Raw genomic sequence first — 56,036 nt, forward strand, 5'->3', positions numbered from 1 at the left:
TCGTCGGTTCAAATCCGGCTCCCGCAACCAGATTCGAGAAAAGGCCACTGTTAACGCAGTGGCCTTTTTCTTTTGCCTAAAAAATAATCAGCGATTTAAAACTCAATAAAATCAATAAGTAACGCTTGACACTCCGCGCTTTCACTGTAGAATTCGTTTCCACAGGCGCGGGATGGAGCAGCCTGGTAGCTCGTCGGGCTCATAACCCGAAGGTCGTCGGTTCAAATCCGGCTCCCGCAACCAGATTCGAGAAAAGGCCACTGTTAACGCAGTGGCCTTTTTCTTTTGCCCTCGAAAAGCAGGCAACGCGTTAATTACTGGTCAATCAAAGAAATGCTTGACCACCCTCTTCAAAGCTGTAAAATGCGCACCTCTGACGCGGGATGGAGCAGTCTGGTAGCTCGTCGGGCTCATAACCCGAAGGTCGTCGGTTCAAATCCGGCTCCCGCAACCATATTCGTCAGAACAAACCCCGCCTGTGTAACAGCAGCGCGGGGTTTGTTGTTTTTCCCCGCCTGAAAATCTGGATTCATTCAGCCAAGCCCCGGCCTTGTGAGGCCGCATTCTGGATGAACTATCTTTAACCCTGCCAAAGGACTGAAAGTCACGTTGCCCGGAGTAATATCTGGATACGTTTCCATAGGGACTTTCACTTGGCCGCACCCTCCCCCTACCTCGCGCTGCTTGCCCGGGGTAACTCATGACCGACCGTAACCCAGTACACCAGGCACCCATAGCCTCAACCCTGCCCACGGCTGCCCAGCGCTTGCCGTGGCTGGAGCGGGTGAGCCGCTGTCGCCAGCCCATCACCCTGGCAGTTACCTTGGCGCTGTTCGCAATGGCACTGATAGCCTGCCGCCACTTGCTCAGTGAACTGGATATCCATGCTCTGCACGATGCGATGCTAAGCGTGCCCATCCACTCGCTGGCCGGCGCGCTACTCGCTGCGGTTATCGGGTTCGTGATCCTGCTTGGATATGAATGGTCTGCCTGCCGTTATGCCGCCGTGAAGTTGCCTAGGCGTACGCTTCTGTTAGGCGGTTTCAGCGCATTTGCCATTGGTAACGCTATTGGCTTGTCGATGCTCTCGGGCGGTTCGGTGCGCTATCGCCTGTATGCTCGAGAAGGCCTGGGCGCTGTCGAAGTCGCGCGCATGACAGTGTTCGCCAGCCTTTCTTTGGGCTGCGCCCTGCCCCCTCTGGCGGCACTGGCCACGTTGAGCAACTTGCCAGCTGCGGCTACCGCCCTGCACCTGCCCACCCCTGTACTGGCCACAGTCGCTATGGGCGTGCTTGCACTGACCGCCGTCCTGGTGACTGGCCTGTATCGCCGACGCCTGGCAGAGCAGCCGCTACCAGACAGCCTGCTGGTGCAACTGGGGCGCCGGACGCTGCGCCTGCCTGGCGCACGCCTGGCAGCACTGCAACTGGTAATCACCGCGCTGGATGTAGCCGCCGCCGCGACCGTCCTTTACCTGCTGCTCCCAGAAGCCCCTCCGTTCGGCGCGTTCGTCCTCGTCTATCTGCTGGCCCTGGCTGGCGGTGTACTTAGCCATGTGCCTGGCGGCATCGGGGTGTTCGAGGCAATTCTGCTCGCAGCCTTCGCCAATCAGCTCGGCGCCGCGCCACTGGCCGCCGCACTGCTGCTGTACCGCTTGATCTATGTAGTACTGCCTTTGCTGGTGGCCTGTGCGCTGCTGCTGGCCAACGAAGCCAGGCGCCTGCTGTTTGCGCAGCAGGCGCTCAAGGCCGCCTCCGGGCTGGCTGCACCGGTGCTGGCGATCCTCGTGTTTCTCTCCGGTGTGGTGCTGTTGTTCTCCGGCGCCACACCGGAAATCGACATCCGCCTGGAACACATGGGCTTTCTGGTGCCGCACCGCCTCATCGATGCCTCGCACTTCGGTGCCAGCCTGATTGGCGTGCTGTGCCTTTTGCTGGCCCAGGGCTTGCGCCGACGCCTGTCTGCCGCCTGGCTACTGACTACCGTACTGCTCCTGGTTGGCGCACTGCTGTCGCTGCTCAAGGGCTTCGACTGGGAAGAGGCCAGCCTGCTGACCTTCACCGCTGCCCTGCTCGCGTTGTTCCGCCGTTCGTTCTACCGCCCAAGCAGGCTGCTGGAACTGCCGTTTTCCCCGGTGTACCTGGCAGCGAGTGCTTGCGTGGTCGGTGCTTCGGTGTGGCTACTGCTGTTTGCCTACCAGGATGTGCCCTACAGCCATCAGCTGTGGTGGCAGTTCACGCTTGACGCCGATGCCCCACGCGGCCTGCGCGCCGCCATGGGCAGCGCGGTACTGTTGCTGGTCGTGGCCCTGACCTGGCTGCTGCGCACTGCCCGGCCAGTCATCCACCTGCCAGACGACGAGGAGATACAGCGCGCCAACCGCATCCTGCAGGCTGGCGACCAACCTGACGGCGGCCTGGCGCTGACCGGTGACAAGGCCCTGCTGTTTCACCCCAATGGCAACGCCTTTTTGATGTACGCGCGCCGGGGCCGCAGCCTGGTGGCCCTGTACGACCCGATCGGCCCGGCCCAGGAACGTGCCGAGATGATCTGGCAATTCCGCGATCTGTGCGACCTGCACCACGCCCGCCCGGTGTTCTACCAGGTGCGTGCGGAGAATCTGCCGTTCTACATGGACATCGGCCTGACCGCACTCAAGCTCGGCGAAGAAGCCCGAGTCGACTTGCGCCGCTTCGACATCGAAGCCAAAGGCAAGGAAATGAAAGACCTGCGCTACACCTGGAACCGCGGCGGCCGCGATGGCCTGAGCCTGGAGATACATGAACCCGGCCAGGCCCCCATGGTTGAGCTCAAGGAAATCTCGGATGCCTGGCTCGGCGGCAAGAACGTGCGCGAAAAAGGCTTCTCGCTGGGGCGCTTCAGCCCTGAGTACCTGCAGCATTTTCGCATCGCCCTGGTTCGCTACCAGGGCCGGCCGGTGGCGTTTGCCAACCTGCTTGAAACTCACAGCAACGAACTGGCCAGCCTCGATCTGATGCGTGCCCACCCCCAGGCGCCGAAGCTGACCATGGAATTCATGATGATCGGCCTGATCCTGCACTACAAAAGCCATGGGTACGGCCGTTTCAGCCTGGGCATGGTACCGCTTTCCGGCTTGCAGCCACGGCGCGGCGCCCCCTTGGCCCAGCGCCTGGGCTCGATGGTGTTCCGTCGCGGTGAACAGCTTTACAACTTCCAAGGGCTACGCCGCTTCAAGGACAAGTTCCAACCGGACTGGGAACCCCGCTACATGGCTGTGCCGGCCGGGCTCGACCCGCTGGTGGCACTGGCCGACACTGCCGCCCTGATTGCGGGCGGCCTGACTGGATTGGTGAAACGTTGATGATCCGACGCTACTGGCTGTCCCTACTGATACCCCTGCTCCTGGCCGCATTGGCTGGGGCCACTGCCTTCTGGTGGTGGACCCGACCGGCCCCAGAGGCGCGTCTTGAGCAACTGACCGTCAATGACACCCGCATCACCCGCGTCATCCCGGGCGTTCATGCCAAAGCCTGGGTGGCCATCGGCGTGCCCCAGAACCAGGCGCTGACCGACAAACAGTTGCTTGACTTGAGCCAGGCCGGTGAGGCCCAGCTGGTGCAAGTCATCCTGCCGCCGGGGGACTGCAGTAACCACCAGCAATCGATGGATAAGGCCATGACCCTGCTGGCCGAAAAACCGACCCTGGTGGCCGGTATCGGCCCTGGTGCAACCCAGGCCTGGCGTTGGCTGGCCACACAGAATGACGACAACGCCCGCGCCATCTCCGTCGATTTCAACATGGAGCAGCCCGGCTGCGCTGCAGCCTTGCCCAAGTCCGCCCCTCATGGTCACTGGAGCGTCGCCTGGAACGACAACCCGGATGACGCCAGCGCCGCTTTCGTGCGCGACCAGCGCAATGCCGACACCAGCATCAGCGACTACGACATCCACCTGCCACAAGTACTCAAGGCGCAGCTGACCCAGGCCCTGGTGGGCCGCGATGGCAACGCGCTGGCAATCCCGGTAGTGGAAGTGCCTGCCGGGCAAACCACCGACACCGTTACCCTGTTCCTCTCAGGCGATGGTGGCTGGCGCGACCTGGACCGCGATGTGGCCAGTGAAATGGCCAAGCTTGGTTACCCGGTGGTCGGCATAGACACCCTGCGTTACTACTGGCAGCACAAGACACCCGAGCAAAGCGCTACCGACCTGTCGGAACTGATGCAGCACTATCATCAGAAATGGGGTACCAAGCGCTTTGTGCTGACCGGCTATTCGTTCGGCGCCGACGTGCTGCCAGCGATCTACAACCGCCTGCCTGCCGAGGACCAGCAACGTATCGATGCGGTGATGCTGCTGGCCTTCGCCCGCAGTGGCAGCTTTGAGATCGAGGTCGAGGGCTGGTTGGGCAAGGAAGGTCAGGAGGCGCCTACCGGGCCGGAGATGGCCAAACTGCCGGCGCCCAAAGTGGTATGCATATATGGTGTGGAAGAGGCCGACGAAAGCGGTTGCACCGACAAGACTGCAGTGGGCGAGCGCATTAAGCTGCCCGGCGGGCATCACTTCGACGAGAACTATCCGGCGCTGGCCAAGCGCTTGATCGATGAAATTGAAATACGCCAGGGCAAGTCCAGCGTGGCAGAAGAGAACTGAGGCGTAGCGAGGGGCCGCATTGCGGCCCCTCGCCTCAATCAGATCTCGACCTGTGTACCCAGCTCGATCACCCGGTTGAGCGGCAGGTTGAAGAAACGCAGGTTACCGTTGGCATTCTTGAGCAGAAACGCAAACAGGTTGCCCCGCCAGCGCGACATCCCCTCAAGACGCGACGCGATCACCGTTTCGCGGCTTAGGAAATAAGTCGTACGCATCGGGCTGAAGTCCAGGCCGTCCAGATGGCATAGCTTCAGTGCCGCCGGCACATCCGGCTCATCCATGAAACCGAAGTGCAACAGCACCCGGAAGAAGCCATCACCATAGGCCTCCACCTCAAAGCGCTCCTGCTCGGGCACCCGTGGCCGGTCTTCACTCACAACCGTCAGCAGCACCACCTGGCTGTGCAGCACCTGGTTATGCAACATGTTGTGCAACAGCGCATGCGGCACCGCATCCGGCCGTGCAGTGAGGAACACGGCGGTCCCTTCGACGCGGTGCGGTGGCTGTATGCGAATGCTGCTGATGAAAACCGGCAGCGGCAGCCCGCCCTCATCAATTCGCTCGACCAGAATCTGCTTGCCGCGCTTCCAGGTGCTCATCAGCAGGAACAGCACACCCCCGGCCAGTACCGGAAAGGCGCCGCCCTGGACAATCTTCGGCACGTTGGCGGCGAAGAACAGACCGTCGACCAGCAGGAAACCAATCAGAATCGGTACCGCCAGCACCGGCGGCCACTTCCACAACAACAGCATCACCGCTGACACCAGGATGGTGGTCATCAGCATCGTGCCGGTCACCGCCACGCCGTAAGCGGCCGCCAGCGCACCGGATGATTCGAAACCGATCACCAGCAGCACCACGCCCACCATCAGCGTCCAGTTCACCGCTGCGATGTAGATCTGCCCCTGCTCGTCGCTGGAGGTGTGCTGGATATGCATACGCGGGATATAACCCAGCTGGATAGCCTGGCGGGTCAGGGAGAAAGCACCCGAGATCACCGCCTGCGAAGCAATTACCGTAGCCATGGTCGCCAGCCCCACCAGCGGCAGCAACGCCCAGCCTGGCGCCAGCAGGTAGAACGGGTTGCGCGCAGCGTCAGGGTTTTGCAGCAGTATCGCGCCCTGGCCGAAATAGTTGAGCACCAATGCCGGCAGCACCAGGGCGAACCAGGCACGGGCAATCGGCTTGCGACCGAAATGGCCCATGTCGGCGTACAGCGCCTCGGCACCGGTCAGGGCCAGCACCACAGCACCAAGAATGGCCACGCCCATACCCGGGTGCACGATGAAGAAGTTCACCGCCCAGCCCGGGTTGAACGCCTTGAGCACCTCTGGGCTCTGCGAGATACCATGCACCCCAAGCGCCGCCAGCACCACGAACCAGGTGACCATGATCGGGCCGAACAGCTTGCCGATTTTCTCGGTGCCATGTTTCTGCACCAGGAACAGCGCCACCAGCACCACCAGCGAAATCGGCACCACCCAATGGTCAATACCGTCGAATGCCAGGCCCATGCCCTCTACTGCCGACAGCACCGACACCGCCGGGGTGATCATGCTGTCGCCGTAGAACAGCGAGGCGCCGATCAGGCCACAGATGACCATCAGCGTGCGCAGGCGCGGGTAGGCCGCCGTGGCCCGCCGCGCCAGCGCGGTCAGGGCCATGGTACCGCCCTCACCCTGGTTGTCGGCGCGCAGGATGAACATCACGTACTTGAACGACACCACCCACAGCAGCGACCAGAGGATCAGCGACAGGATCCCCAGCACACCATCATGATTGACCGGCACCCCATAACCGCCGGTGAAGACTTCCTTGAGGGTATACAACGGGCTGGTACCGATATCGCCGTAGACAACCCCAACAGCTGCCACCAACAAGCTCAGCGACCGCGTCGCCCCCTGACCACCCTCGGCGTGACTGCTTGCCTGAACCATCGACCACTCCCGCAAACGGCCATCTAGACCGGTAGAATTCTGCCCCGCGCCAGGGGATCGCACATGCCCCGACGCAACGGCGCGAAGCATAGCGCAGCGTTCGTCGCATTTGTGCTGGTCAAGCGACCTTGCGCTCGCTAGAATTGCGCACTTTTTGATCAGAGGCGCCCAGAAGCGTCCGTCAGGATCGCCGCCGTTTCCGGCCGGGCGACCTGTATTCAATACCGAGGTTAGTCATGTCCACCACTCCCGCCACCCCCAAGGTAGGGTTCGTCAGCCTGGGTTGCCCAAAAGCCCTGGTAGATTCCGAGCGCATTCTGACCCAGTTGCGTATGGAAGGTTATGAAGTCGTGCCCACCTACGAGGATGCCGACGTGGTGGTGGTCAACACCTGCGGCTTCATCGACAGTGCCAAGGCCGAGTCGCTTGAAGTGATCGGCGAAGCGATCAAGGAAAATGGCAAGGTCATCGTCACCGGCTGCATGGGTGTCGAGGAAGGCAGCATCCGTGACGTGCACCCGAGCGTGCTGTCGGTCACTGGCCCGCAGCAGTACGAGCAGGTAGTCAACGCCGTGCACGAAGTGGTACCGCCACGCCAGGACCACAACCCGCTGATCGACCTGGTGCCACCGCAGGGCATCAAACTGACCCCGCGCCACTACGCCTACCTGAAGATCTCCGAAGGCTGCAACCATAGCTGCAGCTTCTGCATCATCCCGTCGATGCGCGGCAAGCTGGTCAGCCGCCCGGTCGGCGAAGTGCTGAGCGAAGCCGAACGCCTGGTCAAGGCCGGCGTCAAGGAAATCCTGGTGATCTCCCAGGACACCAGCGCCTACGGCGTCGACGTCAAGTACAAGACCGATTTCTGGAACGGCCGCCCGGTCAAGACCCGCATGCTCGAGCTGTGCGAAGCGCTGAGTAGCCTGGGCGCCTGGGTGCGGCTGCACTACGTCTATCCGTACCCGAACGTGGACGACGTGATCCCGCTGATGGCCGCCGGCAAGATCCTGCCGTACCTGGATATTCCATTCCAGCACGCCAGCCCGAAAGTGCTAAAGTCGATGAAGCGCCCTGCCTTCGAAGACCGCACCCTGGCGCGCATCAAGAACTGGCGCGAGCAGTGCCCGGAACTGGTGATCCGCTCGACCTTCATCGTCGGCTTCCCTGGCGAGACCGAAGAAGACTTCCAGTACCTGCTGGATTGGCTGACCGAAGCCCAGCTCGACCGCGTCGGCTGCTTCCAGTACTCGCCAGTCGAAGGCGCGCCTGCCAACGACCTGGGCCTGGAAGAAGTGCCTGATGACGTCAAGCAGGAGCGCTGGGACCGCTTCATGGCCCACCAGCAGGCCATCAGCAGCGCACGCCTGCAATTGCGTATTGGCAAGGAAATCGAAGTGCTGATCGACGAAGTCGAAGAGCAAGGCTCGGTTGGCCGCAGCTTCTTCGATGCACCTGAGATCGATGGCAGCGTGTTCATCGATGGCGACCATGGCTTCAAGCCGGGCGACAAGGTCCGTTGCCGGGTGGTCGATGCCGACGAGTATGACATGTGGGCCGAGCCTGTTTGAGGCTGCGCACTTAGAAGGAGCCCCGCCCCACTGGCGGGGCTTTTTGCATCTATGGTTTCCTCAATGACCACCGAGGAACACCGGCATGCATTCGGCATTGACGCTGCAAACACCCCACCTTTGTGATTACCCGGAACTGGTTCAGGTCTGGGAAGACTCGGTGCGCGCGACCCACGACTTTCTGCCAGACGCTTATATCCTGCTGCTGCGCGATCATGTGCTACGCAAGTACCTGGACGCCGTCATGCTGGTCTGCTGCAAGGACCGCCAGCGCATCTGCGGCTTTGCCGGTGTCGCCAATGGGCGTATGGACATGCTGTTCGTAGCACCCCAATACCGTGGCCGAGGCGTGGGCAAGCGCCTGCTACGCTATGCCATCAGCGAACTGAACGCCCAATGCCTGGACGTCAACGAACAGAACCCCCAAGCATTGGGCTTCTACCTGCACGAGGGCTTCGAAGTGACCGGTCGCTCGGAAACAGACGGCTTGGGACAGCCCTATCCATTGCTTCATATGAAGCTGATTCGTACAGCGTCCTAGGACTTTGTCGCAGGATGCCGTGCAATACTTCCGAAATGGCGGGTTTGGCACAGATTCCCGTCATCAACAGCGAATGGGCAGGTACAATGTAAGACTTTCCCTGCCTTGCGAATTGCCCGCCATGTCCGAACCCGTCCGCCTGTCCAAACGCCTAATCGAGCAGCTCGGCTGCTCACGCCGAGAGGCAGAGCTGTATATCGAAGGAGGCTGGGTCACGGTCGATGGCGTTGTAGTCGAGCAGCCTCAGTTCAAGGTCGAGCACCAGGCTGTCGAGCTGTTGCCGGGCGCCAATGCCGAGGCGCTTGACCCGGTTACCCTGCTGCTCAACCAGCCTGCGGGTGTCGATATCGATACGGCCCGAGCCAGCATGAACATGGCCAGCCTCAGCGAAGCACATCGCGAAGGCGTGCGGGCTTTGCACGGGCACTTCACCCGGCTGACCTGCTCGGCGCCCTTGGAGCGCGGTGCCAGTGGCCTGCAGGTGTTCACTCAGGATTGGCGTGTTACCCGCAAGATCGAGGCCGACCTGCGTCGCCTGGAACAAGAATACATCATTGAAGTGCGCGGCGAGACCACGCCACAGGCGCTGGAGCGCCTGGCGCGCGGTGCGACGCGCAATGATCGGGAACTACCCAAGGCCAAGGCCAGCTGGCAGAACGAGACCCATCTGCGCCTGGCCCTGAAGAACCCACAACCCGGTCAGATCTCCGAGATCTGCGCCTACCTGCGCCTGGAAATACTCAGCATGCGCCGTATTCGCCTGGGCGGTGTATCCATGGGCAAGCTGCCTGTGGGCAACTGGCGTTACCTGGCCGGCACTGAACGTTTCTAAGCGATGCGCCACGCCCAGGCGTGGCATCTGAACAGGATTTTGCAGCAATGAACCACAACGATGTACTGCGCAGCCTGCGCTACATGCTCAAGGTGAACGACGCCAAGATGGCCGAGATCATCGCGCTCTCGGGCCTGGAGGTTAATCCGGTGGTGCTCGCCACCTACCTGAAGAAAGAGGACGAGCCCGGTTTTGTGCGCTGCCCCGAACGGGTCATGGCGCACTTTCTCGACGGCCTGGTCTTCCATCGCCGCGGCAAGGACGATAGCCGTCCGCCACAGCCTGTAGAACTGCCGGTGACCAACAACACCATCCTCAAGAAGCTGCGCGTAGCCTTTGAGCTCAAGGAAGACGACCTGCATGTGATCCTCAAGTCGGTCGATTTCCCGGTTTCCAAGCCCGAACTCAGCGCGTTGTTCCGCAAAGTGGGCCATGACAACTATCGCCCTTGCGGCGACCAGTTGCTGCGCAACTTCCTCAAGGGCCTGGCCCTGCGCGAGCGCGGCTGACTCGCGATGCAACATACGGTTTCGCCTGTCGGCATCGTACGCTCCTGCTTCAAGGAGAAGTTCGCCATACCGCGGCAGCCACAGCTGGCGCCAGCTGCACGCGGGGTACTGGAGTTGCTGCCGCCGTTCGACCAGGGCGAGGCCGTGGCGGGCCTGGAGCAGGTCAGCCATGTATGGCTTTTGTTCCTGTTCCATCAGGCCCTGGAAGACAAGCCACGCCTTAAAGTGCGCCCACCACGCTTGGGCGGCAACAAAAGCATGGGCGTATTCGCCACGCGAGCAACCCATCGGCCCAATGGCATCGGCCAGTCAGTAGTACGCCTGGAGGGTGTGGAGCCGGGGCGGCTACTGCTGTCCGGCATCGATCTGCTCGATGGCACGCCGGTGCTGGATATCAAGCCGTATGTTCCCTATGCCGACAGCATCGCCAGGGCGAGCAACCTGATGGCCAGCGATGCGCCTGCCGCGATTGCCGTGCACTGGGGCGATAGCGCCCTGCCCCAGGCCCGCGAACATGCCCTGCGCCTGGGCGAACCACTGGTGGAGCTTATTGAGCAGTGCCTGGCACAGGACCCGCGACCGGCCTACCAGGTGCCGCCGCCGGAACGGGTGTATGGGGTGAAGTTCTGGGATGTGCAGGTCAGATGGCACTACCCACAGCCGGATGTAATTCGGGTGCTCGAGGTCGTGCCGGAAACCTGAAAGCACTGGCAACCTCAGTCGCACAGGCATGAAAAACGCAGGCCTTACCTTAATGCCAGTCAGTTAGCGTTATCAGGGCTGCTACGCAGCCCATCGCCGGCAAGCCGGCTCCCACAGGTACAGCAAAGGCATCAAGAACCGCGCGGTCCCGGTAGGAGCTGGCTTGCCGGCGATGGGCCGCAAAGCGGCCCCAAAATGCTTAACTGACTGGCATCAGGCCAAGCCTGCGCTTTCATTGCCCGGTCGATTACTTCTCGACGAAGGCACGCTCGATCAGGTAGTCACCCGGCTCACGCATGCGCGGGGAGATCTTCAGGCCGAAGCTGTCGAGGACTTCGCTGGTCTCGTCGAGCATGCTCGGGCTACCACAGATCATGGCGCGGTCGTCCTGCGGGTTGATCGGTGGCAGGCCGATGTCGCTGAACAGCTTGCCGCTGCGCATCAGGTCGGTCAGACGGCCCTGGTTCTCAAACGGCTCGCGAGTAACGGTCGGGTAGTAGATCAGCTTGTCACGCACCGCCTCACCGAAGAACTCGTTCTGTGGCAGGTGTTCGGTGATGAACTCGCGATACGCCACTTCGTTCACGTAGCGCACACCGTGCACCAGGATCACTTTCTCGAAGCGCTCGTAGGTTTCCGGGTCCTGAATGACGCTCATGAACGGCGCCAGGCCAGTGCCGGTGCTCAGCAGGTACAGGTGCTTACCCGGGTTCAGGTCGTCGAGGACCAGCGTACCGGTAGGCTTCTTGCTGATAATGATCTCGTCGCCTTCCTTCAGGTGCTGCAGCTGGGAGGTCAGCGGGCCGTCCGGCACCTTGATACTGAAGAATTCCAGATGCTCTTCCCAGTTGGGCGAAGCGATGGAGTAGGCGCGCATGAGCGGACGGCCGCTGTCCTGCTGCAGGCCGATCATCACGAACTGACCGTTCTCGAAGCGCAGGCCCGGGTCGCGGGTGCACTTGAAGCTGAACAGAGTGTCGTTCCAGTGATGCACACTGAGGACACGTTCGTGGTTCATGTTGCTCATCGATGGGGCTCCTGAAGAAAACGCAGCGCGCACAGCGCACAGTTGCGCGATAGTTTAGGGGCAGCGACAATATCTGTTAACTGAATTATCAAGATATGTGTTATCGGTTATATAGATATGCGATTCACACTTCGTCAGCTACAGGTATTCGTCGCCGTGGCCCAGCATCAAAGCGTCTCTCGAGCCGCCAGTGTGCTGGCCCTGTCGCAGTCGGCTGCCAGCACGTCCATCACTGAACTGGAGCGGCAATCGAGCTGCCAGTTGTTCGACCGCGCAGGTAAACGCCTGGCCCTCAACGCCTTGGGGCATCAGCTGCTGCCGCAAGCGGTTGCGCTGCTCGACCAGGCCAAGGAGATCGAAGACCTGCTCAACGGCAAGTCCGGTTTTGGCTCACTGGCAGTCGGCGCCACACTGACCATTGGCAACTACCTGGCTACCTTGCTGATCGGCAGCTTCATGCAGGTACACCCGGAAAGCCAAGTCAAGCTGCACGTGCAGAACACAGCCCATATCGTGCACCAGGTTGCACAATACGAAATTGATCTGGGTCTGATCGAAGGCGACTGCAACCATCCGGACCTGGAGGTACAGCCTTGGGTTGAGGATGAGCTGGTGGTGTTCTGCGCGCCGCAACACCCGCTGGCCAAGGTGGGCCGCGCAGATATCGAAAGCCTGTCCCAGGAAGCCTGGATTCTTCGCGAACAAGGCTCCGGCACCCGCCTGACATTCGATCAGGCCATGCGGCATCATCGCGCCAACCTGAACATTCGCCTGGAGCTGGAGCACACCGAGGCGATCAAGCGTGCCGTGGAATCGGGCCTGGGAATTGGCTGCATATCGCGCTTGGCCCTGCGCGATGCCTTCCGGCGTGGCAGCCTGGTGCCGGTCGAAACCCCGGAGCTGGACCTGATGCGCCAGTTTTACTTCATCTGGCACAAACAGAAATACCAGACCTCGGCCATGCGCGAGTTTCTCGAGTTGTGCCGCAACTTCACCGCAGGCTTTACCCGCAGTGACGAAATTGTTCTGCCGCCGATCGCTTAGAGCAGGATAACGCCCCAGACCAACGCCACCATAGTCATTGCCACCAGTTGCGCAGCGCTGCCCATGTCTTTGGCGTTTTTCGAAAGCGGATGGCGCTCCAGCGAGATGCGGTCAATGGCCGCCTCCACCGCCGAGTTGAACAGTTCGACGATCAGCCCGAGCAGGCACACAGCGATCATGATGGCCCGTTCTGCTCGGCTTACCGGCAGCCAGAAGGCAATCGGGATCAGCAGCACATTGAGCAGTACCAGTTGACGGAAAGCAGCCTCGCCCTTGAAGGCAGCGCGCAGGCCGTCCAGCGAATAGCCGGCGGCATTGAAGATACGTTTGAGGCCGGTCTGGCCTTTGAATGGCGACATGTGCGTCACTTCACCGATGAAAGGCCAGCAGACTAGGCCAAAGCGAGTCAAAAAAGCGTGAAGCTGCAAGCAGTTAGCTGCTCGCAACCGATTCAAGTTGTTGCAGCAGCAAGGCCGCCTGAGTTCGCGTGCGCACTCCCAGCTTTCGGAAGATCGCCGTCACATGGGCCTTGATGGTCGCTTCCGACACATTCAGCTCATAGGCGATCTGTTTGTTCAGCAGGCCTTCACAGACCATGGTCAGCACGCGAAATTGCTGCGGGGTGAGGCTGGCCAGGCCTTCGCTGGCGGCTTTGGCCTCGGCCGAGACATCGACCCTTTCAAATGCCTGAGGCGGCCACCAGACGTCGCCATCGAGCACCTTCCTCACTGCATCCTGAATCACTTCCAGCCCACTGGACTTCGGAATGAACCCACTGGCCCCGAACTCGCGGGACTTGACTACAACGGCAGCCTCTTCCTGGGCCGAGACCATTACCACCGGGATCTGAGGGTACTGGCCACGCAGCAGAACCAGCCCGGAGAAACCATAGGCGCCCGGCATGTTCAGGTCCAGCAGGACCAGGTCCCAGTCGGCTTTTTCGCTCAGTCGACTTTCCAGCTCGGCGATGCTCGCCACCTCGACCAGGCGCACATCCGCGCCCAGGCCGAGGGTGACGGCCTGGCGCAAAGCGCTACGAAACAGCGGGTGGTCATCGGCAATCAGGATTTCGTACATGGCCATCGATCTAAGGATCCTGTTCTGTGCCAGGCGCAGCGGCGGAGTAATAACGCCCGGCGGGGAATCGGCGCCAAGGTGCCGAGCACGGCAGGGCTGGTCAAACCACTCGCCCTGCCGCCTCGCTTCATCCTGGCCGCCAGCCCCGTCATTATGAACCAAAGTGGGGCTTGTGCCCCTTGGACTATAGGAAGGTATGCAAACGCTGGTGGGTAGCGTCCTGCTCGTCCAGTGGCAGGCGACGCTTGCCACTGAGGTAGTGCAGGCTGAACACATCCAGGTACGCATCCAGGGCTTGGGAGGCTTGGTTGTCACCCGCAAGGTCCAAGCACATGGCAGCAACCTCCGCAGTGCAGAAATGATCATCGCGCTTTGAGCGGCGCAAGCGATAGCGCGACATCTGCTCAGCTTGCAGGCTCAGCACCGGGAAGCGCTCAAGGTAGGGGCTCTTGCGGAACATCTTGCGCGCTTCGGTCCAGGTCGCATCCAGCAGGATGAACAACGGGCGCTTGCCCGGCTCACGTACCACCTCGCTGACAACCCGCTCCTGGGCGACGAATTCGCCAGGGAAGACGATGTACGGCTGCCACTGCGGGTCTGCCAGCAAGGCCAACAAACGCTCGTCCACCGATGTGCGCAACCAGCCAAAGGCAGAAGTATCTTCGATCAGGTCGGCGATCAGCCAGCCGGTGTTGGTCGGTTTCAATGGCTCGGTATCATGCATCAACAGGCATACACCAGAGTCGGCCTGCACCTTTGGCTTCCAGGCGCACAGACAATGGGTGGCGATAACCCGACAGTCAGGGCAACGTTCGGCACGTGAGCCACGAGCAATGAACGGCTTGATGCTGCGGGCCAGCCGTTCGGCGCGCAGGCGCGCTACCGCATGGCTCATGCTGGCAAGCCTCGGGACAGGTTGTGACTGGACACTGCGATAACTCGATGAAAACAAAGCGCCAGTCTATCAGAGCGGGCGTCATTTGCAGTGCAGCTGGACGGGCTGGTCCTTTATAATCAGCGTTTTGGTGGCCGCGAGCCTGCCCGCGATTCTGCGGGCTTCATGGAACACCAGCCGTCTGCGCATGTCGAAGCGCCAGTCACCGAACCAGGAGAGATTCATGCTGCGTCTTATCGTCCCGACCCTGAGCCTGTTGCTCACCCTGCCACTGGCAGCCCAGGCGGCCTCCAAGCAGGAGTTCGAGCTGAACAAGATGCTGGAAAAGGTCGCCAAGGAAAGCAGCGTCGGCACCCCTCGAGCCATCAACGAAGATATCCTCGACCAGGGCTATACCGTTGAAGGCAAGGCACTGGTGAACCACCTGAGCGTGCGCGCCGAGCACGCCGCACGCATGCAGCAAAACGCAGAGCAAGTGCGCAGCCAGCTGGGTGACAGCGTCTGCCGGAACAGCGGTTACCGCAACCTGATGTCAAAAGGCGCCGTGATGGTCTATCGCTTCACCGTCTACAAGACCAACCAACCGGTCATGGACCAGGCCTTTGACGCTGCCAGCTGCACTGCCGGAAACAAGAAGAAGTAATCAACTGACCCGCTCATCCTCAGCGCGCCGCGGCTCCTCCTCGGCGCGCATCTCTGCCAGAAGCGCCTGCAGGTAAGGTGACTGGCATTCCAACGCAGCCAACCGCCGCACGCACTCCGCCTCCAGGCTCACATGATGAACCTGTGCCGCATGTTCCAGCCGCTGATAGAGCTGCCGGTCTACCCTTATGACCAAGCGATGCATACCGCCACCTCCTGCATCGACACGTTTCGCTTCTCCAGTTAACCAAACCCTTGCCATCAATGGCCGCGTGCCGACGAGTGGCCGCAGTGATAGTGCCTGCACGAAGTGGCGCGAGGGTCTAGATTGATAGCGAAGCGCACAAAAACGACAAGATGAATTACGCACTGCATCAGGGCCTTGAAGGCCTACTGCAATGCTCGGGACGCACACTCGAGCCAGAGCAGCCAGCGACGCACGTAGTGTCGCGGCCGAGCCCAGCCATCAGCTCGGTCAGAGGTTTTGCTGCAAAAGGAGACGTTGAATGCCTTACCAACCCAATGAGTATCTGTTCAATCATTTCAGGGACAGTGGAATCGACCTGAGCAAGCTGGACGAACAACTGCAACTGGTCGCACCGGATAGCCCCAACCTGCCACTGTACCGTGACATGATGCTGACCATCCTGCGCATGGCCCATGACGACACCGATCGCTGGAGTGCCAAGATCACCTTGCAGGCCCTTCGGGAGCTGGACCACTCCTTCCGCAGCCTGCAACGCTACAAGGGCCGGCGCAAGGTCACGGTTTTCGGCTCGGCGCGCACACCGCTGGAACACCCGATGTATGCCTTGGCCCGCGAACTGGGTGCTACACTGGCCCGCTCCGACCTGATGGTCATTACCGGCGCGGGCGGCGGCATCATGGCCGCAGCGCACGAAGGCGCGGGTAGCGACCATAGCCTGGGCTTCAACATCACCCTCCCTTTCGAACAACACGCCAACCCGACAGTGGACGGCACTGACAAGCTGCTGCCCTTCCACTTTTTCTTCATTCGCAAGCTGTTCTTCGTCAAGGAAGCCGACGCCTTGGTCCTTTGCCCAGGAGGTTTCGGCACGCTCGATGAGGCACTGGAAGTACTGACGCTGATTCAGACTGGCAAGAGCCCACTGGTACCGGTGGTCCTGCTTGACTCACCAGGTGGCAGCTTCTGGCACGACTGCCTGGACTTCATCAGCAGGCAACTGGAAGAAAACCGCTACATCCTGCCCAGCGACCTCAAGCTGGTACGCCTGGTACACAGTGCCGACGAGGCAGTGGAGGAGATCAACCAGTTCTACAGCAACTACCACTCCAGCCGCTGGCTGAAGAACCAGTTTGTGATCCGCATGCACCATCGGCTCAGCGACGCGGCTCTGCATGAGATTCAGGAAGCCTTTGCCGATTTACGACTCAGCGGTAAGTACTTCCAACATGCCGACAGTGGCGCGGAACATGAAGTAGGCAACTACAACCATCTGACCCGCCTGACCTTTGCCTTCAATGGGCGTAATCAAGGGCGTCTGCGTGAGCTGGTGGATTTCATCAACCTGTCGGAGAACTGGGCAAAGCCGCAACCGATGCATACCACGCAGCGGGCGCGGGAGGCGTTGAAGGTCAGCTGAATGCGCCTGCGATGTGGCTGTTAAATCAGTAGTCGTCCAAGTCTCGGCCGCTGAGCAGGCGGCCGATCATGTCCATGGGAAACCCACGGTAAGCGAGAAATCGCGTCTGCTGGGCACGGGTGCGGGGGTCATGCGGAAGTTGCCCGGCATATTTGCGCTGCCAGGCCTCCTGCAGCCGCTCCGCCCAGTTCACACCACAGTCACGCAGTGCCTGGTCGACATCGACACGGTTCAGGCCACGCTGGCCAAGTTCCTCGCGAATACGCGCTGGGCCATAGCCCGCATTGGAACGATACCTGATGAAGCTTTCGAGATAGCGAGCCTCGCTGAGCAGCCCTTCTTCGGCGAGCCGATCGAGCGCGAGCTCGATCAACTCATCCGTAGCGCCGCGCTGACGTAGTTTGCGCGTCAGCTCAACGCGACCATGCTCGCGGCGCGCAAGCAGGTCCATGGCTGTCCGCCGAACGGCGACGGGGGTGTCGAGTACGACGGACATGATCGGCCAAGCAGCTATCAATAACCGGCGTCGGCGTCAGCCACGTCGTCGGCTTTGGCATCAGCTGCAGCAGCCTTGCCTGCTTCGGCAACAACACCCGCCTTGAGCAGCTTCTCACGAATCTGCTTCTCGATCTCGGCACCAATGGCCGGGTTCTCTTGCAGGTACTTGGCCGCGTTAGCCTTGCCTTGGCCGATCTTGTTGCCCTGATAGGCATACCAGGCACCAGACTTCTCGACCAACCCTTGGGAGACACCCAAGTCAATGATTTCGCCGTTACGGTAGATACCCTTACCGTAAAGAATCTGGAACTCAGCCTGACGGAACGGCGGCGAGACCTTGTTCTTGACGATCTTGACGCGGGTTTCGCTGCCGACGACTTCGTCGCCTTCCTTGACTGCACCAGTACGACGGATATCCAGGCGCACCGAGGCGTAGAACTTCAGGGCGTTACCACCGGTGGTGGTTTCCGGGCTGCCGAACATCACACCGATCTTCATACGGATCTGGTTGATGAAGATGACCAGGCAGTTGGCGTTCTTGATGTTACCGGTGATCTTGCGCAGCGCCTGGGACATCAGACGGGCCTGGAGGCCAACGTGCATGTCACCCATCTCGCCTTCGATTTCTGCCTTGGGCACCAGGGCGGCCACGGAGTCGACGATGATTACGTCAACGGCATTGGAACGCACCAGCATGTCGGTGATTTCCAGTGCCTGCTCGCCGGTATCCGGCTGCGAAACCAGCAGGTCGTCGACGTTGACGCCCAGTTTGCCGGCGTACTCAGGGTCGAGAGCGTGCTCGGCGTCGACGAAGGCGCAGGTAGCGCCGCTTTTCTGGGCTTCGGCGATGACCGACAGGGTCAGCGTGGTTTTACCCGAAGACTCCGGGCCATAGATCTCGACGATACGGCCTTTTGGCAGGCCGCCGATGCCCAGAGCGATGTCCAGGCCCAGGGAGCCGGTAGAAATGGCCGGAATGCCGGTACGCTCGTGATCGCCCATGCGCATGACCGCGCCTTTGCCGAATTGGCGTTCGATCTGACCCAGGGCCGCAGCCAAGGCGCGCTTCTTGTTGTCGTCCATTGAAATCCTCACGTGTTCGACTTGGCCCTGATGGCCGCAATACCTGTATAAGTAGCCAGTATTATTCCACAGGGAAGCGTTTGAGCAAACCCCTGTCGTCGATTTACTCGGCACCAAGCTGTAACAAGCCGTCTAACGCAGCGATTACCGTCTGTCGGCGCACTGCTTCGCGGTCGCCGTCGAAGTGGCGACGCTCACTGCTCACGTGGCTGCCATCGGCCCATGCCAGCCACACGGTGCCAACCGGTTTGGCCGGCGAGCCACCATCGGGCCCGGCCACGCCACTGACTGCCACGGCGAAACGCGCACCGCTGGCCGCCTGGGCGCCGCGAACCATGGCTTCGACCACTTCCTGGCTGACTGCACCGACTTGGGCGAACAAAGGTTCGGGGACCCCAAGCTGGCGAGTCTTCTGAGCGTTGGAGTAGGTGACATAGCCGGCCTCGAACCAGGCGGAGCTGCCAGGTACGCGGGTAATGGCTTCGGCGATGCCGCCGCCGGTGCAGGATTCGGCGGTGGTGACCTGGGCGCTGAAGCGGCGCAGGTGTTCGCCCAGCCGGGCGGAGAGAACGGTAATCGGGTCCATGGGCAACTCCTGGAAGAGGCTGAGCGACACCCTAGCATTTGAGGTGGTTGATCGGGATAGTCGTTGCTACTTCATGCCTCCGCTCAGCGCAGCAATCCCCGCACATAATCCTGGCAAGCCCGCAACGCCATCAATCCTCGGTCGCCCTCATCGGTGATGGCGATAATTCGTGCAGCATGCGCCGGCTCAAGGCGGGCGCGTACGGATGCATGATCCACGCCGCCGGCGCCGGCGGCGGTAGGCACTGCGGCACAAGCGGCGTCGCGCTCGACCAAGGCTGACAACCGCACATCGGCAGTAGCCAGGCGATCACGCAGGCGAGCCTGGGACTGTTGCGCATTGCTCAACTCCTGGTAATGACGGGTTTCACTCTCATGCAACTGCCGCTCCAGGCGCTGGTTTTGCTCGCGCACCTCAAGCACCCTGGTCGCCATCGCCACGGCTTGGGCTTGCGCCTGCTGCGCCAACAGCCGGCCATAGCGCCAGTTCTGGGTCTGCCATACCAACGCTGTGTACAACAGAATCAAAAGTACACTTAGCCCCAAGCGCAGTCGACTCAACACAGCACCTCACGCGCCCGCGCCCAGAGCTTCAAGCGATCCTCCAGCCCGTTCAACCCACCATTTATATGGCGCGTGATACGGTTGAACTCGCCCAGGTCCGCCAACCCATTCAACCCCCGGGAATGCCAGAACCACGCCGCTGACTCACACGCCCAGCGCGGCTGCTCCAGCAGTTGCGGCTGGGCTAGCAGACGCTCGTCGTTGAACAATGCCCGACTACAGGCCTGGTAGTTGCTGCGACCGGTCACCTGGATCAGGCCCCGTCCACAATAAAACTGGCCGTCGCCGTCCTCCTGCGGTGTATTGCCCAGGCGCCGGGCCACGCTTCCAGTGTCGTAACGGGCCAGGTAGCTATTGCTGCCCAGTTCCTTCACATAACGTAACTGGCTGGACTCATGGCCGACCTGGGCGATGAACGCAGCCAACCGCTTGGGGTTATCGATCTCCCAACGTGGCAGGGTGATGTTCAGCGCAGGAAGAAAAACACCTGCGACATAACGGGCGTTGGGCAAAATCTGTAGCAATTGCGCTTCTGTAAGCATATCTGACCTCCTTGCGTGGTTCATTCCTCAGGCCTTGGTCACTGCCTCACGACGCGGGGCGGGGCCTCTGGCCTTCAACTTGCCTGCCTTGCCACCATTCCCCTGTACGGTTGTACGCCAGCCCAACAGGGTGAATACCTGCTCCACCGAGTCGATCTGATACTGCCCGTTCATACCCTCGACAAAGCCATGCAAATCGATGCTGCGCTCGGCAAACAGGTCGGTGCGCCCAGGCAGATCCAGGCGCACACTGGCGCTTTCGCGATTGAAACTGGCTAGCCGCGCCCTGGCCGCCTGTTCGGCTGCAGCACGGTTGGGGTAAAGGTGTCGGTCCGTATGCACCGGCCGCTGGGCGCCTCCAGCCTCGGCATTGACCAGTTCGAGGGTCTTCGATTCACCACTGGCAGTATCCTGATGGCGAGTACGCACAGCCTGGCGCCCCGCCTTGTCGTCCAGCCGCAAATGCCACTGGCTGACCTGGTGATGGGCGATGCCGACCACGTCCAGGGGCTTGCCACTGGCGCTGCGCCCCGCCTGGCGTGGCAGCACCAGCAACTGGCTGTTGGCCAGTTTGGCGGTGCAGTCATACTGGCGGGCCAGGCGGGTGATGAAGTTGAAATCCGATTCGTTGTACTGGTCGACGCGCGGTACCTGAATAAGCACCGGGCAGATCGCCTGCCAGCCATTACGCGCTCCAATCTCGGCGACTATGCGTTGCAGCGTCACTACCTCCCAACTGCCACTGCGCACGGTTCTGCCGCTGCCGCTCAAGTCACTTGCCTTACCGCGAATCAACAGGGTGTCCGGTGGACCGAACAGCTCCACCTCATCGACGGTGTAACGCCCCAACCGGGTCAGCGGTTGACCGGCGTAGCCCATATGCACCTCAATCACCGCGCCACGGGCAAGCAACGCCACGGTGCCGTCTCGCGCATCGATGCGTAACTCGAAGTCGTCCGACTCCAACCCAGGCTTGTCAGTGGTGCGCAATAGCAACAGACGATCATTGATCAACGAAGTAATGTCCTGGCCATCGGCCTGGATGCGAAATTGCGGTTGCATGGCCTCAGTCCCAGAGCTGTACGACGTTGGCCGGCGCCAGCGTCAACGTTGGCAAGCGAATCATCACCCCGCTGCGAAACGGCTGGGCCTCGTCTGCCAACCCCTGATTGGCTTGCAGCACCGCCTCCACGCTGCCATTGAGGTGCCCGTAATAGTGGTGGCAGAGGGTGTCGAGCACATCTCCTTCAGATGTTTTGCAAGTCTTGTCCATAACTCACGAACTCCAGTGAAAAGCCTTGTTTGCGAGGAATGCCACCGGCCAGAAAGGCGCCCTGCTCTTCTTCGATGCTGGTCATGCACCAAGTGCCGAGCACTTCGCCGTAGCCTGTGGTCAACGACAATGGCAAAAGCTGACGGCCGATGCTTCGCAGCGCCTGCAACTGCCCCACTCCCCCCTTGAAACCGGGGAAGATGGCGCCACGGATGCTGATGGTTTCTTCGCCCAGGCTGACCGCTTGCTGCGCGGTGGCACGGGCCAGGCGCTCCTGGGCAGCCCAGCGGAAACGGGTTTGCCGGCGCAACTGGTCGAAGGCGGCGGTATCGAGGTTGAAATAGTACGGTGGCGCGTTTGCCTTCAATGGCTGCAGCACCAGCAGATGCGCAAACGGTGTGATCGCCTCTGCCGCAGGAGTGGCCTGAGGTACCAAGCCAAAAGTCGACAGCACGCCGCTGGCCAGCGCCCGCACATCGCCAATCACGCGGCGGATTGCCGTACCCGCCTTGCCCAGATGCTCGGCGAAGGCATTGACGCGATCACGCACCTTGCGCACCACCTCGAAGGACTGGTTGTACTTGGCGATCACCATGTCAACACGCTGCTTGGCAGAGTCGATGGCGCGCATTGTACGTTGCAGGCGTTTGCCTATCTCCGGGCCGATCCATGGCAGAGCTTCGAGTTCAGCGGCTGCCTCCTTGGCATGGTCGACCGCCTGGGCCATCGGTTCGAGCATGGCGTCGGCACGTCGACGCCCCTCCTCGCCTGCCTTGACCAGCGCATGCAAGGCGCCTTGGAGCTGTTCCAGATAGGTCATGAAATATCCTCACGCGTAGATGGGATCAGAAAGCTGCGTAGCCGCCTTGCGGCTGATCAGCTCCTGTAGCGTGCGTTGCACCATCGCCTCCAACCGTTGCAGGACGGCCGGATCGTCGAGGCAGCCGTTGATCGTTACCGGCAGGTTGGCGTTGAAGGTGTAATGTTGAGCGATCGGCGGAGACTGTTTGGCCTGAGGGGGCAAGGGACCGTCAGGGTCTGGAAGTGCGGGTGCCGCCGGGGGTGCGCGCAAGGGGAATAGACGATCGCCTGCTGCTTCATTCAACGCCTCGGGTGAGGCAGGCCGGAGCAGCGACACTGGCGCCGGCCGCTGCGGCTGGACTGCCCTGGGCTGAGCCGCAGCGGGGTGTGCCAGCAGGTGCCTGGTGATCCGGGTACCGACCTGCTCTTCAAGAAACGCCGTCTGAGGCAGGGGGGTGAGCGAATGCTTGGGCGTGTCCAGCAGTGACACCTGCGGCAAAGAGCGCTTAGCCACCCACTTTTGTCGCGCCAGTTCCGGCGTCGACAACAGGCGTTTGACAGTTACCGTACCTAGCTGAAGGCCAAACAACTCGTTGGTCGGAATTGGCGTGACGAGCGGCTTGGGCGAAGCCAGAAGAGAAACGGCTGGCAAGGGAGTACTTGCAGGTGGATGGGGCTCGTCCTTGGACAGTTTCCGCGCGAGCCAACCGCCAAGCGCGGTACCGGCCTTGTCACCGACCTCCCCCCCAAGCGTGGTACCCACTGACGGGCTTACAAAAGGCAAGATCCTTTTGAGCACCACTGCCCCTGCAACTGAACCGCCCAGTCCTCCAATAGCACCGCCGTAGCCGGCCCAAGCCTCCTCTGCTGTCTTGGCAGTCGCGTAGGTGTGTCCTGCCTTCAGGGCCGCTTCCAGCAAAACACTCTTGCCTTCCTCCTTGAAGACTTCGCCAACCGTCCTCCAAGGCGGCGCACGTTTACCGATCTCTGTAGGAGAAGGGCCTGCATCTGCCCCGAGAGGATAAGGATCATTGGCTGCGGGGCTGCCTTTGCCCAACCAGCCCTTCAGCCTATTCCAGTTCATCGCTGAAGACTGTTTACCGGACTGATGAGCGCGCGCAATGGAGCCAATGCTCACACCAGTCAGCATGCCTTGCCCGAGTGAACTCTGCGAGGTTTCAGCTTCCGTCGATGGGGCGGTCGTGGTAGGCGCAGCAACCTCTCCTAGTACCCCCGGTTCGGAGTGAGGAGCAACACGCTTACCAAGCGCCGCCCCCACTTTTTCGCCAAAGAAGCCCCCCACCACCTTGCCATATTCGGCATTTCTACCGGCGTACTTGCTCAAGGCTGCACCTAGCACACTTCCTGCAAAGCCTCCAGTCGCACCTCCCAGCCCTTCACCCCATTCTTGAGCAGTCGAAGCAGTAGCTGCGGTGGAACCTACCTTCAGTAGCGCACCCAGCCTCACGTCCCGAGCCGCCGCCTTTGCGGCGACCAATGTTTGTGAACCGCGTTGCCGAGAGCCATGGCCTGGCTCGGTCGAAGGTGTAGCATCGGCGCCCAGGGGGTAATCATCATGTTCGACAAGTGGTGGTCGCCTCCTGGAGGCTTCACCTATCGAGAAAGGCCCGGCAACAGGGCTCGCCCGGCCTTTACTGTTCTGCTCCAAGGTATCTGCGCCCGCACCATCTACAACCTCGACCATGGGCACGATAGACGATTCGGCGTCCTCGCTCACTGGTGCCCCTTGCCTCAGCGACCGCACAACGCGCCCAAGTATTCGGTTTTGATGACTGAATACCTGCGCAAGGTTGATCCGGTCGTGCTCAGGGTCAGAGAGTGGCTGTTGCGACGCATCTGTTGCCGCTGAGTTGTTCGCCATGCTTTTCTCCTTTCACTCCGTGAGCCACCAGACCATGTCGCTGTACGACATGGTCATGATTTCGCTCGCTGGAAAGTTCAGCTCCTTGGCCAGCCGCCGGGCGGCGACCTTCTGCCGGGCCGGGTCAAAATTCGTCGTCCTGCACCAGGCGAAAGTACCCCGCCTGCAGGCGGCTGTAGTCCTTGAGCGCAAGCCCCTCAAGGTCATTGATGCCTACCTCTGCCAGCGATGCGAACAGGTTCAGTTCGCGCTGCTCCTCGTCAGCGGTCCCCCCGGTCTGGGCATTGCGGATATCACGTACGGTCGGTGCCCGGAGTGACAGGCTGTCGACCTGCACGCCATTGACCTCGCTGGCGCGGGAGAGGCGGACGGTGACGCGCTCGGCGCTCAGAGTCAGCCATTGCGGAGTTTTTTTTGCTAGAGCCATGATCACCTCCCTACAGGCCCAACGCAGCGCGCTGAGCGGCCAGTTGGTCGACGCCGTCGATCACACGCTTCATGCCCAGCGCGTCGATCTCATAAACCAGGCGGCCATCGACTTCGAGCTTGTAGTAGGTCAGGCCGACACTGTGCTTGATCTCGGCCTTGTCGCCGGACTTCCAGTCGCCCATGTCGATCTCCTTGAGCGAGCCACGCAGTGTGACCACCACTGGGGTAATCTTGCCCTTGAGGCCCTTGAAGGCGCCGCGGAACGTGCCATTGAAGCCGCTGCCATCGGCAAGGCCAAAGAACCTCAACGCCTCACGGCGCACGCCGGTCGTGGTGAAGGCGGCTTCCTGCTTCTCCATGCCAAGGTCCATCTCGACGGGCATGTCCATGCCACCAGGACGGTACTCTTCCATCTTCAGCGTGAGTTTGGGCAGGGTCAGGCTGGGAACATCGCCCTGGAAGCTGACACCGTCGACAAACAGGTTCAGGTTGGCCAGGGTTTCGGGGATCATTGCCATGAAAGTGCGCTCCTTAAGCGGCGGAATCGAGGACTTCGGTCAGCCACTGGTTAGTGACTTCAACGCGGAAATTGGGGTTTTCAGCAGGCGGCACGTCGGTGAAGCGGATGTTCCAGTACACCTTGCCCTGCTCCAGCTGGCTGGAGGTGTTCAGCTCCGGGTCAGCGAAAACCTCGAAGTTGATGATCGCGCCTTGGTTCTTCAGATCGCGCATGAAAGCCTGTAGACCTTCGGTGACGTCCTTGACGTAGGTCGCAGTAATGGAGCGGTCGACCGCCCACTTATGCCCGTAAAGGATTGCGTCCATGACGATATCCATGGTTCGTACACGGGTGACGAAGGCCCATTTCGGGTCGCTCGACAGGGTGCGATTGCCCCACAGGCGGAAGCCGTCGTCCCGGATGATGGTGACGATGTTGGCGTTGTTCAGCAGGTTGGCTCGGCAGCTGTCATCGCCGTCGAGGAACTCCACCGGGCGCGTTGTACCGCTGATACCGACGAACTCCTTGTTCGATGGGGACGCCCAAAAGCCGTATTCACTGTCGGTCCAGGCAAACAAGCCGGCGCCCCAGGCCGACCCCGGCCCATTGACAGTGGCTTGCTCGACGTTGTCCCAGTACTGCACACCTGGGTCGACCAAAAAGGCACGCTTGGCGCCGAAGTTCTTGGCGTAGTCGATGGCCGCCTCATCGGTGGTATTAGGGCCGTCGATGATGGCAATACCGCGCAGCTTGTCGGCCAGGGCTACCAGTGCGGTGCCCACGGCCAGGGTCGCACTGTGGCGTGGCGCCACCAGCAACCGTGGTTGAGCGTTGTAACGGCTCTTGCCGTCGAGCAGCGCCTGCAGGCCAGTGCGTTTCCCGTCAGCCTGCACGGTCCCGATGATCGCCGAAGTCTGCTCGGCGGGATCTTCGAGCTTGAGCACACCACAGGCGACGATGACCGCCTTCGCTCGGGAATATACGGCGCGGCAGGCCTGGGTAATGGCCGCGTTTTCACCGAAGGCGGCGACAGCTTCGCGTTCGCTGGTGATCAGTACGAGATCGTTGGCCTTCGCCGTGGCATCAGCACTCTCGGTGAAGGTATCGACAAGGCCGATGATCGAGGAGGACGGCAAGGCGATAGTGCGCGCGCCTGTGTCGATGTTAGTTACGGTAACGCCATGAAAGAATCCAGCCATGTTTACTCCAGATGTGAAAAGGCCCCGCAGTGCAGGGCCATGTGGTACAGCGGAAAAGAAAACGCCCCTTCAGGCGGGGGCGTCATTGGTCAACTGAGCAATCCACTCAGGCGCCGGCGGTCGGCCTCGCATGCAGAGAGGAAACGCATCAGCCTGAGGCCAGTTGCGCAGGTCTTGCCGGTACTCCAGAAGTTCCGAAAACTGGGCAGTGTTCAGGGTAGTGGGTCCGCCGATATCACGTTCATCACGATGACGCGCCACAATCCCGTCAGTAGCCAGCAATTGCATATCGCGCCAGCGGCGCTCAACCACCGCCAGCTCCTCCCCGGTTGGAGGCGGTGGGTCCTCCAGGAAAGGCTCGCTGTCCCCCCAGACAATCACCCTCCCTGCTCGCTCACCTTCGAGCAATTGATTTCGGTATGCTTCTGTGATTTCCACGGCATCGACTGGAATGCTGCTGGCTGAATCAGAGCTGTAAAACCCTCTGGTGCTTTTAGAGGCGAAGAATTGAACAGTCATAGATCAGTACCCGATGAAGATTGAGGTGTATCCAACAATGCCGGAGGGAACAATGATGCTTCCCCCGCTCACTGTCCGGGCGATGACGTCTATACCGCTAGTACTTGCGTTCTGCCCGGTAACCCAGTGGCCTGCATTAGCGGTACCCAAGGAATAGGCGACAAGGCTTGTCGTGTACGTTTCGGGGAGGGTGATGCGGGCCGAGCCCTGAGCGGCAGCGATCTGGCCGTTACACCACTGCAAAATCAGTCCGCTAGGCAGCTTTTGATAGCCATTGCTGCCTTTAAGTACGCCGAATAAGCTCGTGTCATGAGTCAGCGAGGCGTTGCCAGCTATGAACCATATGGCACCTGCAGAAATCAGGGTGATATTGCTGTTGCGACCAACTTCCACCCACGACTCAGTGGTCTTTGCGGTATTGACATAAATCACGTCTGTGCCTTGGGCTTTGATAGTGGCGGTATTACTTGCACGGATATAAACCTTCGAACCAATAGGCACACTGGAAAGTAGTGGGAGCGTGATGTTGGACGCCGCCGTATTCAAGTTGATTAGACAATTCACACGCGAAGCAGTAATTGTTTGGCCAGCCGTCGTATAGGCGTAGCCATTTTGGTAACCGCCTATAGCTCGCTGCACGAACTCAGTAGTAGCGATTTTGGTCGTGCTATCGAATTGATCTGAAGTAGGTGCAGCTGCAACGCCCGTGAACACAGGGCTGACCACCGGCGCGGCGCCAATAGCGGCAAGTGCTGCTGCTGAAGTGGTAGCAGCCATTAGGCTCTTGATGACCGATGCAACGTTCGTATTGGTATACGGAGTAACCCAGTCATTCCATGTGCCTTGGTAGCGGCTACGAGTTTTGATTCCACCGTTGAGGGTTCCCGCCCCGTAGGGAAATGCTACCTGGGTGATGCTGCCCCCGCCGTAGGACAGTACTAGGCAGTACCAGTACGACACTTCCTGGCCTGGGGAGTTGGCGTTGTTACGGCCTAGAATTTTCGGATTCCATCCGGAGGCGATAACCGCATTCCAGTCGGTGACATCATCAGAATTATTGAACACCGGCCCGGCCGCTGTAATGGCTGCGTGCACGAAAGAGGTGTTAGCCAATTGCGTAGTATCGGTTCCGGTCGCAGCAGTAGGTGCCGCTGGCACGCCAGTGAACGTCGGACTAGCCAGCGGCGCCTTAACCGCCACAGCTGTGTCAACCTGGGTCTTTGTGTACACGTCTGTCAGGCCATAACCCACCACCGTGCTCGGGCTGGTCGCTGCGGTTACCCGGCCGTAGGCATCTACCGACACACTGCGATAGGTGCCAGCGGCTACACCACTACGTCCAAATGCCATTTCATAGGCCAAGGCGGTGACGCCCAAGGTAATCGGCGCATCGGTCAGCAGCTGCCAAGCGCTGTTGCCGTTCAGCGCGCCGCGCTCGACCAGCACCAGCATGCCCGGTGTCACCTTGGCGCTGGTATCCGCGTCGCTGCAGCGTGCCCAGGGCCCGCCCGCCACCACAAGGTACAGACCATTATCCTTACCAATTGTCTGGTTCTTCACCAAGACCCGTGCGCCGGCGGTCAGCGCCACCCCGTCGACCGTCTGCAACCCGTTCAGCGGGATATTGGCGGTAGTCGCCGCCAGCACCGAATGCTTGAAATCCTGCCTGGCCAACTCCTCGGTCACCCACTCTCGGGTAGCCAGCACTACGGCCGGGTCAATTTTCAGCTGCACATTACTAGCACTGCTGACCACCAAGTTCATTCGCACCACCTGGGTACGTCCTGAGCCTTGGCTTAGCAACGGTTTATAGGTCGGCGCGCAGTTGGCCACAGCAACCATGTCGCCATCGGCATCATAAAGCGCGATCTCACGAATCCACTTACCGCCGACGTCAGCAGGGATGACCTGCTCGGCAATGATGATCGCGTTGTTATTGTCATCCACCTTAAGCTGATTCAACGGCGCACGGCGCCATTCGTTGATGAGGCTGGTCTGAGTGGCATTGGGAGTCGGGTCTGTACCGTTGGCGTCACCTACGCCCATTTGAGTGATTTTCCACGCGATGCCCAAAGCATCCGCGTTTGCTTGTTTCGCCGCGCCCACGTTAGTAAGGATGGCGTAGAACTGAGAAGTCTGGTCAACCATGTGCAATGTCCAAGGTATCGATTGTATGTTCGCGGCCGCCGCGGCCGATGGTGCCCACAACCTCAATGTCACGAGGCGCCGGCGGATAGATGTCCAGTTCGTCGCCATCCTGGATGGCGCAGCCGACATGAAGCGCGCCACGGCTTTCAAGACTGATGACCAGGCCGGTGAGGTGGCGGCTGACCGGCCGGGCGTCGTCGATCAGCGACGACAACTCCTGGTAGGTGCTTTCGCTGATGCCGGCATCGGTAACGCCGATCTTCAAAGCGAAAGTGCCTGCCGGCGCCGGCGGTGTAACCTGCCACCACTCCTTCACCTCGATCAGGTAGCCAAACGGCTCAACCACCCGCCTGAGCGCACCCAAGGTGCCTTTATGGGCATGGACGAAGAACGCCGAGCGGATTACCGAGCGCTTGATCACCTCGCTCCAGCTATCTTCCCAGCGGTCCACCGACCAGGCCCAGGCCAACTGGTAGAGCAAGTGGGATGGGCAGGTGTCGGGGTTATAGAGCAGGCGCAGGCTGGCCCTAAGGTCTTCGTCGGCAGCGGTTTCGATGGCCCGCTCCAGTGGTGTGCGGTTCAACGGCAACAGGCTCTGCATGTCAACCACCCCGCTTGAGCGTAAAGCCAGTGCACCAAGCGGCCTGCGCCTTGGTAGGGCGGATGTCGGTCCAATCGGTCAGCTCGACCCGGCTCACGCCGTCGATATGCAATTGTGCGTCGATGCCCGACCGGGATACGTCCAACCCCAGGCGCCGTCGTGGGTTCACCCAGGCTTGGAGCCTGCGCTGGCACTGGGCAAGGATCGCTTCATACTCAGGGCCGCTATCAGCCATGTAGAGCACGGCATCAATGCGGTACGGCAGCACCATGGCGCTGCGCACATTGAGGCGATCGGCCACCGGACGGATATCGTCGTCATTGAGATAGGCCGCCACTTGCGCGAGCAGTTCGGCGCTGGCTGTACCGTTACCCTCCAGGCTCAGTACGGTCACATCCACCACGGCCGGCGACGGGCTTTCGGCGGTGGCGTCAGCCACCTGCCCCGAAGAGTTGCGGGCATGCAAGATGTAGCTGTTGCGAGGGCCGGCGGTGGTCAGGCCTTCATAGACCAGCTGCACCCTCTCGCGCAGCGCATCGTCCGATTCGAGCAGCGCAGCAGCGGGCGGCACGCTAGTGAGGTCCTCGGCCTGAATAACCAGACGCTGCAGGCCGACATTCGCTGCCAACTGGTCCAGGTCAGTGCCTTGGGCATAGGCCAGAAGCAGCGCTTTGGCCGCATCGTTGACACGGGCCCGATTGAGCAGTTTCCGGTAGGCGCCAACCTCCAGCAGCTTGGTTACCGGGTCGCTCTCCAGGCTGGCAGTCCAGCCCTCGCCAAGGTATTCGCGGAAGGTTTGCAGATCAGCCTGGTAAAGGCTTTCGTAATCGAGGTCCTCAAGCAGTTGAGGCACAGGCAGTTTCGACAGGTCTACCAGGCTCATAAGCGTACCTCCAGTACTGCTTCATCCCCCAGATAACGTCCACTCAGGACCAGGCTGACCTGCCCCTCAAGCACCGCCACAACTTTTACCCGGTCTAGCTGCAAGCGCGGCTCCCAACGGCCCAATGCACGGGCGACTTCCGCTTGCACCGCGCTTTTCCAACCATCGTTGACCGGCAGGTCGACAAAACGGCGCAACTGGCTGCCGTACTCAGGACGCATGCGACGGCTGCCCAGCGGTGTGGCAAGGATGTCTTCGATGGACTGGCGCAGGTGGGCAACGCCGGCCAGTGGCAGGCCGGTGCGGCGGTCCATGCCGATCATGGCGCACCTCCTGCTGGGCGTGCGTCCGGTGAATGGGTATGCATGGCATTCTCCAGGGATGAAAAAGCCCGCTGCGGCGGGCTTGGTTCAGTGCTTGTGATTGGCGGTGTTGCCGGCGGTATCAATGACCCGCCCACCGCTATTGATGTCCCCACTAACGCTCAGCGGACCGTCGATGACGACGTTGCCGATAAGGCGGATCGCAGCAGCCTTGAGCGTGATGGCATCATCGCTAATCTCCACGGAGCTGGCGCCAACCTTGATACTGACGGTGCCGCTGGGTAGTTGGATGTCGTAACGCCTGGCCTGCCAGTCATAAGTCAGCGAGCCGCCATCCTCGAACTGCCAGACTTCCGTATGGTCGAGCTGTGCTGGCGGGAGGCCTGCGTTGCCGTAAAGGCCAGGGATGAAGGTGCCTTGGGCCAGCTCGCCACTAGGGCTGAGCAACACCCCCTGCTCACCGAGGGTGGGAGCCCGCCAATGACGGGCCTTGCCTGCGGCCTGTGCATGCCAGCGCAGCCAGGCGCTGGTCCACCCGCTGCCATCGGAGACCCGCAACCGGGCGGCTGCAAGATCTACGGCGACCACCCGACAGGGAATGATCATGCACGCCAGCATGCGATCATGCATTGCACTCACGTAACTCATGCCAGATCCTCGGGCGCGATGTAGCGGTCTTGGTTGCCCTGCCCGACCTCGGGTGCAAGGCCCAGCATCAGGCTCCCGGGCGGCTGGTCCGGCCAATGCCAACGAGGATCACCGAGGAGCACCGGTTGGTCCCAGCGCACCGTCCATGCACTGCCCTCGAATTGCGCGTGGGCATTACGACTGGCCTCGACGAAATCCAGGGCCCAGTGCTGCTGGCGCAGCAGGTCCATCAGTTGCGCGGCCAGCATGCTCCCTTGCAGGCGAGACTCGGGGTTGGTGCTATCGGCGGTGATATCTGCCTCGAAGGTAGCAATCAGCACCGAGCGGCCATCACGCGGAGCGGCATCTGCCATCATCCGCACGATGCCGTGTCGCAATGCCGGCTGCTCGGGAGTATTTCCTACGACTGTATAAGCATCGACGTATGCCAGCTCTGGTATGAGTTCACGAATGGTTGCGGTAACCGCTGCATGTAATGTGGCTAATTCGCTCATGCATATCTCCTTGTCACTCATCGCTCGACGCGGTGTCACGTAAGCCCAGCCGCCTGATGGCCCAGCGCTCGTAAAGGCGCATGGCGACGTCGGCCCCGCCCACTGCGGTCAGGCAACCAAATGCACTGGCCGTCCAGATAGAAAAGCCGCTGGCGTACAGCAACATCACTGTCGAAACCCCGCATACCATGCAGGCCCCGGAGCGCAATACCAGCCGTCGTAGCAGTGACCAGCCGGTGGCTCCCGCCTTGTCGGCCCGCCACATTTCGCCGCTGAGGCCGCCCAGCAATGCCAGGACGATTACCAGCCAGAGCGGCATCTCCAGTAACGCTTGCTGCTCGTTCGTCACTGTCCTGTCTCCTGTGTAATGCCCACCGGCAGTGGCCGGTAGGTTGGTGGTGGGTACTCTGCGCCTGGGAAACCGGCATTCCAAAAAGCCCGGTGCCCAGGCTTTTCAGTAATGCGTTGTCTAACCGCCGGCCACGACTGGTGACGCCGGACGGTTACGCTTCAAATTGGTGACTCCGACCACGGCTGCCTGCCCGCCGGATAACTGTTCGTGGTGCTTTACGCTGCACACCCGGGCCAGTTGCCAACCCTCTGAACAGTTGAGGCCTGTTCATCGCTGCCTGTGTAACAACCGGTTTACGTCCGGCTTGAGACACAGACTATGCATCAATGCATATCCAGTCAATGCATTTATTCATTAATTTTTGTGACTGCATTTGCTGAAATGCATGAAAGCCTTTTAAGATCAGACCTGTAGGACTTTTCACCAAGCAAAAAAAAACCCGCTAAAGCGGGTCTTTTTGAAAAACGCCTGGTCAGCGTGCGTACATGCCCCACCAGAACACATGCCCCAGCAAGCTGATCTGCTCCTCCTGCAACTGCAGGAAGCTGTAGTCTTCATCAGGGTGTTCGTCGCGATTGAAGCTGCGCAGGCGAATACCGGTGGGCAGCCGATACACCTGCTTCACGCGCAATTGACCATTGTGATTGATGGCGTAGAGATCACCATCGATGATGTCACCGATCGAACACTTGCCGGTGTTGACCCCGACCGTCGCCCCGTCGCGCAGTACCGGCAGCATGCTGTTGCCGCGAACGGTCACGCACTTGGCCTGATCGAACTGCACACCATTATGGCGCAGGCTGCGCTTACCAAAGCGCAGGCGGGCGCGCTCGCTTTCCTCGATGACGAATCTTCCTGATCCTGCTGCCAACTCGACCTCACGAAGAAAGGGTACTGACACCTCGTCGTCCTCGACGGGCGTTTCATCGTCCCACAGGCTGATGTCGCTGAGGTCTGCATGGCCGTATGCGGGCAATGCGGCTTCGCGTGAGGCGCCAAGCTCGGTGCGGCCGCGCAGCTGTTCAGTGCTGACGCCGAAATAGTCGGCAATTTTCGACACGTGCCTATCCGAGGGATCGACAATCTTCTCGCTGAGGATCCGCGACAGGGTGGATTGAGGCACGCCCGTGCGCCGGTGCAACTCTGTCGGGGACAGGCCGTGGCGGGCGAGCAACTCTCTGAGAACGGTGGCGACATTGCGTTTTTGCATAGCGCGCATAATGCAGCGCCGCCGCAGGAAATGCAATCCATGCAGCAGGTGCGCGATGGCGCTTGCCCGCCGCCTGCATCTCGGCCAAAAAGCCTGTACCATTGCCGGTTTCACAATCGCCAACCAGATCCCCGCTGTAAGGCCCTGAATGTCTGATCTTTCCGCACACACCCCAATGATGCAGCAATACTGGAAGCTGAAAAACCAGCACCCGGACCAGCTGATGTTCTACCGCATGGGCGACTTTTACGAAATCTTCTATGAAGATGCGAAAAAAGCCGCAAAACTGCTGGATATCACCCTGACAGCCCGTGGCCAGTCAGCCGGCCAGTCGATCCCCATGTGCGGAATTCCTTTCCACTCGCTGGAAGGCTACCTGGCCAAGCTGGTCAAGCTCGGCGAGTCGGTGGTGATCTGCGAGCAGATCGGCGACCCCGCCACCAGCAAGGGCCCGGTAGAACGTCAGGTGGTGCGCATCATCACCCCCGGCACAGTCAGCGACGAAGCGTTACTCGACGAGCGCCGCGACAACCTGATTGCCGCACTGCTGGGGGACGAGCGCCTGTTTGGCCTGGCGGTGCTGGATATCACCAGCGGCAACTTCAGCGTGCAGGAGATCAAGGGCTGGGAAAACCTGCTGGCCGAGCTTGAACGCATCAACCCTGTCGAACTGCTGATCCCCGACGACTGGCCCCGCGACCTGCCGGCCGAGAAACGTCCGGGCGCACGCCGACGAGCCCCTTGGGACTTCGACCGCGACTCGGCACGCAAGGCTCTGTGTCAGCAGTTCGCAACCAAAGACCTCAAGGGCTTTGGTTGCGACAAGCTGACCCTGGCCATCGGCGCCGCCGGCTGCCTGCTGACCTACGCCAAGGAAACCCAACGCACCGCCCTGCCCCACCTGCGCAGCTTGCGCCATGAGCGCCTGGACGACACCGTGATCCTCGACGGGGCCAGCCGCCGCAACCTGGAGCTGGACATCAACCTGGCAGGTGGTCGCGACAATACCTTGCAGTCGGTGATCGACCGCTGCCAGACCGCAATGGCCAGCCGCCTGCTGACCCGTTGGCTGAACCGCCCGCTGCGCGACCTCAAGGTCTTGCAGGCGCGCCAGGATTCGATTCGCTGCCTGCTCGATGGCTACCGCTTCGAAAAACTGCAGCCGCAACTCAAGGAAATTGGCGATATCGAGCGGATCCTCGCCCGTATCGGCCTGCGTAATGCCCGCCCGCGCGATCTGGCGCGCCTGCGTGATGCCCTCGGCGCCCTGCCCGAACTGCAGAACGCCATGGCTGAGCTGGAAGCCCCACACCTGGCGCGCTTGGCGGCCATCACCGGCACCTACCCGGAGCTGGCCAGCCTGCTGGAGCGGGCAATCATAGACAACCCGCCAGCAGTGATCCGCGACGGCGGCGTACTCAAGGCCGGCTATGACAACGAGCTGGACGATCTGCTGGCGATCAGTGAGAACGCCGGCCAGTTCCTGATCGACCTGGAAGCCCGCGAGAAGGCCCGCACCGGTCTTGCCAACCTGAAAGTCGGCTACAACCGCGTGCATGGCTACTTCATCGAGCTGCCGACCAAGCAGGCCGAACAGGCCCCGGGCGACTACATTCGTCGCCAGACCCTCAAAGGCGCCGAGCGCTTCATCACGCCGGAGCTCAAGGCTTTCGAGGACAAGGCGCTGTCGGCCAAGAGCCGCGCCCTGGCCCGCGAGAAGATGCTGTACGACGCGTTGCTCGAAACACTCATCAGTCACCTTGCACCGCTGCAGGACAGCGCCGCGGCGCTGGCCGAGCTGGACGTGCTGAGCAACCTTGCCGAGCGGGCGCTCAACCTGGACCTGAACTGCCCCCGTTTCGTCGACGAACCGTGCCTGCGCATCGACCAGGGGCGTCACCCGGTGGTCGAACAGGTACTGACCACGCCGTTCGTAGCCAACGACCTGGGCCTGGACAACAGCACCCGGATGCTGATCATCACCGGTCCGAACATGGGTGGTAAATCTACCTACATGCGCCAGACCGCACTGATAGTGCTGATGGCGCACATCGGCAGTTTCGTTCCGGCGGCCAGCTGCGAACTATCGCTGGTCGATCGCATCTTCACCCGTATCGGCTCCAGTGACGACCTGGCAGGAGGCCGCTCGACGTTCATGGTCGAGATGAGCGAAACCGCCAACATTCTGCACAACGCCACTGACCGCAGCTTGGTACTGATGGACGAAGTCGGCCGTGGCACCAGCACCTTCGACGGTTTGTCGCTGGCCTGGGCGGCTGCCGAGCGCCTGGCACAGCTGCGTGCGTACACGCTGTTCGCCACGCACTACTTCGAGCTGACCGTACTGCCTGAAAGCGAACCGCTGGTGGCCAACGTCCACCTGAACGCTACCGAACACAACGAGCGCATCGTGTTCCTGCACCATGTGCTGCCTGGCCCCGCCAGCCAGAGCTACGGCCTGGCCGTGGCGCAACTGGCAGGCGTACCGTCGCCGGTCATCCAGCGTGCGCGCGAGCACCTCGGCCGGCTGGAGACCAGCAGCCTGCCCCACGAACAAGCTGTCTCGAAAAAAACCAAGGGCGAGCCACAAGCACCGCACCAGAGCGACCTGTTCGCCAGCCTGCCACACCCGGCAATCGAAAAGCTGGGCAAGCTGGACCTGGACGACATGACTCCGCGTCAAGCTATCGAAATGCTATATCAACTAAAGAACCTGTTATAACGGCGTGCACCACAAGCTGGTAGAATCCGCCGCGGTTTGCTGGTGCTGCAGGTTATTAGCCTGGCCTGCAGCCACATGCCCGTAAACCGCGCGGCCCTGAGAGGAAGGGCCGCCGCCGTTGCCTGAGGAGAGAACTAGAAATGACCTTCGTCGTCACCGACAACTGCATCAAATGCAAATACACCGACTGCGTGGAAGTCTGTCCGGTGGACTGCTTCTACGAAGGCCCGAACTTCCTGGTCATTCACCCGGACGAGTGCATCGACTGTGCACTGTGCGAGCCCGAATGCCCGGCTCAGGCCATCTTCTCGGAAGACGAAGTGCCTGCGGGCATGGAGAACTTCCTTGAGCTCAATGCCGAGCTGGCGGAAATCTGGCCGAACATCACTGAGCGTAAGGATGCCCTGCCTGACGCCGAAGAGTGGGATGGCAAGCCCGGCAAGATCGCCGATCTGGAACGTTAATCGCCCAGATACGAAAAAGGCCCGCAACGGGCCTTTTTTCATTTTTTACGGGCGAAAAAAGGGGCGGTTTGACCCGCCCACATTTTTTCCGTAGTCCCTGCTTGTCCTAAACATCGTCCTGATGAATCGCGTCTTGCGATGTCCTTGGCCTTCTTCCTGAACGCCTGTGCATGTCCGTGTGCACAGTTCGAATACTAGCGACTTCTGCAGAGCAGGCAACCGCGAACCCTCACAAGACATTACCGTGGACACATTTCCACAAATCTAAAAAGTTCAATTATTTCAGGCGGTTGAGAAAAAAACGAATCAGGAAACGACAATGATTTACTGGCCTTTACGTGTTTGGCTTACACCACAAGTAAGCAAAGGCTTACACTCAGTGCATCTGGGGTAGCAAGTTACATATTGGTTCGTGCTCAGATAATTGCCGGCCGCTATAGCCTGCACACCAAACAAAAACGCCCCGAGGTCATCGGGGCGTTTTGCATACTGGCATGGAGTGCTTACTGGAACAGCGACTCACTGGACAGGCCATTCTTCTCCAGGATCTCACGCAGGCGCTTGAGCCCCTCAACCTGAATCTGCCGCACCCGCTCGCGGGTAAGGCCGATTTCCAGACCTACATCCTCCAAGGTGCTGCTTTCATGCCCGCGCAGACCAAAACGGCGTACCACCACTTCGCGCTGCTTGTCGGTGAGCTCGCCCAGCCACTGGTCGATGCTCTGTGACAGGTCGTCATCCTGCAGCAGCTCGCACGGGTCGGTAGGACGATCGTCGGTGAGTGTATCGAGCAGGGTCTTGTCCGAATCTGGCCCGAGCGAAACATCCACCGACGATACCCGCTCGTTAAGACCAAGCATGCGCTTGACCTCGGCAACGGGTTTTTCCAGCAGGGTGGCGATCTCTTCAGGGGAAGGTTCGTGGTCGAGCTTTTGGGTCAACTCCCGCGCGGCACGCAGGTAGACGTTGAGCTCCTTGACCACGTGGATCGGCAGGCGAATGGTGCGGGTCTGGTTCATGATCGCCCGCTCGATGGTCTGGCGGATCCACCACGTCGCATAGGTCGAGAAACGGAAACCGCGCTCCGGGTCGAACTTCTCGACTGCACGAATCAGCCCCAGGTTGCCCTCCTCGATCAGGTCGAGCAAGGACAGGCCGCGGTTCACATAACGACGGGCGATTTTCACAACCAGGCGCAGGTTGCTTTCGATCATGCGCTTGCGCCCGGCTGGATCACCCTTCTGCGACAGGCGCGCGAAGTGCACTTCCTCTTCCGGCGAAAGCAGAGGCGAGAAACCGATCTCGTTGAGGTACAACTGGGTGGCATCAAGCGCCCGGCTGTAATCGATGTATTTATGCTGCTTGAGCGTAGAGCCTGATTTGGCCCTGGTCCGAACCGACGGTACAGCAGGTTCGTCTGACACCACATCCGTTTCCAAAACGATGCCCGTCTCCATCAGGAGCACGTCATCGTCGATGTCAAACTCCGGCGCTTCTTTATTGAGAGCCATTGTTATAGTCCTTTGCTGAGTTCGAACTCAGACTCGAGCGGCGCCTGCATCCCTGGCATCGCTGGAGCCTCTCCCCTCTACTTCAGAGGAACAGGCCGGGTACAACAATCAACGACGTGGCAGGAACTGGAGTGGATCGACGGGTTTGCCCTGGCGGCGAATCTCGAAATGCAGCTTCACCCGATCAGTGCCCGTGGACCCCATTTCAGCAATCGACTGCCCTGCCTTGACCTGCTGCCCCTCCCGAACCAACAGCCTGCGGTTGTGACCGTAGGCACTGACGTAGGTATCGCTGTGCTTGATGATGATCAGTTCGCCGTAGCCCCGCAAGCCACTCCCGGCGTAGACCACCGCACCATCAGACGCAGCAAAAACAGGCTGTCCCAAATCACCGGCGATATCAATGCCTTTATTCAAACTACCGTTTGAAGCGAATTTTCCAATCAGCACGCCATTTGCAGGCCAGGTCCAACCGCCCACCGCGCGCTCTGCGGCGGGCACCGTGGTAACGACCGTAGTAGGCGTGGTGCGCGTTGCTGGCGTCGTTTTTCCGCCGTTGGCAGGCGCCGTGATAGGTTTTTCAACAGGGCGACGAATGACCGTCGTCTTGCTCGAAGAAGAGGGGCTGGACACCACTGTGGTGCTGCCGGTAGCGCCGCTGCTGAAGCGGATCGCCTGGCCAGGCCGGATGGTGTACGGGGCAGCAATGCCATTGCGGGCTGCGAGCTCCTTGTAGTCCCAGCCGTAGCGAAACGCAATGGAGAACAGCGTATCGCCAGGTTTGACCACATACTGCCCGGAGGTCACGGTCGGCCGCTTGGGCGCCGCATTGCTGCGGTCGACCACGCGTGCGCCGCCCGATCCGGTGCTGGAGCAACCAGTCAGCAGTGCGCCCATGGCCAGTGCAATCACCAGAAGCTTGAAACCCAACCAATCCTTGCGCTGCCGAATGACTGTATGCCCCACCCGCGCTCCCCTCATGGTGCCGAAAATCGAAAATACGGAAAGAAATGCAATAATGTTGCAATTATAACCGAGCGCAACTGCATTGGCAGGCTCGGTGCACAGGCTCAGTAAAGAGCCGGGATGCCCCGCCAGATAGACAGGGCGATGCGGCAAGAATTCGTCGCCACCACAAATATTCCCTGCAGCTCAAGCCACCGGGCCATTGAGCAGCGGTACAAAGCGCACGGCGCCCAGAACACGGCGAGAGAAGCCCTGCTCCTCACGCACGATTAGCATCAACTGCTGGACTTCGCCAGCAGGGCCTACCGGGATGACCATACGCCCCCCAGGAGCCAGCTGGTCGAGCAGTGCCTGCGGCACTTCCGGCGCCACGGCGGTAACGATGATGCCGTTGTAGGGGGCCAGCGCCTGCCAGCCGTCGCACCCATCCCCCCAGCGGAACACCACGTTGCGCAGGTTCAGTTCGACCAGGCGCTCCTTGGCGCGGTCCTGCAGGACCTTGATGCGCTCCACCGAAAACACCCGCTCCACCAGTTGGGCAAGGATGGCCGTCTGGTAACCGGAACCGGTACCGATCTCCAGCACCTTGTCCAGCGGACCGGCCTCCAGTAGCAGCTCACTCATGTGTGCGACCATGAATGGCTGGGAGATGGTCTGGTTGTGCCCGATCGGCAGCGCGGTGTCTTCATAGGCGCGATGGGCCAGGGCCTCATCGACGAACAGATGGCGCGGCGTACGGCGGATGGCATCGAGCACCTTGGGGTTCGATACGCCCTCTTCGCACAGGCGCTGGATCAGCCGCTCGCGGGTACGCTGGGAGGTCATGCCGATACCTCGGCGCTGCAGATCGTCCTGTTCGCGCATCAGAGCACGCCCTCCAGCCAACCGTGGAGCTGCTCGAAGGCATCGTTGAAGGTGCGGTCCAGTTGCAGCGGGGTGATCGACACGTAACCTTGCATCACCGCGTGGAAGTCAGTACCCGGCCCACCGTCCTCGGCATCACCGGCCACGGCGATCCAGTAGCCTTCCTTGCCACGCGGGTTGACCACCTTGGTCGGTGCCGCCGCCCGAGCCCGGTGACCGAGACGGGTCACCTGGATGCCACGGATGTGTTCCAGCGGCAGGTTGGGAATATTGACATTGAGAACCGTACGCGGCGGCAATTCCAGGCGTGACTGCGCCTCGACCAGGCGGCGGGCGATGAACGCGGCGCTCGGCAGATTGTCGGGCAGACGCGACAGTAACGAGAATGCCAACGACGTACCGCCGAGGAAACGCCCCTCCAGCGCGGCAGCAACCGTGCCGGAATAGATCACGTCATCACCCAGGTTGGCGCCGAGGTTGATCCCCGAGACAACCATGTCCGGTGTTTCCGGCAACAGGCCATTGAGCCCCAGGTGCACGCAATCGGTGGGCGTACCATTGAGGCTGATGAAACCGTTGGCCAGGGTTTGCGGGTGCAACGGCCGGTCCAGCGTCAGCGAACTGCCGGCGCCGCTCTTGTCTTGATCCGGGGCGATCACCACGCACTCGGCATAATCCACCAGCGCACCGTGTAGCGCGGCGAGGCCAGGTGCCGTAACACCGTCGTCATTCGAAATCAGAATACGCATGGGCTGTCCGTCTGCCCTGCCGGCACCAGATCGACGAGTTCGCGCACCACCACGGTGGCGAAGCATCCGGCCGGAAGGACGAATTCCAGTTGCAGGATATCAGGCTCGGGATAATGCCACGTCAGGCCGCCAATAGGGAGCCGCAGGATGCGCCGTTCGTGACTCATGCCTGCATTGGCCAGCCATTGGCACAGCAATGCATGCTGCTGACCTATCGCCGTCTCCAGCGTCAAGGCCGCGCCGGCCGCTGGAGACGGGCCCTCGCCCCACATCGGGCCGGTGGGATGCAAATCCAGAATGGCCAGGCGAGGATCTGAACATTCCTGTTCACCCGCCGAAAAAAAACTGCGGCTATCGGTGAATGCCAACAGGTCACCAACTTGGGCCCGCTGCCAACTGCCGTCGGCAACGCGAGCGGCCAGGACCTGGTTGAACAGGTAGCTGCGGGCAGCCGAGAGCAGCCGCGAACGCACGTTGCGCTGCTCGGGCAGGGCCTTGAGGGCAGCCCAGTGCTGGGCATCCTGGACATTGCCGCCGCCATGCCCGAAGCGCTGGCCGCCGAAGTAGTTCGGCACACCCTGCTGTTTGAGCGTCTGCAGGCGGGCATCGAGGGCAGCATGATCAGCCGCCAGCGCCGTAAGGCGCAGGGTGAAGCCATTGGCCGAATGGGCGCCGCGCTGCAGTTTGCGCTGGTGACGCACCTGCTTGAGCACACGCAGAGTGGCATCTTCGGCACGCGACAGGTCGGGGTCTGCCTTACCGGGCAGATGCAGGCTGAACCACTGGCGCGTCAGGGCCTGGCGGTCCTTGAGGCCGGCATAGCTGATCGAACGCACCGGCACGCCCGCGGCTCGCGCCAGGCGGCGGGCAGCTTCCTCAGTATTGAGGTCGCGCTTCTCCACCCACAACCACAGGTGCTCGCCCTGGCCCGATAGCGGAATGTCCAGCACCTCATCGACCTGGAAGTCTTCGGCAACAGCCTTGAGTATCGCAGTGCCCAGGGGTTGGCCCGATGCGCGCGGGCCCAGCAGTTCCAGTTCGGTCATGCTGGCAGCAGCAGGGCGACCGCATGCACGGCGATACCCTCCTCGCGGCCGGTGAAGCCCAGTTTCTCGGTGGTGGTGGCCTTGACGTTGACCTGGTCGAGTTCGACCTGCAGGTCCTCGGCGATCCGTTGGCGCATGGTTTCGATATGCGGAGACATTTTCGGCGCCTGGGCAACGATGGTGGCGTCGACATTACCGACTTTCCAGCCTTTGGCCTGGACGATGCCGACCACATGGCGTAGCAGTACGCGACTGTCGGCGCCCTTGAATTGCGGGTCCGTATCGGGGAAGTGCTTGCCGATGTCACCCAGACCCGCCGCGCCAAGCAAGGCATCGCTCAGGGCATGCAGCAGCACGTCACCGTCGGAGTGGGCCAGGAGGCCGTATTTGTGGGGGATACGCACCCCACCCAGGGTAATGAAATCACCGTCGCAAAAACGGTGCACATCGTAGCCGTGGCCAATACGCATAGAAAAACGCCCTGATTGAGTCAGGGCGTGATTCTACCTGCATTTCGAGCTGCAAGCTGCAAGCTGCAAGCCACAAGCAAAAAGCAAAAAGCACGCGTTGCGCTGGTCGCACTTTCTTGCGGCTTGAAGCTTGCTGCTTGTAGCTGCAGCCCTACCCCCGACCAAGTGCCACTGCGTGATGACGCAGATGCTCATCGATGAAGCTGGCGATGAAGTAATAGCTATGGTCATAGCCAGGTTGCAGGCGCAGGCTCAGCGCATGCCCCCCTTTGCGGGCCGCCTGCTCCAACGCTTCAGGCTTGAGCTGCTTGGCAAGGAAGTCGTCACGATCGCCCTGATCGACCAGCAACGGCGGGCACTCGCCCGCTGGTGTCTCGGCAAGCAGCACACTGGCATCCCACTCGCGCCAGCGCGCCCGGTCATCACCCAGGTAACGGCTGAATGCCTTCTCCCCCCAAGGGCAATCCATCGGATTGCTGATCGGCGAAAACGCCGATACAGAGCTGTAGCGACCCGGGTTGCGCAGGGCGCAGACAAGCGCGCCATGCCCACCCATGGAATGGCCACTGATGCTGCGTTGGTCCGAGGCTGGGAAGTGCGCTTCGATCAGCTCTGGCAGCTCCTTGACCACATAGTCGTGCATGCGGTAGTGCTGCGCCCAGGGCTGCTGGGTGGCGTTGAGGTAGAAGCCGGCACCCAGGCCGAAGTCCCAGGCACCGTCAGGGTCGCCCGGCACCTGCTCGCCACGCGGGCTGGTATCTGGCGCTACGATGATCAGGCCAAGCTCGGCGGCCAGGCGCTGGGCGCCGGCCTTCTGCATGAAGTTCTCGTCGGTACAGGTCAGGCCGCTGAGCCAGTACAGCACTGGCAGCTTTTCGCCCTGTTCGGCCTGCGGTGGTAGGTAAACGGCGAACACCATGTCGCAACCCAGCACCTTGGAGTGATGCCGGTAACGCTTGTGCCAGCCGCCAAAGCTTTTCTGGCAGGAGATGTTATCCAGGCTCATGGCTCACCTCAGAAGTGGATCACGCTGCGGATGCTCTTGCCTTCATGCATCAGGTCGAAAGCCTTGTTGATATCTTCAAGGCCCATGGTATGGGTGATGAAGGTGTCCAGCGGAATCTCGCCCTTCTCGGACATTTCCACGTAGCTTGGCAGTTCGGTACGGCCGCGCACGCCACCGAAGGCAGAACCACGCCAGACGCGCCCGGTCACCAGCTGAAACGGGCGAGTGGCGATTTCCTGGCCGGCACCGGCGACACCGATGATCACCGATTCCCCCCAACCCTTGTGGCAACACTCCAGAGCCGCGCGCATCAGTTGTACGTTGCCGATACATTCGAACGAAAAGTCTACGCCGCCATCGGTAAGGTCGACGATCACTTCCTGGATCGGGCGATCGTATTCCTTCGGGTTGATGCAGTCGGTGGCACCCAGTTGACGGGCGATCTCGAACTTGGCCGGGTTGATGTCGATGGCGATGATGCGCGATGCCTTAGCTTTGACTGCGCCTATGACCGCCGACAGGCCGATGCCGCCCAGGCCGAAGATGGCCACTGTGTCACCCGGCTTGACCTTGGCAGTGTTCAGCACCGCACCGATACCGGTGGTCACGCCGCAACCAAGCAGGCAGACCTTTTCCAGCGGCGCTTCCTTCTGGATCTTGGCGACGGAGATTTCCGGCAGCACGGTGTACTCGGAGAAGGTCGAGGTGCCCATGTAGTGGAACAGTTGTTGGCCCTTGTACGAGAAACGAGTGGTGCCGTCCGGCATCAACCCCTTGCCCTGGGTGGCACGTATAGCCTGGCACAGGTTGGTCTTGCCCGAGCGGCAGAATTTGCATTGACCACACTCAGGGGTATACAGCGGGATCACGTGATCGCCGACCGCCACCGAGGTGACACCCTCACCTATCGCCTCGACAATCGCGCCACCTTCATGGCCCAGAATCGACGGGAAGATACCTTCCGGGTCGGCACCCGAGAGGGTATAGGCGTCAGTGTGGCAAACACCGCTGGCCACCACACGCAGCAGGACTTCGCCAGCCTTGGGCATGGCCACGTCCACTTCGACGATTTCCAGAGGTTTCTTGGCCTCGAAGGCTACAGCGGCACGGGACTTGATCATCAAAGGTCTCCAGACAAAGGGTCAGTTCAGACATGCAGTGTAATTCAGCTTGTTTTGATGAATAATCGTGGTAAAGACAAAACATTATTGCTGTGCAGGGATAATCAATGATCAGTCGGTGGGAAGGCATCGATGAATTCGTAGCCGTGGCCGAATCGGGCCAGTTCACGGCCGCAGCCGAGCGCATGGGCGTATCGTCGTCGCATATAAGCCGGCAGATCGCCCGCCTTGAGGAGCGCTTGCAAACCCGCCTGCTGTATCGCAGTACGCGCCGCGTGACCCTGAGTGAAGCCGGGCAGACATTCCTGCAACATTGCCAACGCCTGCAGGATGGCCGTGAAGAAGCACTGCGCGCCATGGGTGACCTGGCCAGCGAACCCAAGGGGCTATTGCGCATGACCTGTGCTGTGGCTTATGGCGAGCGCTTCATCGTGCCGCTGGTGACGCGCTTCATGGCGCTGTATCCACAGTTGCGGGTCGAAGTGGAGTTGAGCAACCGCACGCTGGACCTGCTGCACGAAGGCATGGACCTGGCCATTCGCCTGGGGCGGCTTGCCGATTCGAGGTTGGTGGCGACGCGCCTGGCGCCACGGCGCATGTACCTGTGCGCTTCACCAGCCTACCTTGAGCGCTACGGCCGTCCGCACAGCCTGTCGGAACTGGCCCGGCACAACTGCCTGGTGGGCAGCTCGGACCTGTGGGCATTGCAACAGGACGGGCGCGAGATTAGCCAACGGGTGCAGGGCAACTGGCGGTGCAATAGTGGCCAGGCAGTGCTGGATGCCGCTTTACTGGGAATGGGGCTATGCCAGTTGCCGGATTACTACGTACTGGAACACCTAAACAGCGGCGCACTGGTGTCGTTGCTGGAAGCGCATCAGCCGCCCAATACCGCGGTGTGGGCGCTGTATCCCCAGCAGCGGCATCTGTCGCCCAAGGTTCGGCGGCTGGTGGATTATCTGAAGGAAGGGTTAGCGGGGATGCCGGAGTACCGAATGGCCTGACAGTTTAGCGGGTCCGCTTTGCGGCCCAATCGCCGGCAAGCCGGCTCCCACTGGGTTTGCGCTGAACTTGAGAGCAGCGGGGTAACCTGTGGGAGCCGGCTTGCCGGCGATTGGGCCGCGAAGCGGACCCGGAAATCTCAACGGCGCCCTGACCAACGCTGGCGCAGCCACTCCAGGTCTTCCGGGCGGGTCACCTTGATGTTGTCGCTGCGCCCTTCGATCAGCCGCGGCGCCTGGCCGGACCATTCGATGGCCGAAGCTTCATCGGTGACTACCACGTCGGACACCAGGCACTCGGCCAAGGCCCGATGCAAAGCCCCAAGGCGGAACATCTGCGGCGTGTAAGCCTGCCAGATGGTGCTGCGATCCACAGTAGCACTGACCCGCCCATTGGCATCGGCGCGCTTTAGCGTGTCTCGCGCAGGGACCGCCAGCAGCCCACCTACCGGGTCATCAGCCAATTCCGACAACAAACGGTCAAGATCCGCACGAGCCAGGTTCGGCCGCGCCGCATCGTGCACCAACACCCAGTCAGTGTCCGCCGCACCTTGGGCATGCAACAGCAACAGGGCATTGAGCACCGAGTCGGCGCGTTCACGCCCACCTGACGCACGCTGGATGCGGGGATCGCTGGCGCAGCGCAAGCCCGGCCAGTAAGGATCATCCGCAGCAATGCTGACCACAACACCCTTGAGCGTCGGATGGCCGAGAAAACAGTCGAGGCTATGCTCGAGAAGGGTCTGCCCACCCAATTGCAGATACTGCTTCGGGCGGTCGGCAGCCATGCGGGCACCTACGCCCGCAGCAGGAATCACGGCCCAGAAGGCCGGCAGGGTTTTGATCATTTTTGCGGCAGCTGGAAGAGGGTTTCGCCCTCTTTGACCATCCCCAATTCGTGACGAGCCCGTTCTTCAACGGTCTCCATACCTTTTTTCAATTCTAGGACCTCGGCATAGAGCACGCGGTTACGCTCCAGCAGCCGCTCGTTCTCGGCATGCTGCTCGTCGATCTGCTGCTTGAGCTCAGCCACTTGCGCCAGGCTGCCGTTACCCACCCACAGGCGGTACTGCAGGCCACCAAGCAGCAGGAGCAGGACAAGGAACAACCAATAGGGACTGCGCATCAAGGTATCCAGGTTAAAAAGACCGCCGCGAATAGGCAGACCTCAAATAGCACGAAGCCTGGCCGAGGCCAGGCTTCGTCGACAGAAACCCGCATCATGTGTCAGAAATTTCAGTAAGAAAGTTCCGACAGCTTCGGCTGCTGTCTTTTTACCATCTCTTGCTTAGCCGCGAAACTCAGCACGACCGCGGTAAACCGCTTTGGCGCCCAGTTGTTCTTCGATGCGCAGCAACTGGTTGTACTTGGAGACGCGGTCGGAACGGCACAGCGAGCCGGTCTTGATCTGGCCAGCGGCAGTACCCACAGCCAGGTCGGCAATGGTCGAGTCTTCGGTTTCACCGGAGCGGTGCGAGATCACTGCGGTGTAGCCAGCGGCCTTGGCCATCTGGATGGCTTCCAGGGTTTCGGTCAGCGAGCCGATCTGGTTGAACTTGATCAGGATCGAGTTACCGATGCCCTTCTCGATGCCTTCCTTGAGGATCTTGGTGTTGGTCACGAACAGGTCGTCGCCGACCAGTTGCACCTTTTCGCCGATCTTGTCGGTGAGGATCTTCCAGCCAGCCCAGTCGGACTCATCCAGACCGTCTTCGATCGAGATGATCGGGAAGCGCTCGGTGAGGCCTTTCAGGTAGTCGGCAAAACCTTCGGCGTCGAACGACTTGCCTTCGCCGGACAGGTTGTACTTGCCGTCTTCGTAGAATTCGGAGGCCGCGCAATCGAGGGCCAGGGTCACGTCTGTACCCAGTTTGTAGCCGGCTTTTTCCACGGCTTCAGCGATGGCGCCCAGGGCGTCTTCGTTGGAAGCCAGGTTCGGCGCGAAGCCACCTTCGTCACCCACGGCAGTGTTCAGGCCACGGGCCTTGAGCACAGCCTTGAGGTGATGGAAGATCTCGGTGCCCATGCGCAGGCCATCGGAGAAGGTCTTGGCGCCAACCGGCTGCACCATGAACTCCTGGATGTCGACGTTGTTATCGGCGTGCTCGCCACCGTTGATGATGTTCATCATCGGAACCGGCATCGAGTACTGACCTGGGGTGCCGTTCAGGTTGGCGATGTGCGCGTACAGCGGCAGGTCCTGGTCCTGGGCAGCAGCCTTGGCAGCAGCCAGGGAAACAGCCAGGATGGCGTTGGCGCCCAGCTTGGCCTTGTTCTCGGTACCGTCCAGTTCGATCATGGCGCGGTCCAGGGCCTTCTGGTCGGAAGGGTCCTTGCCCAGCAGCAGGTCACGGATCGGGCCATTGATGTTGCCAACAGCTTTCAGCACGCCCTTGCCCATGTAACGGCTCTTGTCGCCATCACGCAGCTCCAGCGCTTCGCGCGAGCCGGTGGAAGCACCGGACGGCGCGCAAGCGCTGCCGATGATGCCGTTGTCGAGCAGTACATCGGCTTCCACGGTGGGGTTGCCACGCGAATCGAGAACTTCACGACCTTTGATGTCGACGATTTTTGCCATTGTTGTAAGCACTCCAGAATTGACGAAAACAACGCAGCTTTAGGAAATTCTTGCCTTGCACCAGGCGTAGATGCAGCAGGCAGGCCTGGCAGAAGCAGCCCCTGACCGGCGGGTCAGGGGCAGAACGGACGGTACTTTACCCGAGAAATGAGCTTTGCGCGGTTTATACCGTCGGAAAACTCACAAAGCCTGAGCTCAGGCCTTGTTCTTCTGCGCCAGAGCAGCCTTGACGAAGCCACTGAACAGCGGGTGACCATCACGCGGGGTCGAGGTGAACTCGGGGTGGAACTGGCAGGCGACGAACCACGGGTGGTCCTTGGACTCGACCACTTCAACCAGGGCACCGTCTTCGGAACGACCGGATACCACCAGGCCGGCATCGACCAGTTGCGGCAGCAGGTTGTTGTTCACTTCGTAGCGATGGCGATGACGCTCGGTGATCACGTCCTTGCCATAGCAGTCATGCACCTTGGAGCCGGCAGCCAGTTGGCAATCCTGCGCGCCCAGACGCATGGTGCCCCCCAGGTCGGAGGCTTCGGTACGGGTCTCGACAGCGCCAGTGGCATCGGCCCACTCGGTGATCAGGCCAACGACCGGGTGGCCGCTGTTGCGATCGAACTCGGTGGAGTTGGCGTCTTTCCAGCCCATCACATTGCGGGCGAATTCGATCACGGCAACTTGCATGCCCAGGCAGATACCCAGGTATGGCACCTTGTTCTCACGGGCATACTGCACCGCGGTGATCTTGCCTTCTACGCCACGCAGGCCGAAACCGCCCGGTACCAGAATGGCGTCTGCGCCTTCGAGCAGGCTGGTGCCCTGGTTTTCGATATCTTCAGAATCGATGTAACGCAGGTTGACCTTGGTGCGGTTGGTGATGCCGGCATGGCTCATCGCTTCGATCAGCGACTTGTACGCATCCAGCAGCTCCATGTATTTGCCGACCATGGCGATGGTCACTTCGTGCTCAGGATTGAGCTTGGCGTCGACTACCTTGTCCCATTCGGACAGGTCGGCGCTGTTGCACTGCAGGCCGAAGCGCTCGACGACGAAATCGTCCAGGCCCTGGGCATGCAGAATGCCTGGGATCTTGTAGATGGTGTCGGCGTCTTCAAGGGCAATCACCGCACGCTCTTCAACGTTGGTGAATTGAGCGATCTTGCGGCGCGACGAGCTATCGATCGGGTGGTCGGAGCGGCAGACCAGCACGTCAGGCTGCAGGCCGATGGAGCGCAGTTCCTTGACCGAGTGCTGAGTCGGCTTGGTCTTGGTCTCGCCAGCGGTGGCGATGTACGGCACCAGCGTCAGGTGCATCAGCATCGCGCGCTTGGCGCCGACTTCGAAACGCAACTGGCGGATCGCCTCGAGGAACGGCTGCGACTCGATGTCGCCCACGGTACCACCGATTTCCACCAGGGCCACATCGGCATCGCCGGCGCCCTTGATGATGCGACGCTTGATCTCGTCCGTGATGTGCGGGATGACCTGAATGGTCGCGCCCAGGTAATCACCACGACGCTCTTTGCGCAGTACGTGCTCGTAGATGCGGCCGGTGGTGAAGTTGTTGTTCTGGGTCATGGTCGTGCGGATGAACCGCTCGTAGTGGCCCAGGTCGAGGTCGGTCTCGGCGCCGTCGTGGGTGACGAATACTTCACCGTGCTGGAACGGACTCATGGTGCCAGGATCGACGTTGATGTACGGATCCAGCTTGAGCATGGTGACCTTTAGCCCCCGCGCTTCCAGGATGGCCGCCAGGGAAGCCGAGGCAATGCCTTTCCCCAATGAAGAAACAACACCGCCCGTGACGAATATGTAGCGCGTCATGAAAAACCCTAGAAGTCTGCGTTAAGGCGGCCAGCGCCGCCGGAGAAAGCGAAGGAAGGCCGAAGCCCCCGATCACCTGCGTCAATCACAGTGCATCTCGAAAAACTGCCGCGTCTGTACAGACCAAGGTTATCCCCGGCATGGAGCTCGCTCGTCATTTCCAGAATCAGCCCAGCAAAAAACTGCGTGGTAATCGGCAACTGCCGTGTTTCCGAGGAACGCACAGAAGTTGTATCAAGAAGGGAGGGTAGTCTACCGGAATGTACCCTTCAGCTCAAACCTTGCGCGTTCGTCGGAGGCTGCCAGTGGAGCTGGCAATCGGCCTGCGCCAATCGCGGCAGATTGGCCACTGCCAGCAAGCGCTCGCCACGATACAGCAGTGGTAGGCGCGGTCGCACGAAGTGCGGGACTTGCAACTCGTTGAGCAGGCGTTTGAGGTCGCGCTTGCCACGGCCTGGTATGTCCAGCACTTCCCCGCCCTTGCGGTAGGCGATGCGCAAATCGCCTACCGGGGCGCCCTGCTGGCTGACGCTGCCGTTCCCGGGCAATGGCAACGGGCTACCGGGCGTCTCCCAGCGCAGCGTCCCGCCGACAGGCTGCAGCCAGTCACCACACAACCACCAGATCCGCCCGTGGCTGCGCTCCAGCTTGCCGTCGGTCAGTTGCCAGGCAGGTTGGGAATCGACTGCCGCATCTCGCAGTGCCGCCCAACCGGCCCAATGCCGGGTGTCGGGCAGACGGGTGCGCAGGCTCAACCAATATTGCAGGGCATTGCGCTGGCGGGCTGGCGACAGCGCCGCCAGGCTCGCGAGGTCAAGGGAGTCCAACCCTGACCAAATCGCAGGCGCCCCCTTCCGGGCCACGGCCAGGTCAGCCTGAGCCAGCTCATCGAGCAGACCGAGCGCCTCCCCCAGATGATCGGCACCACGAGCCAGGGCCTGGCTGGCCTTCGGCCAACGCTTCTGCAATAGCGGGAACACTTCTGCGCGCAAAAAATTGCGGGCGAAGGCCGTATCTGCGTTGGACGGGTCTTCGGCCCAGATCAGCCCATGGGTTTGAGCATATTCATGCAACTGCGCGCGAGACACGTTAAGCAGCGGCCTGACCACGTGGCCGCGACCCAACGGACGCTGCTGCGGCATCGCGGCCAGGCCACGCAGGCCGGCACCGCGCAGAAGCCGGAACAGCAAGGTTTCGGCCTGGTCATCACAGTGCTGCCCCGTGAAAAGGACGTCGCCCGCGCCAAGAACGGTCTCGAATGCCGCATACCGAGCATCGCGCGCAGCCTGCTCCAGGCTCGCCCCGGCAGGGACCTGAACGTGGATGACGGTGAGTTCGATGCCCAGCCGCTCACACACCGCGGTGCAATGGCCTGGCCAGGCATCGGCGGCAGGTTGCAGGCCGTGGTGGATGTGGATGGCATGGAGCGGCGGCGTTGCGTGGATGCGGGCGTAGTCGGCCAGCCAGTGCAGGAGGACGGTGGAGTCGAGGCCACCGGAAAAGGCGATGTACCAGGCAGGGGCATTGAGCCAAGGAGTGAGGTTGATCATTTGAGCCCCACGCGACTTGAAAGCGTTGGGGGCGCTTTGCGCCCCCAGTGGTGCATCAGAGACCGTAGCTCATCAAGCGCTCATAACGACGGGCCAGCAGCGTGTCATTATCGAGCTTGCCGAGCATGTCCAGCTGCTGAACCAGGTCAGCGCGAATGCTTTCGGACATCTGCGCCGGGTCACGGTGGGCGCCGCCCAGCGGTTCCTGGATGACCTTGTCGACGATGTTCAGGCTTTTCAGGCGCTCTGCGGTGATACCCATGGCTTCGGCAGCGTCCGCGGCCTTGTCTGCGGTCTTCCACAGGATCGAGGCGCAACCTTCCGGCGAGATCACCGAGTAAGTGGAGTATTGCAGCATGTTCAGCTGGTCACACACACCGATAGCCAGTGCACCACCGGAACCACCTTCACCGATGACGGTGGCGATGATCGGGGTCTTAAGGCGTGCCATGACACGCAGGTTCCAGGCGATCGCCTCGCTCTGGTTGCGTTCTTCTGCGTCGATGCCTGGGTATGCGCCCGGGGTATCGATGAAGGTCAGGATAGGCATCTTGAAGCGCTCGGCCATTTCCATCAGGCGGCAAGCCTTGCGGTAGCCTTCAGGACGCGGCATGCCGAAGTTGCGGCGAACCTTTTCGCGCACTTCGCGACCCTTCTGGTGGCCGATGACCATGACCGGCTTGCCATCCAGGCGCGCGGTACCACCGACGATGGCAGCATCGTCAGAGAAGTGACGGTCGCCGTGCAGCTCTTCGAACTCGGTGAAGATGTGCTCCAGGTAGTCCAGGGTGTACGGACGACGCGGGTGACGGGCCAGGCGGGCGATCTGCCAGCTGGTCAGGTTGCCGAAGATGCTTTCGGTCAAGGTGTTGCTCTTGTCCTGCAGACGGGCAATTTCATCGCTGATGTTCAGCGAGTTGTCGTTACCCACCAAACGCAGCCCTTCGATCTTGGCTTGCAGGTCGGCAATCGGCTGTTCGAAATCGAGAAAATTCGGGTTCATAGTCATCCGTCTTGGGTCTACGGCCAGGCGGCCGGCCGGTTGATCCGTTTGGCGCCCTACCTTAAGGGATCAGGCGCATTCAGGTCGAGATTAAATTTCGTCGGTTCAACGATATTGCAGGAAGACGTTCTCACGCCCGAACTGGTCACGCAGCGCCTGAATCAAGCCATCGGCCGGGTCGATCGACCACTGGTCGCCGAACTGCAGCATCGCCTTGGCGTCGCTGCCGGTGTATTCGAGGGTGATCGGGCAACCACCGCGATGGCGGGTGATCAGCTCGCCCAGCCAGTTCAGGCGGTCGCCCTTGAGGGCATCGTGGGTGATCTTCAGGCGCAGGCTCTCGGCCAGCTTGGTACGGGCATCTTCCATGGTCATCACCTGCTTGACGCGCAGGCGCAGGCCACCGGAGAAGTCGTCATTGCTGACCTCACCCTCAACCACGACCATGGCATCGTTCTGCAACAACGCCTGAGCCCCCATGAAGGCATCGGCGAACAGCGACGCTTCGATGCGCCCGGAGCGGTCATCGAGGGTGACAAAGCCCATCTTGTCGCCCTTCTTGTTCTTCATCACCCGCATCGCAATGATCATGCCGGCGATAGTCTGCGTCTCGCGGGAGGGTTTCAGATCGATGATGCGCTGGCGGGCGAAACGACGGATTTCCCCTTCATATTCATCGATCGGGTGGCCGGTGAGATATACGCCAAGGGTATCCTTTTCGCCCTTCAGACGCTCCTTGAGCGTCAGTTCACGCACCTTGCGGTGGTTGGCGTAGACATCGGAGTCCTCCTCGACGAACAGCCCGCCGAACAGGTCGACGTGACCGCTGTCTGCAGTGCGCGCGGTCTGCTCAGCGGCCTTGATCGCTTCTTCGAGGGCAGACAGCAAGGTCGCGCGATTAATGTCGATACTGGCGTGGTAGGCCTTGATCTCATCATGAAAGTGCGGGCCCAGGCGGTCCAGTGCGCCACTGCGGATCAGCGCATCAAGTGTGCGTTTGTTCACCCGCTTGAGGTCGACCCGCTCACAGAAGTCGAAAAGATCCTTGAATGGGCCACCCTGGTCGCGTGCCTCGACAATGGCCTCCACCGGGCCTTCACCCACGCCTTTGATGGCGCCTAGGCCATAGATGATGCGGCCGTCGTCATTGACCGTGAACTTGAACTCCGAGGCATTCACGTCGGGCGCATCGAGGCGCAGCTTCATGCTGCGCACTTCTTCGATCAGCACCACCACCTTGTCGGTGTTGTGCATGTCCGCCGAGAGGACCGCGGCCATGAACGGCGCCGGATAATGAGTCTTGAGCCAGGCGGTCTGGTAAGACACCAGACCGTAGGCCGCCGAGTGGGACTTGTTGAAGCCGTAACCGGCAAACTTTTCCACCAGGTCGAAGATGTTGCCGGCGAGGTCTGCATCAATGTTGTTGGCGACGCAACCCTCGATGAAACCGCCGCGCTGCTTGGCCATTTCCTCAGGCTTTTTCTTACCCATGGCGCGACGCAGCATGTCGGCGCCGCCGAGGGTGTACCCCGCCATGACCTGGGCAATCTGCATCACCTGCTCCTGATACAGGATGATGCCGTAGGTCGGCGCAAGAACAGGCTTGAGGCCTTCGTACTGGTAGTCCGAGTGCGGGTAGGCAAGTTCGGCGCGGCCGTGCTTGCGGTTGATGAAGTCGTCCACCATGCCCGATTGCAGGGGGCCTGGGCGGAACAATGCCACCAGTGCGATAAGGTCTTCCAGGCAGTCGGGCTTGAGCTTTTTGATCAGCTCCTTCATGCCGCGCGATTCGAGCTGGAATACCGCCGTGGTTTCGGCCTTCTGCAGCAACTCGTAGGTCTTGCGATCGTCCAGCGGGATGAAGTCGATGTTGACGTCGGGCAGGTTGTTCTTGGCCTGCTCGCGGTTGATCGTCTCCATCGCCCACTTGATGATGGTCAGGGTCCGCAGGCCAAGGAAGTCGAACTTGACCAGGCCGGCGGCCTCGACATCGTCCTTGTCGAACTGGGTCACCAGGCCGCCGCCCTCTTCATCACAGGCGATCGGCGAGAAATCGGTGAGCTTGGTCGGGGCGATTACCACACCACCGGCGTGCTTGCCGGTACCACGGGTGACACCTTCTAGCTTGAGCGCCATGTCCCAGATTTCGCGGGCGTCTTCGTCGCCCTTGAGGAAGTCGCGCAGGATCTCTTCCTGCTCATACGCCTTCTCCAGGGTCATGCCCACTTCGAACGGGATCATCTTCGACAAACGATCAGCCAGGCCGTAGGACTTGCCCTGCACCCGCGCCACGTCGCGTACCACCGCCTTGGCGGCCATGGTACCGAAGGTGATGATCTGGCTGACCGCATTGCGCCCGTAGGCGTCGGCCACGTAGTCGATCACCCGGTCGCGGCCATCCATGCAGAAGTCGACGTCGAAGTCGGGCATGGAAACACGTTCAGGGTTGAGGAAACGTTCGAACAGCAGGTCGTAGGCCAGAGGATCGAGGTCGGTGATCTTAAGTACGTAGGCCACCAGCGAGCCGGCACCCGAACCACGGCCCGGGCCTACCGGCACGCCGTTGTTCTTGGCCCACTTGATGAAGTCCATAACGATCAGGAAGTAACCCGGGAAACCCATCTGGATGATGATGTCCAGCTCGAACTTCAAGCGGTCCAGGTAGACCTGGCGCTTCTCTTCGTAATTGGGCGTGGTCTCCTTGGGCCAGAGCACCGCCAGGCGCTCCTCCAGGCCTTCGTGCGAGACATGGCGCAAGTAATCGTCGATGCCCATGCCATTGGGCGTCGGGAAATCGGGCAGGAAGTACTTGCCCAGCTGCACCTGGATGTTGCAGCGTTTGGCGATTTCGACGGTGTTGGCAATGGCGTCGGGCAGATCGCTGAACAGCTCGGCCATTTCATCCGCGCTTTTGAGGTACTGCTGGTCGCTGTACATGCGCGGGCGACGTGGGTCGTCCAGGGTCCAGCCTTCACCGATGCACACGCGGCTTTCGTGGGCGTCGAAGTCCGACTGCTTGATAAAACGCACATCATTGGTGGCCACCAGCGGCGCGCCGACCTTGTCGGCCAGCGCCACGGCAGCGTGCACGTATTCTTCATCACCGACACGATTGGTACGCTGCACCTCGACGTAAAAACGCTCGGGGAACATGCCCATCCAGTCGTGCAGCAGCGCCTCGGCCTCAGTCGTCCGGCCGGCCATCAGGGCCATGCCGATATCGCCCTCTTTGCCTGCGGACAGGGCAATCAGACCTTCGCTAGCCGGGGCGATCCACTCACGCTGCAGAATGACCAGACCATTGCGTTGGCCGTCAGTCCAGCCCCGGGAGATCAGCTCGGTAAGGTTACGGTAACCCTTGGGGTTCATCGCCAGGAAGCAGATGCGCGACAGCGGCGCTTCAGGGTCGGCACCGGCCAGCCACAGGTCAGCACCGCAGATCGGCTTGATACCCGCCCCCATGGCGGCCTTGTAGAACTTCACCAACGCGCACATGTTGCTCTGGTCGGTGATCGCCACCGCAGGCATGTTCATCCCGGCCAGCGCCTTGGCCAGCGGTTTGATCCGCACCAGACCGTCGACCAGCGAGAATTC

Annotated in this window: 57 protein-coding genes and 2 tRNA genes (1 of these 59 running past the window's edge); 16 read left to right on the forward strand and 43 right to left on the reverse strand. The window is 61.0% G+C overall.

All coding sequences use genetic code 11. The annotated features are described in order from the left end of the window. Window positions 1-166 precede the first annotated feature (166 nt). The 4 genes from ACW4TB_RS14845 (at window position 167) to ACW4TB_RS14860 (ending at window position 4,635) form a co-directional block, all read left to right on the forward strand. Window positions 167-243: transfer RNA gene (locus tag ACW4TB_RS14845), tRNA-Met, on the forward strand. A gap of 134 nt (window positions 244-377) precedes the next feature. Next, window positions 378-454: transfer RNA gene (locus tag ACW4TB_RS14850), tRNA-Met, on the forward strand. Window positions 455-700: 246 nt separating this feature from the next. After that, window positions 701-3,343 carry a bifunctional lysylphosphatidylglycerol flippase/synthetase MprF gene (gene mprF, locus ACW4TB_RS14855; RefSeq protein ID WP_279930969.1) on the forward strand — a complete coding sequence of 881 codons (2,643 nt, stop codon included), beginning with the start codon at window positions 701-703 and terminating at the stop codon, window positions 3,341-3,343. Then, window positions 3,343-4,635: a virulence factor family protein gene (locus ACW4TB_RS14860; protein ID WP_279930971.1), complete on the forward strand. Its 1,293-nt coding sequence runs from the start codon at window positions 3,343-3,345 to the stop codon at window positions 4,633-4,635. Before mprF ends, ACW4TB_RS14860 begins: the two co-directional genes overlap by 1 nt. A 38-nt stretch (window positions 4,636-4,673) precedes the next feature. Here the strand turns inward: ACW4TB_RS14860 and ACW4TB_RS14865 are convergent, their stop codons facing one another. Continuing rightward, window positions 4,674-6,572: a potassium transporter Kup gene (locus ACW4TB_RS14865; protein WP_279930973.1), complete on the reverse strand. Its 1,899-nt coding sequence runs from the start codon at window positions 6,570-6,572 to the stop codon at window positions 4,674-4,676. A gap of 236 nt (window positions 6,573-6,808) precedes the next feature. Here ACW4TB_RS14865 and rimO point away from each other — a divergent pair, with 236 nt between their 5' ends. From rimO to tsaA, 5 genes are all read left to right on the forward strand, one after another. Beyond that, complete coding sequence (gene rimO, locus ACW4TB_RS14870) at window positions 6,809-8,140, forward strand: 30S ribosomal protein S12 methylthiotransferase RimO (RefSeq protein WP_279930975.1); 1,332 nt, start codon at window positions 6,809-6,811, stop codon at window positions 8,138-8,140. Window positions 8,141-8,225: 85 nt separating this feature from the next. Next, a complete protein-coding gene (locus ACW4TB_RS14875; protein WP_012315837.1) occupies window positions 8,226-8,681 on the forward strand; it encodes a GNAT family N-acetyltransferase in 456 nt (151 codons plus the stop codon). Window positions 8,682-8,802: 121 nt separating this feature from the next. Then, window positions 8,803-9,513 carry an rRNA pseudouridine synthase gene (locus tag ACW4TB_RS14880; RefSeq protein WP_042111682.1) on the forward strand — a complete coding sequence of 237 codons (711 nt, stop codon included), beginning with the start codon at window positions 8,803-8,805 and terminating at the stop codon, window positions 9,511-9,513. Between the two features lie 47 nt (window positions 9,514-9,560). After that, a complete protein-coding gene (locus ACW4TB_RS14885; protein WP_012315839.1) occupies window positions 9,561-10,022 on the forward strand; it encodes a YehS family protein in 462 nt (153 codons plus the stop codon). 6 nt (window positions 10,023-10,028) lie between these two features. Further along, window positions 10,029-10,724, forward strand: a complete 696-nt coding sequence (tsaA, locus tag ACW4TB_RS14890) for a tRNA (N6-threonylcarbamoyladenosine(37)-N6)-methyltransferase TrmO (protein ID WP_279930980.1) — start codon at window positions 10,029-10,031, stop codon at window positions 10,722-10,724. 247 nt (window positions 10,725-10,971) lie between these two features. On the opposite strand, the gene fpr is transcribed toward tsaA, so the two are convergent. Beyond that, the gene (gene fpr / locus ACW4TB_RS14895; protein WP_012315841.1) at window positions 10,972-11,751 is read right to left on the reverse strand and encodes a ferredoxin-NADP reductase; all 780 of its coding nucleotides are present in this window, start codon (window positions 11,749-11,751) and stop codon (window positions 10,972-10,974) included. Between the two features lie 117 nt (window positions 11,752-11,868). Between fpr and finR the strand changes: the two genes are divergently transcribed. Continuing rightward, window positions 11,869-12,795 carry a LysR family transcriptional regulator FinR gene (gene finR / locus ACW4TB_RS14900; protein WP_046787961.1) on the forward strand — a complete coding sequence of 309 codons (927 nt, stop codon included), beginning with the start codon at window positions 11,869-11,871 and terminating at the stop codon, window positions 12,793-12,795. Here finR and ACW4TB_RS14905 read toward each other — a convergent pair. From ACW4TB_RS14905 to ACW4TB_RS14920, 4 genes are all read right to left on the reverse strand, one after another. Beyond that, window positions 12,792-13,154: a diacylglycerol kinase gene (locus ACW4TB_RS14905; RefSeq protein ID WP_279930983.1), complete on the reverse strand. Its 363-nt coding sequence runs from the start codon at window positions 13,152-13,154 to the stop codon at window positions 12,792-12,794. The genes finR and ACW4TB_RS14905 overlap by 4 nt on opposite strands. Before the next feature lie 73 nt (window positions 13,155-13,227). Continuing rightward, a complete protein-coding gene (erdR, locus tag ACW4TB_RS14910; protein ID WP_012315844.1) occupies window positions 13,228-13,878 on the reverse strand; it encodes a response regulator transcription factor ErdR in 651 nt (216 codons plus the stop codon). A 178-nt stretch (window positions 13,879-14,056) separates the two neighbouring features. Continuing rightward, a complete protein-coding gene (locus ACW4TB_RS14915) occupies window positions 14,057-14,767 on the reverse strand; it encodes a tRNA-uridine aminocarboxypropyltransferase (protein ID WP_254466319.1) in 711 nt (236 codons plus the stop codon). A gap of 81 nt (window positions 14,768-14,848) precedes the next feature. Then, entirely contained in the window at window positions 14,849-14,992 is a 144-nt protein-coding gene (locus ACW4TB_RS14920) for a hypothetical protein (RefSeq protein ID WP_190273315.1), read from the reverse strand. On the opposite strand from ACW4TB_RS14920, the gene ACW4TB_RS14925 reads away from it, so the two are divergent. Next, entirely contained in the window at window positions 14,991-15,410 is a 420-nt protein-coding gene (locus ACW4TB_RS14925; RefSeq protein WP_012315846.1) for a quorum-sensing-regulated virulence factor family protein, read from the forward strand. The genes ACW4TB_RS14920 and ACW4TB_RS14925 overlap by 2 nt on opposite strands. Here the strand turns inward: ACW4TB_RS14925 and ACW4TB_RS14930 are convergent, their stop codons facing one another. Beyond that, window positions 15,411-15,614, reverse strand: coding sequence for a hypothetical protein (locus ACW4TB_RS14930; protein WP_279930988.1), 204 nt, complete (start codon window positions 15,612-15,614; stop codon window positions 15,411-15,413). Between the two features lie 301 nt (window positions 15,615-15,915). Here ACW4TB_RS14930 and ACW4TB_RS14935 point away from each other — a divergent pair, with 301 nt between their 5' ends. Next, window positions 15,916-17,034 (forward strand): LOG family protein, encoded by a 1,119-nt coding sequence (locus tag ACW4TB_RS14935; RefSeq protein WP_279930990.1) that lies wholly within the window; start codon window positions 15,916-15,918, stop codon window positions 17,032-17,034. Between the two features lie 25 nt (window positions 17,035-17,059). On the opposite strand, the gene recX is transcribed toward ACW4TB_RS14935, so the two are convergent. The 9 genes from recX to ACW4TB_RS14980 all read right to left on the reverse strand — a co-directional run bounded on the left by recX (window position 17,060) and on the right by ACW4TB_RS14980 (window position 23,725). Then, the gene (gene recX, locus ACW4TB_RS14940; RefSeq protein ID WP_254466322.1) at window positions 17,060-17,530 is read right to left on the reverse strand and encodes a recombination regulator RecX; all 471 of its coding nucleotides are present in this window, start codon (window positions 17,528-17,530) and stop codon (window positions 17,060-17,062) included. Between the two features lie 17 nt (window positions 17,531-17,547). Continuing rightward, window positions 17,548-18,621: a recombinase RecA gene (gene recA, locus ACW4TB_RS14945; RefSeq protein WP_455843014.1), complete on the reverse strand. Its 1,074-nt coding sequence runs from the start codon at window positions 18,619-18,621 to the stop codon at window positions 17,548-17,550. Between the two features lie 97 nt (window positions 18,622-18,718). Beyond that, window positions 18,719-19,201 carry a CinA family protein gene (locus ACW4TB_RS14950; RefSeq protein ID WP_012315851.1) on the reverse strand — a complete coding sequence of 161 codons (483 nt, stop codon included), beginning with the start codon at window positions 19,199-19,201 and terminating at the stop codon, window positions 18,719-18,721. Between the two features lie 83 nt (window positions 19,202-19,284). Next, entirely contained in the window at window positions 19,285-19,728 is a 444-nt protein-coding gene (locus ACW4TB_RS14955; protein WP_279930995.1) for a lysis system i-spanin subunit Rz, read from the reverse strand. A 29-nt stretch (window positions 19,729-19,757) separates the two neighbouring features. Next, window positions 19,758-20,306 (reverse strand): glycoside hydrolase family 19 protein, encoded by a 549-nt coding sequence (locus ACW4TB_RS14960; protein ID WP_012315853.1) that lies wholly within the window; start codon window positions 20,304-20,306, stop codon window positions 19,758-19,760. A 27-nt stretch (window positions 20,307-20,333) separates the two neighbouring features. After that, window positions 20,334-21,368 carry a phage late control D family protein gene (locus ACW4TB_RS14965; RefSeq protein ID WP_279930998.1) on the reverse strand — a complete coding sequence of 345 codons (1,035 nt, stop codon included), beginning with the start codon at window positions 21,366-21,368 and terminating at the stop codon, window positions 20,334-20,336. A gap of 4 nt (window positions 21,369-21,372) precedes the next feature. Beyond that, on the reverse strand, window positions 21,373-21,579 hold the full coding sequence (locus ACW4TB_RS14970) for a tail protein X (RefSeq protein WP_012315855.1): 207 nt from the start codon (window positions 21,577-21,579) through the stop codon (window positions 21,373-21,375). Then, complete coding sequence (locus tag ACW4TB_RS14975) at window positions 21,554-22,399, reverse strand: phage tail protein (RefSeq protein ID WP_012315856.1); 846 nt, start codon at window positions 22,397-22,399, stop codon at window positions 21,554-21,556. The genes ACW4TB_RS14970 and ACW4TB_RS14975 overlap by 26 nt, the downstream gene beginning before the upstream one ends. Window positions 22,400-22,408: 9 nt before the next feature. Then, the gene (locus ACW4TB_RS14980) at window positions 22,409-23,725 is read right to left on the reverse strand and encodes a hypothetical protein (RefSeq protein WP_279931000.1); all 1,317 of its coding nucleotides are present in this window, start codon (window positions 23,723-23,725) and stop codon (window positions 22,409-22,411) included. Window positions 23,726-23,956: 231 nt separating this feature from the next. Between ACW4TB_RS14980 and ACW4TB_RS14985 the strand changes: the two genes are divergently transcribed. Further along, window positions 23,957-24,250: a hypothetical protein gene (locus ACW4TB_RS14985; protein ID WP_150105135.1), complete on the forward strand. Its 294-nt coding sequence runs from the start codon at window positions 23,957-23,959 to the stop codon at window positions 24,248-24,250. 136 nt (window positions 24,251-24,386) lie between these two features. Here ACW4TB_RS14985 and ACW4TB_RS14990 read toward each other — a convergent pair whose 3' ends face one another. The 12 genes from ACW4TB_RS14990 to ACW4TB_RS15045 form a co-directional block, all read right to left on the reverse strand. Then, the gene (locus ACW4TB_RS14990) at window positions 24,387-24,689 is read right to left on the reverse strand and encodes a phage tail assembly protein (protein ID WP_012315858.1); all 303 of its coding nucleotides are present in this window, start codon (window positions 24,687-24,689) and stop codon (window positions 24,387-24,389) included. Between the two features lie 10 nt (window positions 24,690-24,699). Then, entirely contained in the window at window positions 24,700-25,209 is a 510-nt protein-coding gene (locus ACW4TB_RS14995) for a phage major tail tube protein (RefSeq protein ID WP_012315859.1), read from the reverse strand. 13 nt (window positions 25,210-25,222) lie between these two features. Further along, complete coding sequence (locus ACW4TB_RS15000) at window positions 25,223-26,389, reverse strand: phage tail sheath subtilisin-like domain-containing protein (RefSeq protein WP_012315860.1); 1,167 nt, start codon at window positions 26,387-26,389, stop codon at window positions 25,223-25,225. 69 nt (window positions 26,390-26,458) lie between these two features. Further along, on the reverse strand, window positions 26,459-26,908 hold the full coding sequence (locus ACW4TB_RS15005) for a hypothetical protein (protein ID WP_012315861.1): 450 nt from the start codon (window positions 26,906-26,908) through the stop codon (window positions 26,459-26,461). Between the two features lie 3 nt (window positions 26,909-26,911). Continuing rightward, the gene (locus ACW4TB_RS15010; protein ID WP_012315862.1) at window positions 26,912-29,056 is read right to left on the reverse strand and encodes a phage tail-collar fiber domain-containing protein; all 2,145 of its coding nucleotides are present in this window, start codon (window positions 29,054-29,056) and stop codon (window positions 26,912-26,914) included. Beyond that, window positions 29,049-29,657, reverse strand: a complete 609-nt coding sequence (locus ACW4TB_RS15015; protein ID WP_012315863.1) for a phage tail protein I — start codon at window positions 29,655-29,657, stop codon at window positions 29,049-29,051. Before ACW4TB_RS15015 ends, ACW4TB_RS15010 begins: the two co-directional genes overlap by 8 nt. Window position 29,658: 1 nt before the next feature. After that, window positions 29,659-30,540, reverse strand: coding sequence for a baseplate assembly protein (locus ACW4TB_RS15020; protein ID WP_012315864.1), 882 nt, complete (start codon window positions 30,538-30,540; stop codon window positions 29,659-29,661). After that, on the reverse strand, window positions 30,537-30,863 hold the full coding sequence (locus ACW4TB_RS15025) for a GPW/gp25 family protein (RefSeq protein ID WP_012315865.1): 327 nt from the start codon (window positions 30,861-30,863) through the stop codon (window positions 30,537-30,539). Before ACW4TB_RS15025 ends, ACW4TB_RS15020 begins: the two co-directional genes overlap by 4 nt. Before the next feature lie 87 nt (window positions 30,864-30,950). Next, a complete protein-coding gene (locus ACW4TB_RS15030) occupies window positions 30,951-31,511 on the reverse strand; it encodes a phage baseplate assembly protein V (RefSeq protein WP_012315866.1) in 561 nt (186 codons plus the stop codon). Next, complete coding sequence (locus tag ACW4TB_RS15035; RefSeq protein ID WP_012315867.1) at window positions 31,508-32,005, reverse strand: hypothetical protein; 498 nt, start codon at window positions 32,003-32,005, stop codon at window positions 31,508-31,510. The genes ACW4TB_RS15030 and ACW4TB_RS15035 overlap by 4 nt, the downstream gene beginning before the upstream one ends. Window positions 32,006-32,018: 13 nt before the next feature. Beyond that, the gene (locus ACW4TB_RS15040) at window positions 32,019-32,354 is read right to left on the reverse strand and encodes a phage holin family protein (protein ID WP_237860057.1); all 336 of its coding nucleotides are present in this window, start codon (window positions 32,352-32,354) and stop codon (window positions 32,019-32,021) included. A gap of 475 nt (window positions 32,355-32,829) precedes the next feature. Beyond that, window positions 32,830-33,669: a LexA family transcriptional regulator gene (locus ACW4TB_RS15045; protein WP_455843007.1), complete on the reverse strand. Its 840-nt coding sequence runs from the start codon at window positions 33,667-33,669 to the stop codon at window positions 32,830-32,832. A gap of 46 nt (window positions 33,670-33,715) precedes the next feature. On the opposite strand from ACW4TB_RS15045, the gene mutS reads away from it, so the two are divergent. Together mutS and fdxA are read left to right on the forward strand one after the other, a co-directional pair. After that, window positions 33,716-36,289 (forward strand): DNA mismatch repair protein MutS, encoded by a 2,574-nt coding sequence (gene mutS, locus ACW4TB_RS15050; protein ID WP_012315870.1) that lies wholly within the window; start codon window positions 33,716-33,718, stop codon window positions 36,287-36,289. Window positions 36,290-36,429: 140 nt separating this feature from the next. Beyond that, complete coding sequence (fdxA, locus tag ACW4TB_RS15055) at window positions 36,430-36,753, forward strand: ferredoxin FdxA (RefSeq protein WP_012315871.1); 324 nt, start codon at window positions 36,430-36,432, stop codon at window positions 36,751-36,753. 503 nt (window positions 36,754-37,256) lie between these two features. On the opposite strand, the gene rpoS is transcribed toward fdxA, so the two are convergent. The 8 genes from rpoS to ACW4TB_RS15095 all read right to left on the reverse strand — a co-directional run bounded on the left by rpoS (window position 37,257) and on the right by ACW4TB_RS15095 (window position 44,486). After that, on the reverse strand, window positions 37,257-38,264 hold the full coding sequence (gene rpoS, locus ACW4TB_RS15060) for an RNA polymerase sigma factor RpoS (protein ID WP_012315872.1): 1,008 nt from the start codon (window positions 38,262-38,264) through the stop codon (window positions 37,257-37,259). Between the two features lie 108 nt (window positions 38,265-38,372). Next, the gene (locus ACW4TB_RS15065) at window positions 38,373-39,383 is read right to left on the reverse strand and encodes a peptidoglycan DD-metalloendopeptidase family protein (protein WP_455843008.1); all 1,011 of its coding nucleotides are present in this window, start codon (window positions 39,381-39,383) and stop codon (window positions 38,373-38,375) included. A 33-nt stretch (window positions 39,384-39,416) separates the two neighbouring features. Beyond that, on the reverse strand, window positions 39,417-40,097 hold the full coding sequence (locus ACW4TB_RS15070) for a protein-L-isoaspartate(D-aspartate) O-methyltransferase (protein ID WP_085984895.1): 681 nt from the start codon (window positions 40,095-40,097) through the stop codon (window positions 39,417-39,419). Further along, window positions 40,094-40,843: a 5'/3'-nucleotidase SurE gene (gene surE, locus ACW4TB_RS15075; RefSeq protein WP_012315875.1), complete on the reverse strand. Its 750-nt coding sequence runs from the start codon at window positions 40,841-40,843 to the stop codon at window positions 40,094-40,096. Before surE ends, ACW4TB_RS15070 begins: the two co-directional genes overlap by 4 nt. Further along, window positions 40,831-41,889, reverse strand: a complete 1,059-nt coding sequence (truD, locus tag ACW4TB_RS15080; protein WP_251961860.1) for a tRNA pseudouridine(13) synthase TruD — start codon at window positions 41,887-41,889, stop codon at window positions 40,831-40,833. Before truD ends, surE begins: the two co-directional genes overlap by 13 nt. Next, complete coding sequence (gene ispF, locus ACW4TB_RS15085) at window positions 41,886-42,359, reverse strand: 2-C-methyl-D-erythritol 2,4-cyclodiphosphate synthase (RefSeq protein ID WP_012315877.1); 474 nt, start codon at window positions 42,357-42,359, stop codon at window positions 41,886-41,888. The genes truD and ispF overlap by 4 nt, the downstream gene beginning before the upstream one ends. A gap of 151 nt (window positions 42,360-42,510) precedes the next feature. Continuing rightward, a complete protein-coding gene (gene fghA / locus ACW4TB_RS15090) occupies window positions 42,511-43,359 on the reverse strand; it encodes an S-formylglutathione hydrolase (protein WP_455843015.1) in 849 nt (282 codons plus the stop codon). Between the two features lie 14 nt (window positions 43,360-43,373). Further along, window positions 43,374-44,486, reverse strand: a complete 1,113-nt coding sequence (locus tag ACW4TB_RS15095) for an S-(hydroxymethyl)glutathione dehydrogenase/class III alcohol dehydrogenase (protein ID WP_012315879.1) — start codon at window positions 44,484-44,486, stop codon at window positions 43,374-43,376. A 107-nt stretch (window positions 44,487-44,593) separates the two neighbouring features. Here ACW4TB_RS15095 and ACW4TB_RS15100 point away from each other — a divergent pair, with 107 nt between their 5' ends. Further along, on the forward strand, window positions 44,594-45,490 hold the full coding sequence (locus tag ACW4TB_RS15100; RefSeq protein WP_012315880.1) for a LysR substrate-binding domain-containing protein: 897 nt from the start codon (window positions 44,594-44,596) through the stop codon (window positions 45,488-45,490). Between the two features lie 137 nt (window positions 45,491-45,627). Here the strand turns inward: ACW4TB_RS15100 and ispD are convergent, their stop codons facing one another. From ispD to dnaE, 7 genes are all read right to left on the reverse strand, one after another. After that, window positions 45,628-46,335, reverse strand: a complete 708-nt coding sequence (ispD, locus tag ACW4TB_RS15105; protein ID WP_254466325.1) for a 2-C-methyl-D-erythritol 4-phosphate cytidylyltransferase — start codon at window positions 46,333-46,335, stop codon at window positions 45,628-45,630. Beyond that, window positions 46,332-46,613: a cell division protein FtsB gene (ftsB, locus tag ACW4TB_RS15110; protein ID WP_012315882.1), complete on the reverse strand. Its 282-nt coding sequence runs from the start codon at window positions 46,611-46,613 to the stop codon at window positions 46,332-46,334. The genes ispD and ftsB overlap by 4 nt, the downstream gene beginning before the upstream one ends. Window positions 46,614-46,775: 162 nt before the next feature. After that, the gene (gene eno, locus ACW4TB_RS15115; RefSeq protein WP_012315883.1) at window positions 46,776-48,065 is read right to left on the reverse strand and encodes a phosphopyruvate hydratase; all 1,290 of its coding nucleotides are present in this window, start codon (window positions 48,063-48,065) and stop codon (window positions 46,776-46,778) included. A 195-nt stretch (window positions 48,066-48,260) separates the two neighbouring features. After that, the gene (locus tag ACW4TB_RS15120; RefSeq protein ID WP_012315884.1) at window positions 48,261-49,889 is read right to left on the reverse strand and encodes a CTP synthase; all 1,629 of its coding nucleotides are present in this window, start codon (window positions 49,887-49,889) and stop codon (window positions 48,261-48,263) included. 269 nt (window positions 49,890-50,158) lie between these two features. Beyond that, a complete protein-coding gene (gene tilS / locus ACW4TB_RS15125; protein ID WP_012315885.1) occupies window positions 50,159-51,439 on the reverse strand; it encodes a tRNA lysidine(34) synthetase TilS in 1,281 nt (426 codons plus the stop codon). Between the two features lie 55 nt (window positions 51,440-51,494). Further along, a complete protein-coding gene (gene accA / locus ACW4TB_RS15130) occupies window positions 51,495-52,442 on the reverse strand; it encodes an acetyl-CoA carboxylase carboxyl transferase subunit alpha (protein WP_042111686.1) in 948 nt (315 codons plus the stop codon). 105 nt (window positions 52,443-52,547) lie between these two features. Continuing rightward, window positions 52,548-56,036: the 3' portion of a DNA polymerase III subunit alpha gene (dnaE, locus tag ACW4TB_RS15135; RefSeq protein ID WP_012315887.1), read on the reverse strand. It continues 36 nt past the right edge of the window; only the last 3,489 of its 3,525 coding nucleotides appear in the window; its start codon lies off the right edge, out of view — the gene reads right to left on this strand; its stop codon occupies window positions 52,548-52,550.

This window comes from Lelliottia jeotgali (assembly GCF_977070485.1).

Bases quoted from the DNA above. Each gene is read 5' to 3' on its own strand.
- ACW4TB_RS15010 (WP_012315862.1), bottom strand. From the start codon at position 29,056: ATGGTTGACCAGACTTCTCAGTTCTACGCCATCCTTACTAACGTGGGC.
- recX (WP_254466322.1), bottom strand. From the start codon at position 17,530: ATGTCCGTCGTACTCGACACCCCCGTCGCCGTTCGGCGGACAGCCATG.
- ACW4TB_RS15035 (WP_012315867.1), bottom strand. From the start codon at position 32,005: ATGAGCGAATTAGCCACATTACATGCAGCGGTTACCGCAACCATTCGT.
- mprF (WP_279930969.1), top strand. From the start codon at position 701: ATGACCGACCGTAACCCAGTACACCAGGCACCCATAGCCTCAACCCTG.
- ACW4TB_RS15015 (WP_012315863.1), bottom strand. From the start codon at position 29,657: ATGCAGAGCCTGTTGCCGTTGAACCGCACACCACTGGAGCGGGCCATC.
- ACW4TB_RS14915 (WP_254466319.1), bottom strand. From the start codon at position 14,767: ATGAGCCATGCGGTAGCGCGCCTGCGCGCCGAACGGCTGGCCCGCAGC.
- ACW4TB_RS14990 (WP_012315858.1), bottom strand. From the start codon at position 24,689: ATGGCTCTAGCAAAAAAAACTCCGCAATGGCTGACTCTGAGCGCCGAG.
- ACW4TB_RS15005 (WP_012315861.1), bottom strand. From the start codon at position 26,908: ATGACTGTTCAATTCTTCGCCTCTAAAAGCACCAGAGGGTTTTACAGC.
- ACW4TB_RS14925 (WP_012315846.1), top strand. From the start codon at position 14,991: ATGCTGCGTCTTATCGTCCCGACCCTGAGCCTGTTGCTCACCCTGCCA.
- ispF (WP_012315877.1), bottom strand. From the start codon at position 42,359: ATGCGTATTGGCCACGGCTACGATGTGCACCGTTTTTGCGACGGTGAT.
- ACW4TB_RS15045 (WP_455843007.1), bottom strand. From the start codon at position 33,669: ATGGTACAGGCTTTTTGGCCGAGATGCAGGCGGCGGGCAAGCGCCATC.
- surE (WP_012315875.1), bottom strand. From the start codon at position 40,843: ATGCGTATTCTGATTTCGAATGACGACGGTGTTACGGCACCTGGCCTC.
- ACW4TB_RS14985 (WP_150105135.1), top strand. From the start codon at position 23,957: ATGTTCGACAAGTGGTGGTCGCCTCCTGGAGGCTTCACCTATCGAGAA.
- ACW4TB_RS14930 (WP_279930988.1), bottom strand. From the start codon at position 15,614: ATGCATCGCTTGGTCATAAGGGTAGACCGGCAGCTCTATCAGCGGCTG.
- ACW4TB_RS14885 (WP_012315839.1), top strand. From the start codon at position 9,561: ATGAACCACAACGATGTACTGCGCAGCCTGCGCTACATGCTCAAGGTG.
- ACW4TB_RS14950 (WP_012315851.1), bottom strand. From the start codon at position 19,201: ATGGACCCGATTACCGTTCTCTCCGCCCGGCTGGGCGAACACCTGCGC.
- ACW4TB_RS15030 (WP_012315866.1), bottom strand. From the start codon at position 31,511: ATGAGTTACGTGAGTGCAATGCATGATCGCATGCTGGCGTGCATGATC.
- ACW4TB_RS15100 (WP_012315880.1), top strand. From the start codon at position 44,594: ATGATCAGTCGGTGGGAAGGCATCGATGAATTCGTAGCCGTGGCCGAA.
- truD (WP_251961860.1), bottom strand. From the start codon at position 41,889: ATGACCGAACTGGAACTGCTGGGCCCGCGCGCATCGGGCCAACCCCTG.
- ACW4TB_RS14935 (WP_279930990.1), top strand. From the start codon at position 15,916: ATGCCTTACCAACCCAATGAGTATCTGTTCAATCATTTCAGGGACAGT.
- accA (WP_042111686.1), bottom strand. From the start codon at position 52,442: ATGAACCCGAATTTTCTCGATTTCGAACAGCCGATTGCCGACCTGCAA.
- tsaA (WP_279930980.1), top strand. From the start codon at position 10,029: ATGCAACATACGGTTTCGCCTGTCGGCATCGTACGCTCCTGCTTCAAG.
- ACW4TB_RS15000 (WP_012315860.1), bottom strand. From the start codon at position 26,389: ATGGCTGGATTCTTTCATGGCGTTACCGTAACTAACATCGACACAGGC.
- ftsB (WP_012315882.1), bottom strand. From the start codon at position 46,613: ATGCGCAGTCCCTATTGGTTGTTCCTTGTCCTGCTCCTGCTGCTTGGT.
- ACW4TB_RS15025 (WP_012315865.1), bottom strand. From the start codon at position 30,863: ATGATCGGCATGGACCGCCGCACCGGCCTGCCACTGGCCGGCGTTGCC.
- mutS (WP_012315870.1), top strand. From the start codon at position 33,716: ATGTCTGATCTTTCCGCACACACCCCAATGATGCAGCAATACTGGAAG.
- ACW4TB_RS14995 (WP_012315859.1), bottom strand. From the start codon at position 25,209: ATGGCAATGATCCCCGAAACCCTGGCCAACCTGAACCTGTTTGTCGAC.
- ispD (WP_254466325.1), bottom strand. From the start codon at position 46,335: ATGATCAAAACCCTGCCGGCCTTCTGGGCCGTGATTCCTGCTGCGGGC.
- fdxA (WP_012315871.1), top strand. From the start codon at position 36,430: ATGACCTTCGTCGTCACCGACAACTGCATCAAATGCAAATACACCGAC.
- ACW4TB_RS14965 (WP_279930998.1), bottom strand. From the start codon at position 21,368: ATGCAACCGCAATTTCGCATCCAGGCCGATGGCCAGGACATTACTTCG.
- ACW4TB_RS14960 (WP_012315853.1), bottom strand. From the start codon at position 20,306: ATGCTTACAGAAGCGCAATTGCTACAGATTTTGCCCAACGCCCGTTAT.
- ACW4TB_RS14970 (WP_012315855.1), bottom strand. From the start codon at position 21,579: ATGGACAAGACTTGCAAAACATCTGAAGGAGATGTGCTCGACACCCTC.
- fpr (WP_012315841.1), bottom strand. From the start codon at position 11,751: ATGAGCAACATGAACCACGAACGTGTCCTCAGTGTGCATCACTGGAAC.
- ACW4TB_RS14975 (WP_012315856.1), bottom strand. From the start codon at position 22,399: ATGACCTATCTGGAACAGCTCCAAGGCGCCTTGCATGCGCTGGTCAAG.
- ACW4TB_RS14920 (WP_190273315.1), bottom strand. From the start codon at position 14,992: ATGAATCTCTCCTGGTTCGGTGACTGGCGCTTCGACATGCGCAGACGG.
- tilS (WP_012315885.1), bottom strand. From the start codon at position 51,439: ATGATCAACCTCACTCCTTGGCTCAATGCCCCTGCCTGGTACATCGCC.
- ACW4TB_RS15120 (WP_012315884.1), bottom strand. From the start codon at position 49,889: ATGACGCGCTACATATTCGTCACGGGCGGTGTTGTTTCTTCATTGGGG.
- rpoS (WP_012315872.1), bottom strand. From the start codon at position 38,264: ATGGCTCTCAATAAAGAAGCGCCGGAGTTTGACATCGACGATGACGTG.
- ACW4TB_RS14905 (WP_279930983.1), bottom strand. From the start codon at position 13,154: ATGTCGCCATTCAAAGGCCAGACCGGCCTCAAACGTATCTTCAATGCC.
- ACW4TB_RS14880 (WP_042111682.1), top strand. From the start codon at position 8,803: ATGTCCGAACCCGTCCGCCTGTCCAAACGCCTAATCGAGCAGCTCGGC.
- erdR (WP_012315844.1), bottom strand. From the start codon at position 13,878: ATGGCCATGTACGAAATCCTGATTGCCGATGACCACCCGCTGTTTCGT.
- eno (WP_012315883.1), bottom strand. From the start codon at position 48,065: ATGGCAAAAATCGTCGACATCAAAGGTCGTGAAGTTCTCGATTCGCGT.
- ACW4TB_RS15020 (WP_012315864.1), bottom strand. From the start codon at position 30,540: ATGAGCCTGGTAGACCTGTCGAAACTGCCTGTGCCTCAACTGCTTGAG.
- ACW4TB_RS15095 (WP_012315879.1), bottom strand. From the start codon at position 44,486: ATGATCAAGTCCCGTGCCGCTGTAGCCTTCGAGGCCAAGAAACCTCTG.
- finR (WP_046787961.1), top strand. From the start codon at position 11,869: ATGCGATTCACACTTCGTCAGCTACAGGTATTCGTCGCCGTGGCCCAG.
- rimO (WP_279930975.1), top strand. From the start codon at position 6,809: ATGTCCACCACTCCCGCCACCCCCAAGGTAGGGTTCGTCAGCCTGGGT.
- ACW4TB_RS14865 (WP_279930973.1), bottom strand. From the start codon at position 6,572: ATGGTTCAGGCAAGCAGTCACGCCGAGGGTGGTCAGGGGGCGACGCGG.
- ACW4TB_RS14860 (WP_279930971.1), top strand. From the start codon at position 3,343: ATGATCCGACGCTACTGGCTGTCCCTACTGATACCCCTGCTCCTGGCC.
- ACW4TB_RS14875 (WP_012315837.1), top strand. From the start codon at position 8,226: ATGCATTCGGCATTGACGCTGCAAACACCCCACCTTTGTGATTACCCG.